Origin of the sequence: Cupriavidus sp. UGS-1, from assembly GCF_021213615.1 — a bacterium.
Lineage (GTDB): Bacteria > Pseudomonadota > Gammaproteobacteria > Burkholderiales > Burkholderiaceae > Cupriavidus.
In genome coordinates this window covers 112,757-170,008 of the sequence record NZ_JAJQJF010000008.1, presented here as the reverse complement: position 1 = coordinate 170,008, position 57,252 = coordinate 112,757, and the positions used below count along the sequence as shown (strand labels likewise).

General features: G+C 68.7%; 51 protein-coding genes (2 of these 51 only partly in view). 40 read left to right on the top strand and 11 right to left on the bottom strand.

Annotated elements, in window-relative coordinates; genetic code table 11:
- Both LRR16_RS13015 and LRR16_RS13010 read left to right on the top strand, forming a co-directional pair.
- A protein-coding gene (locus tag LRR16_RS13015) for an SDR family oxidoreductase (RefSeq protein WP_232206188.1) crosses the window boundary here: on the top strand, positions 1-418 show its 3' end. It extends 422 nt beyond the left edge of the window; only the last 418 of its 840 coding nucleotides appear in the window; its start codon lies off the left edge, out of view; it ends in the stop codon at positions 416-418.
- Entirely contained in the window at positions 418-1,254 is an 837-nt protein-coding gene (locus LRR16_RS13010; protein WP_232206187.1) for a helical backbone metal receptor, read from the top strand. The genes LRR16_RS13015 and LRR16_RS13010 overlap by 1 nt, the downstream gene beginning before the upstream one ends.
- A 28-nt stretch (positions 1,255-1,282) precedes the next feature.
- On the opposite strand, the gene LRR16_RS13005 is transcribed toward LRR16_RS13010, so the two are convergent.
- The gene (locus LRR16_RS13005) at positions 1,283-1,666 is read right to left on the bottom strand and encodes an antibiotic biosynthesis monooxygenase (RefSeq protein ID WP_232206186.1); all 384 of its coding nucleotides are present in this window, start codon (positions 1,664-1,666) and stop codon (positions 1,283-1,285) included.
- Between the two features lie 11 nt (positions 1,667-1,677).
- The gene (locus tag LRR16_RS13000; protein WP_232206185.1) at positions 1,678-2,757 is read right to left on the bottom strand and encodes an MBL fold metallo-hydrolase; all 1,080 of its coding nucleotides are present in this window, start codon (positions 2,755-2,757) and stop codon (positions 1,678-1,680) included.
- Positions 2,758-2,988: 231 nt separating this feature from the next.
- Here LRR16_RS13000 and LRR16_RS12995 point away from each other — a divergent pair, with 231 nt between their 5' ends.
- The 29 genes from LRR16_RS12995 to LRR16_RS12855 all read left to right on the top strand — a co-directional run bounded on the left by LRR16_RS12995 (position 2,989) and on the right by LRR16_RS12855 (position 37,085).
- A complete protein-coding gene (locus LRR16_RS12995) occupies positions 2,989-3,459 on the top strand; it encodes a MerR family DNA-binding transcriptional regulator (protein ID WP_064574903.1) in 471 nt (156 codons plus the stop codon).
- Positions 3,460-3,743: 284 nt separating this feature from the next.
- Positions 3,744-4,121: a PaaI family thioesterase gene (locus tag LRR16_RS12990; protein ID WP_231906353.1), complete on the top strand. Its 378-nt coding sequence runs from the start codon at positions 3,744-3,746 to the stop codon at positions 4,119-4,121.
- Positions 4,122-4,193: 72 nt separating this feature from the next.
- Complete coding sequence (locus tag LRR16_RS12985; RefSeq protein WP_064574905.1) at positions 4,194-5,378, top strand: isovaleryl-CoA dehydrogenase; 1,185 nt, start codon at positions 4,194-4,196, stop codon at positions 5,376-5,378.
- A gap of 211 nt (positions 5,379-5,589) precedes the next feature.
- Entirely contained in the window at positions 5,590-7,407 is a 1,818-nt protein-coding gene (aceK, locus tag LRR16_RS12980; protein WP_006578378.1) for a bifunctional isocitrate dehydrogenase kinase/phosphatase, read from the top strand.
- A complete protein-coding gene (gene can, locus LRR16_RS12975; RefSeq protein ID WP_006578377.1) occupies positions 7,404-8,075 on the top strand; it encodes a carbonate dehydratase in 672 nt (223 codons plus the stop codon). The genes aceK and can overlap by 4 nt, the downstream gene beginning before the upstream one ends.
- Positions 8,076-8,281: 206 nt before the next feature.
- Positions 8,282-9,463, top strand: coding sequence for an acetyl-CoA C-acetyltransferase (locus LRR16_RS12970; RefSeq protein WP_023265040.1), 1,182 nt, complete (start codon positions 8,282-8,284; stop codon positions 9,461-9,463).
- A gap of 45 nt (positions 9,464-9,508) precedes the next feature.
- Positions 9,509-10,189, top strand: a complete 681-nt coding sequence (locus LRR16_RS12965) for an SDR family oxidoreductase (protein WP_232206184.1) — start codon at positions 9,509-9,511, stop codon at positions 10,187-10,189.
- Between the two features lie 7 nt (positions 10,190-10,196).
- The gene (locus tag LRR16_RS12960) at positions 10,197-11,327 is read left to right on the top strand and encodes an acyl-CoA dehydrogenase family protein (protein ID WP_149317294.1); all 1,131 of its coding nucleotides are present in this window, start codon (positions 10,197-10,199) and stop codon (positions 11,325-11,327) included.
- Positions 11,328-11,405: 78 nt separating this feature from the next.
- Positions 11,406-12,065, top strand: a complete 660-nt coding sequence (locus tag LRR16_RS12955; protein WP_006578172.1) for a 2-hydroxychromene-2-carboxylate isomerase — start codon at positions 11,406-11,408, stop codon at positions 12,063-12,065.
- Positions 12,062-12,757, top strand: a complete 696-nt coding sequence (locus tag LRR16_RS12950; protein ID WP_232206183.1) for an HAD family phosphatase — start codon at positions 12,062-12,064, stop codon at positions 12,755-12,757. Before LRR16_RS12955 ends, LRR16_RS12950 begins: the two co-directional genes overlap by 4 nt.
- Entirely contained in the window at positions 12,754-13,212 is a 459-nt protein-coding gene (locus LRR16_RS12945) for a YchJ family metal-binding protein (protein ID WP_232206182.1), read from the top strand. Before LRR16_RS12950 ends, LRR16_RS12945 begins: the two co-directional genes overlap by 4 nt.
- 129 nt (positions 13,213-13,341) lie before the next feature.
- Complete coding sequence (locus tag LRR16_RS12940) at positions 13,342-14,949, top strand: carboxyl transferase domain-containing protein (RefSeq protein WP_006578169.1); 1,608 nt, start codon at positions 13,342-13,344, stop codon at positions 14,947-14,949.
- 3 nt (positions 14,950-14,952) lie between these two features.
- Positions 14,953-15,915, top strand: a complete 963-nt coding sequence (locus tag LRR16_RS12935) for an alpha/beta hydrolase (protein ID WP_232206181.1) — start codon at positions 14,953-14,955, stop codon at positions 15,913-15,915.
- 41 nt (positions 15,916-15,956) lie between these two features.
- On the top strand, positions 15,957-16,745 hold the full coding sequence (locus LRR16_RS12930) for an enoyl-CoA hydratase/isomerase family protein (RefSeq protein ID WP_064574922.1): 789 nt from the start codon (positions 15,957-15,959) through the stop codon (positions 16,743-16,745).
- A gap of 276 nt (positions 16,746-17,021) precedes the next feature.
- Positions 17,022-18,446 carry an adenosylmethionine--8-amino-7-oxononanoate transaminase gene (gene bioA / locus LRR16_RS12925; protein WP_370646803.1) on the top strand — a complete coding sequence of 475 codons (1,425 nt, stop codon included), beginning with the start codon at positions 17,022-17,024 and terminating at the stop codon, positions 18,444-18,446.
- Positions 18,436-19,680: an 8-amino-7-oxononanoate synthase gene (bioF, locus tag LRR16_RS12920; protein WP_232206179.1), complete on the top strand. Its 1,245-nt coding sequence runs from the start codon at positions 18,436-18,438 to the stop codon at positions 19,678-19,680. Before bioA ends, bioF begins: the two co-directional genes overlap by 11 nt.
- The gene (gene bioD / locus LRR16_RS12915; RefSeq protein ID WP_232206178.1) at positions 19,677-20,423 is read left to right on the top strand and encodes a dethiobiotin synthase; all 747 of its coding nucleotides are present in this window, start codon (positions 19,677-19,679) and stop codon (positions 20,421-20,423) included. Before bioF ends, bioD begins: the two co-directional genes overlap by 4 nt.
- A 19-nt stretch (positions 20,424-20,442) precedes the next feature.
- Positions 20,443-21,474, top strand: a complete 1,032-nt coding sequence (gene bioB, locus LRR16_RS12910; protein WP_232206177.1) for a biotin synthase BioB — start codon at positions 20,443-20,445, stop codon at positions 21,472-21,474.
- A gap of 166 nt (positions 21,475-21,640) precedes the next feature.
- Entirely contained in the window at positions 21,641-23,671 is a 2,031-nt protein-coding gene (locus LRR16_RS12905) for an acetyl/propionyl/methylcrotonyl-CoA carboxylase subunit alpha (protein WP_232206176.1), read from the top strand.
- Between the two features lie 40 nt (positions 23,672-23,711).
- Entirely contained in the window at positions 23,712-26,519 is a 2,808-nt protein-coding gene (locus LRR16_RS12900) for a hypothetical protein (RefSeq protein WP_232206175.1), read from the top strand.
- 111 nt (positions 26,520-26,630) lie between these two features.
- Complete coding sequence (locus tag LRR16_RS12895) at positions 26,631-27,572, top strand: glyoxylate/hydroxypyruvate reductase A (protein WP_006577546.1); 942 nt, start codon at positions 26,631-26,633, stop codon at positions 27,570-27,572.
- A 65-nt stretch (positions 27,573-27,637) separates the two neighbouring features.
- The gene (locus LRR16_RS12890) at positions 27,638-28,579 is read left to right on the top strand and encodes a hydroxymethylglutaryl-CoA lyase (protein WP_006577545.1); all 942 of its coding nucleotides are present in this window, start codon (positions 27,638-27,640) and stop codon (positions 28,577-28,579) included.
- Positions 28,580-28,649: 70 nt separating this feature from the next.
- Positions 28,650-29,186, top strand: coding sequence for a YbaK/EbsC family protein (locus tag LRR16_RS12885; protein ID WP_006577544.1), 537 nt, complete (start codon positions 28,650-28,652; stop codon positions 29,184-29,186).
- Positions 29,183-29,620 (top strand): thioesterase family protein, encoded by a 438-nt coding sequence (locus tag LRR16_RS12880; RefSeq protein ID WP_023264838.1) that lies wholly within the window; start codon positions 29,183-29,185, stop codon positions 29,618-29,620. Before LRR16_RS12885 ends, LRR16_RS12880 begins: the two co-directional genes overlap by 4 nt.
- A gap of 151 nt (positions 29,621-29,771) precedes the next feature.
- The gene (locus tag LRR16_RS12875; RefSeq protein WP_232206174.1) at positions 29,772-32,486 is read left to right on the top strand and encodes a hypothetical protein; all 2,715 of its coding nucleotides are present in this window, start codon (positions 29,772-29,774) and stop codon (positions 32,484-32,486) included.
- Between the two features lie 32 nt (positions 32,487-32,518).
- Entirely contained in the window at positions 32,519-35,173 is a 2,655-nt protein-coding gene (locus tag LRR16_RS12870) for a hypothetical protein (RefSeq protein ID WP_232206173.1), read from the top strand.
- A gap of 87 nt (positions 35,174-35,260) precedes the next feature.
- The gene (locus LRR16_RS12865) at positions 35,261-35,548 is read left to right on the top strand and encodes a DUF1289 domain-containing protein (protein ID WP_232206172.1); all 288 of its coding nucleotides are present in this window, start codon (positions 35,261-35,263) and stop codon (positions 35,546-35,548) included.
- Positions 35,545-36,495, top strand: coding sequence for an MBL fold metallo-hydrolase (locus tag LRR16_RS12860; protein ID WP_232206171.1), 951 nt, complete (start codon positions 35,545-35,547; stop codon positions 36,493-36,495). The genes LRR16_RS12865 and LRR16_RS12860 overlap by 4 nt, the downstream gene beginning before the upstream one ends.
- A gap of 5 nt (positions 36,496-36,500) precedes the next feature.
- Positions 36,501-37,085, top strand: a complete 585-nt coding sequence (locus LRR16_RS12855) for a GNAT family N-acetyltransferase (protein WP_006577539.1) — start codon at positions 36,501-36,503, stop codon at positions 37,083-37,085.
- A gap of 4 nt (positions 37,086-37,089) precedes the next feature.
- Here LRR16_RS12855 and LRR16_RS12850 read toward each other — a convergent pair whose 3' ends face one another.
- Complete coding sequence (locus LRR16_RS12850) at positions 37,090-38,670, bottom strand: ABC transporter substrate-binding protein (protein ID WP_232206170.1); 1,581 nt, start codon at positions 38,668-38,670, stop codon at positions 37,090-37,092.
- 156 nt (positions 38,671-38,826) lie between these two features.
- Between LRR16_RS12850 and LRR16_RS12845 the strand changes: the two genes are divergently transcribed.
- Positions 38,827-39,945 carry a hypothetical protein gene (locus LRR16_RS12845; protein WP_232206169.1) on the top strand — a complete coding sequence of 373 codons (1,119 nt, stop codon included), beginning with the start codon at positions 38,827-38,829 and terminating at the stop codon, positions 39,943-39,945.
- Positions 39,946-40,027: 82 nt separating this feature from the next.
- On the opposite strand, the gene LRR16_RS12840 is transcribed toward LRR16_RS12845, so the two are convergent.
- From LRR16_RS12840 to LRR16_RS12815, 6 genes are all read right to left on the bottom strand, one after another.
- On the bottom strand, positions 40,028-42,214 hold the full coding sequence (locus LRR16_RS12840; protein WP_232206168.1) for a TonB-dependent receptor: 2,187 nt from the start codon (positions 42,212-42,214) through the stop codon (positions 40,028-40,030).
- A 197-nt stretch (positions 42,215-42,411) separates the two neighbouring features.
- Positions 42,412-42,855, bottom strand: a complete 444-nt coding sequence (locus tag LRR16_RS12835; protein ID WP_232206167.1) for a hypothetical protein — start codon at positions 42,853-42,855, stop codon at positions 42,412-42,414.
- On the bottom strand, positions 42,845-44,164 hold the full coding sequence (gene zigA / locus LRR16_RS12830; protein ID WP_232206166.1) for a zinc metallochaperone GTPase ZigA: 1,320 nt from the start codon (positions 44,162-44,164) through the stop codon (positions 42,845-42,847). Before zigA ends, LRR16_RS12835 begins: the two co-directional genes overlap by 11 nt.
- Before the next feature lie 212 nt (positions 44,165-44,376).
- The gene (gene dksA / locus LRR16_RS12825) at positions 44,377-45,063 is read right to left on the bottom strand and encodes an RNA polymerase-binding protein DksA (RefSeq protein ID WP_023264981.1); all 687 of its coding nucleotides are present in this window, start codon (positions 45,061-45,063) and stop codon (positions 44,377-44,379) included.
- Positions 45,064-45,476: 413 nt separating this feature from the next.
- Positions 45,477-46,556: a GTP-binding protein gene (locus tag LRR16_RS12820; RefSeq protein ID WP_232206165.1), complete on the bottom strand. Its 1,080-nt coding sequence runs from the start codon at positions 46,554-46,556 to the stop codon at positions 45,477-45,479.
- Positions 46,544-47,101 carry a Fur family transcriptional regulator gene (locus LRR16_RS12815; protein WP_006576305.1) on the bottom strand — a complete coding sequence of 186 codons (558 nt, stop codon included), beginning with the start codon at positions 47,099-47,101 and terminating at the stop codon, positions 46,544-46,546. Before LRR16_RS12815 ends, LRR16_RS12820 begins: the two co-directional genes overlap by 13 nt.
- A gap of 197 nt (positions 47,102-47,298) precedes the next feature.
- On the opposite strand from LRR16_RS12815, the gene glgX reads away from it, so the two are divergent.
- The 7 genes from glgX to LRR16_RS12780 all read left to right on the top strand — a co-directional run bounded on the left by glgX (position 47,299) and on the right by LRR16_RS12780 (position 54,607).
- Positions 47,299-49,488 (top strand): glycogen debranching protein GlgX, encoded by a 2,190-nt coding sequence (gene glgX, locus LRR16_RS12810; protein ID WP_232206164.1) that lies wholly within the window; start codon positions 47,299-47,301, stop codon positions 49,486-49,488.
- Positions 49,489-49,683: 195 nt separating this feature from the next.
- Positions 49,684-50,670 carry a tripartite tricarboxylate transporter substrate-binding protein gene (locus LRR16_RS12805; protein WP_064574951.1) on the top strand — a complete coding sequence of 329 codons (987 nt, stop codon included), beginning with the start codon at positions 49,684-49,686 and terminating at the stop codon, positions 50,668-50,670.
- 327 nt (positions 50,671-50,997) lie between these two features.
- Positions 50,998-51,534, top strand: coding sequence for an ATP-dependent protease subunit HslV (gene hslV, locus LRR16_RS12800; RefSeq protein ID WP_023264983.1), 537 nt, complete (start codon positions 50,998-51,000; stop codon positions 51,532-51,534).
- A 117-nt stretch (positions 51,535-51,651) separates the two neighbouring features.
- On the top strand, positions 51,652-52,983 hold the full coding sequence (gene hslU, locus LRR16_RS12795; protein WP_232206163.1) for an ATP-dependent protease ATPase subunit HslU: 1,332 nt from the start codon (positions 51,652-51,654) through the stop codon (positions 52,981-52,983).
- A gap of 255 nt (positions 52,984-53,238) precedes the next feature.
- Positions 53,239-53,823 carry a hypothetical protein gene (locus tag LRR16_RS12790; RefSeq protein WP_006576302.1) on the top strand — a complete coding sequence of 195 codons (585 nt, stop codon included), beginning with the start codon at positions 53,239-53,241 and terminating at the stop codon, positions 53,821-53,823.
- Positions 53,824-53,953: 130 nt separating this feature from the next.
- Positions 53,954-54,157, top strand: coding sequence for a CsbD family protein (locus LRR16_RS12785; RefSeq protein ID WP_023264984.1), 204 nt, complete (start codon positions 53,954-53,956; stop codon positions 54,155-54,157).
- Positions 54,158-54,289: 132 nt separating this feature from the next.
- Complete coding sequence (locus LRR16_RS12780) at positions 54,290-54,607, top strand: hypothetical protein (protein ID WP_232206162.1); 318 nt, start codon at positions 54,290-54,292, stop codon at positions 54,605-54,607.
- 81 nt (positions 54,608-54,688) lie between these two features.
- Here the strand turns inward: LRR16_RS12780 and LRR16_RS12775 are convergent, their stop codons facing one another.
- Positions 54,689-55,315 carry a response regulator transcription factor gene (locus tag LRR16_RS12775; protein WP_231906337.1) on the bottom strand — a complete coding sequence of 209 codons (627 nt, stop codon included), beginning with the start codon at positions 55,313-55,315 and terminating at the stop codon, positions 54,689-54,691.
- Positions 55,312-56,667 (bottom strand): ATP-binding protein, encoded by a 1,356-nt coding sequence (locus LRR16_RS12770; protein WP_232206161.1) that lies wholly within the window; start codon positions 56,665-56,667, stop codon positions 55,312-55,314. Before LRR16_RS12770 ends, LRR16_RS12775 begins: the two co-directional genes overlap by 4 nt.
- A gap of 303 nt (positions 56,668-56,970) precedes the next feature.
- Here LRR16_RS12770 and LRR16_RS12765 point away from each other — a divergent pair, with 303 nt between their 5' ends.
- Positions 56,971-57,252 carry the 5' portion of a copper chaperone PCu(A)C gene (locus tag LRR16_RS12765; protein ID WP_006576297.1) on the top strand. It continues 192 nt past the right edge of the window, so 282 of the gene's 474 nt are visible here — the first part of the coding sequence; the start codon lies at positions 56,971-56,973; its stop codon lies off the right edge, out of view.

The window sequence follows — 57,252 nt, the reverse complement described above, 5'->3', positions numbered from 1 at the left end:
CGGCATCGCCAGCGTGGCCGGCGTGCGCGGACTCCCGGGCGCGGGCGCGTACAGTGCCTCGAAGTCGGCGGTGATCAAGCTGCTCGAGAGCCTGCGGCTGGAGCAGCGGCCGCACCGGATCCGCGTGGTCACCATCGCGCCGGGCTATATCCGCACGCCGATGACCGCGCGCAATCCGTATCCGATGCCGTTCCTGATGGACGCCGACGCGTTCGCGCGCAAGGCGGTGCGGGCGATCGCCGCGGGCCGGCGCTTTGCCGTGGTGCCGTGGCAGATGGGCGTGGTCGCCTCAGTGCTGCACGTGCTGCCGCGCTGGCTCTACGACGCGCTGTTCACGCGCGCGCCACGCAAGCCCCGCCAGCCGGAACGGCCGGACGCTCCCGCAGACCCCGCCGCCGACGGCAACGGGAGCCCGTGATGTGGCGCGACGCGCTGGGCCAGCCGCACCCGCGCGCCGCTGCGGAGGCGCGGATCGCCTCGCTGGTGCCGTCGGTCACCGAACTGCTGTTTGCGCTGGGACTCGGCGATCGGCTGGTGGCGCGGACCGGCTTCTGCATCCATCCCGAACCGCAGGTGCGCGCGGTCGCCAAGGTCGGCGGCACCAAGGACGTGCAGCTGGACAAGCTGCGCGCGCTGGCGCCGACCCATGTGGTCGTCAATATCGACGAGAACCGGCGCGAGACCGTGGACGAGATCCGCGGCTTCGTGCCGAACGTGATCGTGACCCATCCGTGCGCGCCGCGCGACAACCTCGAGCTGTACCGGCTGCTGGGCGGCATCTTCGATCGCGAGGCGCAGGCGCAGGCGCTATGCGCGCGGCTGGAGCAGGGGCTGGCGCGGCTCGAGGCGCGCACCTGGCCGACTCGCAGCGTGCTGTACGCGATCTGGCAGCACCCATGGATGACGGTGTCGCGCGACACCTATATCAGCCGCATGCTGGCGCTGATCGGCTGGCAGACCTGGCCCGGCGATGCCGGCCAGGCGCTGCAGGCCTGCATCGGCGGCGATTGCGCGCGGCCCAATGCGCCGGGCCAGCGCTATCCGACCTTCCGCTGGAGCGAGGCGCTGGTGCGCGAGCTCGACCTGGTGCTGCTGTCGAGCGAGCCCTATCGCTTCACCGAGGACCACGCCGATGCGCTGGAGCGCCAGCTCGGCCTGCCGGTGCTGCTGGTCGATGGGGAGATGGTGTCGTGGTACGGCAGCCGCGCGATCGATGGGCTGGCGTACCTGGAGACGCTGGCGCGCCAGGCTTGAGGCCGCCGTCGCGATGGCGACGTCGAGATCAGCGCTCGAACCCGTAGGCCCGTTCGACCTTGCTGACGCGCAGCTGGAAGCCCTGATACCAGCGCTCGCGTCCCAGCCGCTGCGCGACCCGGTGTTCGGCATGCGCCTGCCAGGCGGCGATGTCCTCGAGCGATCGCCAGTACGACACCGTGATGCCGGGCGCGCCGGGCGTGCTGCCGTCGCGCACCGACTCGACACCGAGAAAGCCCGGCATGGTCGCGGCCAGCTCCACCATCCGCTGCGCCATCGCGCCGTAGTCGGCTTCGTGGTTGTCCCCACCCGCCTCGGCGCCGGTGCGCGTGGACGTGAAGATCACCGCGTAATAGGGCGGCGGCGGGGTCTGGGCAAACGGGCTGTCTGGTGCGTGATCGGCGGCGGACATGGTGCAGTGCTTCAGGCGTGGGCTCGGAACCGGATGATGCCATCGTCGTCGATGGCGCGCTGCAGCTCGCCGGCATGCCACAGCACGTGCAGGTGGGCCAATGCCTCGCCCATCGCGAAGGTCATCTGGTGGATGTCGAACTGGCGGCGGAAGATCACGTTGACGATATCGCGCGCGCTGCAAGGCTTTTCCGCGCAGGCCGCGCGGGTCTCGGCCAGGCGCTCGACATGGTGCTCGCGCAGCTGCCCGATGCGCGTCTGCAGGTTGCGGAACGGCCGGCCGTGCGAGGGCAGCACCAGCGTGTCCTCGGGCAGGTCCTGGTAGCGGTCGAGCGAGCGCAGATAGAGCGCCAGCGGGTTGGCCTCGGGCTCCATGTCGAACACGCTGACGTTGGTCGAGATCCGCGGCAGCACCATGTCGCCGGAGATCAGTACCTTGAGCTCGGCGTTGTACAGCGCGACGTGTTCGGGCGCGTGGCCGTAGCCGGTGATCACGCGCCAGCTCGCGGCCGCCGGATCGGTGCCCATCGTCACCGTGTCGCCTTCCATCAGCCGGCGGTACTGCGTCGGCAGGTCGGGCACCAGCGTCGCGTAGTAGCTCTTGCGGGCGCGCAGCTTTTCCAGGCTGTCGGGATCGGCCAGGCCGTGCCGCGCGAAGTGGCTGGCGGCGAAGTCGCCGCCGGCGTTCGAGCCGACGCCATTGCCGCCGCTCATCACGCGCGCGCTCATATAGTCGCCCAGGCTCATCCACAGCCGCGCGTCCCAGCGCTGGCACAGCCAGTGCGCCAGGCCCACGTGGTCGGGATGGCAATGCGTAACCAGCGCGCGCAGTACCGGCAGGCCTTCGAGCTCGTTGGCGAACACCGTCTCCCAGTGCGCCTTGATGGTGTCGTTGGTGATGCCGCAATCGATCACGGTCCAGCCGTCGCGCCCGTCCACGCGATCGCGCACCAGCCACAGATTGATATGGTCCAGCGCGAACGGCAGCGGCATGCGCAACCAGTAGACGCCGGGGGCCACCTGCTGGCGCGCGCCGGGCTCGGGCATGGTCTCGCCGAACGGGTATTGGAGTTGGTGTTCGAGTGCGTTCATCGGGGAGTCTCTCGGTTGCGAAGCCCTGCGGTGGGCTTTCTCGTCGTGGATCCGGATGCCGGACGCCGGGGGCATGCAATGCGCCGGCACGGCGGCGTGGCCGGGACGGCGCCGGGCGGTTGCCAGGCGCGCTGCTTGACGCTAACGTAAACGTCAATTCGGACGGCCTGTTGCCATCTTAAGCGAAAACGCCCACGCGTATCGAACGTTCGTTCTCTTTTACAGGCGCCCATGCCCAGCTCCGCCACCCAGCCTCCCACGCCGATCGGCCAGCCCGCCAACGCTACCGCCGGCACCACGTACACCATCACCGAACTGGCGCGCGAGTTCGACATCACGCCGCGCGCCATCCGCTTCTACGAGGACCAAGGCCTGCTGTCGCCCGATCGCGTCGGCGCCGGGGGCAGGCAGCGGCTCTACAGCGGCCGCGAGCGCACCCGGCTGAAGCTGACGCTGCGCGGCAAGCGGCTCGGCCTGACGCTGAACGAGATCCGCGAGATCCTGGACCTGTACGAGTCGCCGCGCGATACGGTGCCCCAGCTCGAGCGCTTCCTGGCCTCGCTGGCGCAGCACCGCCAGGCGCTGGAGCGGCAGATGGAGGACCTGCAGGCGCAGTTGGCCGAGATCGACCAGCACGAGCGCCAATGCCGCGCGTTGCTGGCGGCGGCCGCACCCGAGCACGAGGGCGCAGCCGGCGCCTGAATGTGGCCGATGCCACCTTCGTCATCCTGCTTTCCGACAAATTTGATTGACGTTTACGTAAACGTAAATAAAATAAGCCGACAGCCCACCGCAGCGCGCGGTGCGGGCGCCGACAGGAAGCTGCCATGCCGAATTCCGCCACGGATCTTGCTACAGATGCCGCTGCCGACGTTGCTGCCGGCGTTGCCCCAGACCTCGCCGCGGACGTTTCCGCACGCGCCGCCGCCGACTTGCCGCCGGGCCGCGCCGAGGCGATCGCCGCCAGTTTCGCCCGCCAGGGCCTGATGGCGACGTTCGGCGCCGAGCTGGTCCGCGTCGAGCGCGGCGAGGTCGAACTGGCGATGCCGTGGTCCGAAGGCGTGACGCAGCAGCACGGCTTTTTCCACGGCGGCGTGGTCGGCGCGCTGGCCGACAGCGCCTGCGGCTATGCCGCGCTGTCGATGGTCGGCGAAGGCGAGGCGGGACTGACCGCCGAGTACAAGATTAATCTGCTGTCGCCCGCCAAAGGCGAGCGGCTGATCGCCGTGGGACGGGTGCTGAAGCCCGGCCGCACGCTGATCGTCGCCCAGGGCGACGTATTTACCGAGACCGGCGGCACCCGCAAGGCGGTGGCGACGATGCTGATGACGCTGTGTGTGGTGCGCACGCTCGATCACGTCTGAATTCCCGCGTCCGCCCAGCATCGACCCATTCCGTATCGAATCCGGATTCCACGAGGAAATAGGAGACAAACCATGACCGCGACCCTGCCAGGCCTGAAGTTCGACCTGGGTGAAGACATCGAGATGCTGCGCGAGTCCGTGCAGTCCTGGGCCCAGGCCGAGCTGGCACCGCGCGCGGCCGAGATCGACCGCACCGACCAGTTTCCGATGGACTGCTGGAAGAAGATGGGCGATCTCGGCGTGCTGGGCATCACCGTCGCCGAGGAGTACGGCGGCGCCGACATGGGCTATCTGGCCCACATGATCGCGATGGAGGAGATCAGCCGCGCCTCCGCCTCGGTCGGCCTGTCTTACGGCGCGCACTCGAACCTGTGCGTCAACCAGATCCATCGCAACGGCACGCCGGCGCAGAAGGCGAAATACCTGCCCAAGCTGGTGTCCGGCGACTGGATCGGGGCGCTGGCGATGAGCGAACCCAATGCCGGCTCGGACGTGGTCAGCATGAAGCTGCGCGCCGACCGCAAAGGCGATCGCTATGTGCTGAACGGCACCAAGATGTGGATCACCAACGGTCCGGACTGCGACGTGCTGGTGGTCTACGCCAAGACCGAACCGGAGCTCGGCGCGCGCGGCATGACGGCCTTCATCGTCGAGAAGGGCATGAAGGGCTTCTCGGTGGCGCAGAAGCTGGACAAGCTCGGCATGCGCGGCTCGCATACCGGCGAGCTGGTGTTCCAGGACGTCGAGGTGCCGGCCGAGAACATCCTTGGCGCCGAGAACGGCGGCGCCCGGGTGCTGATGAGCGGCCTGGACTACGAACGCGCGGTGCTGTCCGGCGGCCCGGTCGGCATCATGCAGGCGTGCATGGACGTGGTGACGCCGTACATCCACGACCGCAAGCAGTTCGGCCAGAGCATCGGCGAATTCCAGCTGATCCAGGGCAAGGTCGCCGACATGTACACCACGCTGCAGGCCGCGCGCAGCTATCTGTATACCGTCGGCAAGAACCTGGACGCGCTAGGCAGCGAGCACGTGCGCCAGGTGCGCAAGGACTGCGCCGCGGTGATCCTCTATACGGCCGAGAAGGCCACGTGGATGGCCGGCGAATCGGTGCAAATCCTGGGCGGCAACGGCTATATCAACGAATATCCGGTTGGCCGCCTGTGGCGCGACGCCAAGCTGTACGAGATCGGCGCCGGCACCTCGGAGATCCGCCGCATGCTGATCGGCCGGGAGCTGTTCGCGGAAACGATGTAATGACGAGGCGATGACGAGGTAAAGAGAAGGAAACCGGGGTGTACGGTGCGCCGCTCCACGGTGGGCGGCGCCACCGATGCCACGCGCGAAGCGCTTACAATCACCCCTGATATCCGGTTTCGCCCGCGGCGAGCGCCGCATGCAGGTTTCCCGCCGATGTCCCGCCGGATCCGCGTCCCGATTCTGACCCGCCCAGGTAGTCCGCCCAGCCATGTCCCACTTCCCGAAACTGCTGTCGTCGCAGATCGCCTACGATGTGGCGCGCACCATGCTGGACGGGTTCGACAAGCACTACCGGCTGTTTCGCGAGGTCAGCATCGAGGCCAAGGTCCGGTTCGAGGCCGGCGACTGGGCGGGGCTGCAGCAGCTGCAGCGCGACCGCATCGCGTTCTACAACGAACGCGTGCGCGAGACCACGGTGATCCTCGAGGACGAGTACGACGCCGAGCGGATCGAGGACGAGATCTGGCAGCAGATCAAGCTGCATTACATCGGGCTGCTGACCAACCACCATCAGCCGGAGCTCGCCGAGACCTTCTTCAATTCGGTCTTCACCCGCATCCTGCACCGCTCGTACTTCAACAACGATTTCATCTTCGTGCGTCCGGCGATCTCGACCGAATACATCGAGAACGAGGAGTCGCCGACCAGGCCGACCTTCCGCGCCTACTATCCGGGCAGCCGCGAGGGCATGGCCGACTGCTTCGAACGGATCGTGCACAACTTCCAGCTCGAGCGGCCGTACGAGGACCTGAAGCGCGATATCGGCTATGTGGTGCGCGCGGTCACCGAGCACCTGGGCGACTTCCGCATCGCGCCGAATTTCCAGATCCACGTACTGTCGTCGCTGTTCTTCCGCAACAAGTCGGCCTTCATCATCGGCCGCCTGCTGAACGGCGACCGTACCTACCCGCTGGCGATTCCGATCGTGCACGGGCCGTCGGGCAAGCTCGCGCTGGACACGGTGCTGCTGCGCAAGGAACAGCTGCTTATCCTGTTCTCGTTCACGCATTCGTATTTCATGGTCGACATGGAAATCCCGTCGGCCTACGTGACCTTCCTGCGCGACATCATGCCGCGCAAGCCGCGCGCGGAAATCTATACGTCGCTGGGTTTGCAGAAGCAGGGCAAGAACCTGTTCTACCGCGACTTCCTGCACCACCTGCAGCATTCGTCGGACAAGTTCATCATCGCCCCCGGCATCCGCGGGCTGGTGATGCTGGTGTTCACGCTGCCGTCCTATCCCTATGTGTTCAAGGTGATCAAGGACTTCTATCCGGCGCCGAAGGAAACCACGCGCGAGCTGATCAAGTCGAAGTACCAGCTGGTCAAGCAGCACGACCGCGTCGGCCGCATGGCGGACACGCTGGAATATTCGGACGTCGCCTTTCCGCTGTCGCGCTTCGACGATGCGCTGGTGCGCGAGCTGCACGAGCATGCGCCATCGATGATCGAATACCAGCGCGCCAAGGACGGCACCGAGGAAATCGTGGTGCGCCATCTCTATATCGAGCGCCGCATGACGCCGCTGAACATCTACCTGCAGGAAGGCACCGACGAGCAGGTCGAGCACGGCATCATCGAGTACGGCAATGCGATCAAGGAGCTGATGGCGGCCAATATCTTCCCGGGCGACATGCTGTACAAGAATTTCGGCGTCACGCGCCATGGGCGCGTGGTGTTCTACGACTACGACGAGATCGAATACCTGACCGACTGCAATATCCGCCACGTACCGGCCCCGCGCAACGAGGAAGAGGAGATGTCGGGCGAGGTCTGGTACAGCGTCGGCCGCCACGACATCTTTCCCGAAACCTTCCGCACCTTCCTGCTGGGAGACCCGCGCGTGCGCGCGGCCTTCCTGCGGCACCATGCGGACTTTTTCGAACCTGCCCTGTGGCAGGGACACAAGGACCGGCTGCTGGCCGGACACGTTCATGACTTTTACGCCTACCATGCATCGGAACGCTTCATCCATCGATATGGCCCAACCGAAACCGGCGACGAGCCGGCAAGGAGGGCAGCATGACTGACGCCATCGCCCAGCTGTTTCGCAACAACCGCGAATGGGTCGACCGCGTCAACGCGGAAGATCCAAACTTCTTCACCAGCCTGGCCAACCAGCAGGCGCCCGAATACCTGTGGATCGGCTGCTCGGACTCGCGCGTGCCGGCCAACCAGATCCTGGGCCTGGCCCCCGGCGAGGTGTTCGTCCATCGCAATATCGCCAACGTCATTGCGCACAGCGACCTGAACGCGCTGTCGGTGATCCAGTTCGCGGTCGAGGTGCTGAAGGTGCGCCATATCACCGTGGTCGGCCACTACGGCTGCGGCGGCGTCAAGGTCGCGCTCAAGCGCGAGCGCGTGGGCCTGGTCGACAACTGGCTGCGCCATGTGCGGGACGTGGCGGACAAGCACGACGCCTACCTCGGCACCATCGTGCGCGAGGACGACGCCCACAGCCGCCTGTGCGAGCTCAATGTGATCGAGCAGGTCAACAACGTCTGCCAGACCACGGTGATCCAGGACGCCTGGGCGCGCGGCCAGCAGGTCACGGTGCACGGCTGGATCTACGGAGTGTCCGACGGCCTGCTGCGCGATCTCGGCATGGCGGCCAGCAGCAACGAGGAACTGCGCACGCAACTGCAGGCGGCCTACCGGCAGTACGGGGACCCGCCGCATATTCCGGTGCGGTGAGGAAGGATTGAGTGGCGAGGCGTCAAGCGCGCCGATGACACGCTCCCCTCCCCCGCTTGCGGGGGAGGGGCTGGGGGAGAGGGAGGGGCGCTGGCAAGCGCTGAAGGCGTCGGCAGAACGACCGCTTTCCCTCTCCCCCGACCCCTCTCCCGCAAGCGGGAGAGGGGAGTAACCAAAACCGCAGGACAGCAAGCAAGGAGACCACCATGCAAGACCCGATCGTCATCGTATCCGCGGCCCGCACCCCGATGGCCGCATTCCAGGGTGAGTTCGCCAGCGTCACGGCGCCGCAGCTTGGCGCCGTCGCGATCCGCGCGGCGATCGAGCGCGCCGGCATCCAGCCGGAGCAGGTCCAGGAGGTGGTGTTCGGCTGCGTGCTGCCGGCCGGCCAGGGCCAGGCGCCGGCGCGCCAGGCCGCGCTGGGCGCGGGACTGCCGCTGTCGGTCGCCTGTACCACCGTCAACAAGATGTGCGGCTCCGGCATGCGCGCCGCGATGACGGTCTACGACAGCCTGGTGGCGGGCTCGTACGAGATCGCGGTGGCCGGCGGCATGGAGAGCATGACCAATGCCCCGTACCTGATTCCGAAGGGCCGCGGCGGCTACCGGATCGGTCACGGCATGATCTATGACCACATGATGCTCGACGGTCTGGAGGATGCCTACGAGAAGGGCCGCGCGATGGGCACTTTCGGCGAGGATTGCGCGGCCAAGTACGGCTTCACGCGCGAGGCGCAGGACGCGTTCGCGATGGAGAGCGTGCGGCGCGCGCAGCAGGCCACCGAACGCGGCGATTTCCGCTGGGAGATCGCGCCGGTCACGGTGGCGGCCAAGGGCGGCGACGTGGTGATCGACACCGACGAAGGTCCGCGCCGCATCAAGGTCGACAAGATCCCGTCGCTCAAGCCCGCGTTCGCCAAGGACGGCACCATCACCGCCGCCTCGTCGTCGTCGATCAACGACGGCGCCGCCGCGCTGGTGATGATGCGCGAGTCGACCGCCAAGGCGCTGGGCCTGCAGCCGCTGGCGCGCATGCTCGGCCATAGCAGCCATGCGCAGGCGCCGGGCTGGTTCACCACCGCGCCGGTCGAGGCGATCGCCAAGCTGTATCGCAAGCTCGACTGGAACAGCGACAGCGTCGACCTGTTCGAGATCAACGAGGCCTTCGCCGTGGTGCCGATGGCGGCGATGCACGAACTGAAGATTCCGCGCGACAAGGTCAATATCCACGGCGGCGCCTGTGCGCTGGGCCATCCGATCGGCGCCTCCGGCGCGCGCATCATGACCACGCTGATCGGCGCGCTGCGCAAGACCGGCGGCAAGCGCGGCGTGGCCAGCCTGTGCATCGGCGGCGGCGAGGCCACGGCGGTCGGCATCGAGCTGGTCTGAGCCGCCTTCAACGCCGATCCCTGAACAACCCGACAGGAGGCTAGCTTGCCAACCGCACTGATACTGGGCGCCTCGCGCGGCATCGGCCTGGAGTTCGTCCGCCAGTACCGCGCCGACGGCTGGCGCGTGATCGCCACCGCCCGCAGCGACGACGGGCTGGCCGCACTGAAATCGCTGGGCGCGGAGGCGCACCGCGTCGACCTGGCCGAGGCCGATCAGGTCGCGGGCCTGGGCTGGACGCTCGACGGCGAATCGCTCGACGTGGCGGTCTACAACGCCGGCGTGATCGGCCCGCGCACCGAGGGCGCGCAGCCGGTCTCGGCCGAGGAGTTCGACGACGTGATGCATGCCAATGTGCTGGGGCCGATGATGGCGCTGCCGCTGGTGCTGCCCTTCGTCGAGACCGGCCGCGGCGGCAAGGGCGGCGTGCTGGCGGTGCTGTCCTCGCGCATGGGCAGCATCGGCGCGATGGAGAGCAACCGCAGCTGGCTGTATCGCGTCAGCAAGGCGGGGGTCAACGCGGCGCTCAAGTCGGTGTCGCTCGACGCGCGCCATGCGGTCTGCCTGGCGCTGCATCCGGGCTGGGTCCGTACCGACATGGGCGGCGCGGGCGCCGACCTGACGCCGCAGCAGAGCGTGTCCGGCCTGCGCCGCGTGCTGGCCGGCGCCACCGCGCAGGACAACGGCGGTTTTCGCAACTACGACGGCAGCGTGCTGCCCTGGTGAGGTCCCGATGCTGCTCAGTCCCGAACAGGAAATGATCCGCGACGCGGTGCGGCAGTTTGCGCAGGAGGTCATCGCGCCGCAGGCCGCCGCGTGGGATCGCGACAAGACGTTCCCGAAGGAAGTCCACCGCGAACTCGCGGCGATGGGCACCTATGGCGTCGCCGTGCCCGAGGCCTACGGCGGCGCGGGCCTCGACTACCTGTCGCTGGCGCTGATCCTCGAAGAGATCGCCGCCGGCGACGGCGGCACCTCGACGGTGATCAGCGTCAACAACTGCCCGGTCTGCAGCATGCTGATGGCGTTCGCCGACGAGGCGCAGAAGCAGCGGTGGCTGGTGCCGCTGGCACGGGGCGAGATGCTCGGCGCGTTCTGCCTGACCGAGCCCCATGTCGGCTCGGACGCCGCGGCGCTGCGCACCACCGCGACGCGCGACGGCGATCATTACGTGCTCAACGGCGTCAAGCAGTTCATCACCAGCGGCAAGCACGCCGACGTGGCGATCGTGATGGCGGTCACCGACAAGGCCGCCGGCAAGCGCGGCATCAGCGCCTTCCTGGTGCCGACCGATACGCCGGGCTATGTCGTCGCGCGGCTGGAAGACAAGCTCGGCCAGCATTCGTCGGACACCGCGCAGATCGTGTTCGAGGATTGCCGCGTGCCGGCCGCCAATCTGCTGGGCGAGGAGGGCGCGGGCTACAGGATGGCGCTGTCCGGCCTCGAGGGCGGGCGCATCGGCATCGCCGCGCAGAGCGTCGGCATGGCGCGCGCGGCGTTCGAGGCGGCGCTGGCCTATTCAAAGGAACGTGAGAGCTTCGGCCAGCCGCTGTTCGCGCATCAGGCGGTGCAGTTCCGCCTGGCCGAGATGGCCACGCGCATCGAGGTCGCGCGCCAGATGATCTGGCATGCCGCCTCTCTGAAGGACGCCGGCCGGCCCTGCCTGAAGGAGGCCGCGATGGCCAAGCTCAATGCCAGCGAGATGGCCGAGGCGGTCTGCTCGGATGCGATCCAGGTGTTTGGCGGCTATGGCTATGTCAGCGACTTCCCGGTCGAGCGGATCTACCGCGATGTGCGGGTCTGCCAGATCTACGAGGGCACCAGCGACATCCAGAAGATGCTGATCGCGCGGGCGCTGGCGTGAGCCGCGCCCACGCGAGGCATTTGCCGCCCTTGCCGTTCCTGCCGTTCCGTTCGCCGTTTCCCTTGCCGAGGACCTGACATGACCGCTGCCCCGATCGACTTCTATTTCGATTTCTCGTCGCCCTACGGCTACTTCGCCAGCACGCGCATCGACGACCTCGCGCGCCAGTACGGCCGCAGCGTGGCGTGGCATCCGATCCTGCTCGGCGTGGTGTTCAAGACCACCGGCATGGCGCCGCTGCCGCAGATTCCGCTCAAGGGCGACTACAGTTGGCGCGATTTCGAACGCACCGCGCGCCACCACGGCATTGCCTACCGCCGGCCGTCGAACTTTCCGCTGCCGACCACGCAGGCCGCGCGCGCGATGCTGTGGCTGCAGAACCATCATGCCGCCGACGTGGCGGTGCGCTTCGCCAAGGCGGTGTACCACGCCTACTTCGTCGACGACATCAACATCGCCGAGCCGGCCGAACTGGTGAAGATCGCCGCGGCGCTGGAGATCGACGCCACCGCGATGGACGCCGGCGCCAGCAGCCAGCCGATCAAGGACCAGCTGAAGGCCGAGATGGAGGTGGCGATGGCCAAGGGCGTGTTCGGCTCGCCCTTCGTCATCGTCGATGGCGAACCCTATTGGGGCTTCGACCGCTTCGACCAGATCGAGGCCCTGCTCAAGAGCGGCACGCCCACCGAGTTGCGGGCCGTGCCGTCCCCCGATTTCAAGGAAAAGAAACCCGCATGACCCTCAGTGCTTCCCCCTCCCGCCGCTTCGACTGCGTGATCTTCGATTGCGACGGCGTGCTGGTCGACAGCGAACCGATCGTCAACCGCGTGCTGAACCAGATGCTGAACGAACTGGGCATCGCGATCTCGCTGGAGGACTCGACCGCGCTGTTCCTCGGCCGCGCCGTGCGCGAGGAGCTCGACACCATCGAGCGGATGCGCGGCGCGCTGCTGCCGGAGAACTGGCTGTCGCACTGGCTGGCCCGGCGCAACGAAGTGCTGGAGGCCGAGGTCGAGGCCGTGCCCCATGTGCGCGACGCGATCGCCGCGATCGCGGCGACCGGCATGCCGCTGTGCGTCGCCTCGGGCGCCGACCGCGTCAAGGTCAAGCTGCAACTGAAGCGCACCGGCCTGCTGGAGCTGTTCCAGCACGACGCCGACGGCCAGCCGCGCGAGCACGTGTTCTCCGCCACCGAGGTCGAGCGCAGCAAGCCCGCGCCCGACGTCTATCTGCTGGCGGCGCGCACGATGGGGGTGGAGCCGTCGCGCTGCGCGGTGGTCGAAGACAGTCCGGCCGGCATCACCGCCGGCGTGGCGGCCGGCATGACGGTGTTCGGCTATGCCGCGCGCAACGATGCCGCGATGCTGCGCGAGGCCGGCGCCCAGACCATCTTCACCGACATGCGGCAACTGCCGGAGCTGGTGGCATGAAGCGGGCGGCAGCGCCTTCGCGCGAAGGCGCCTGCCCGTGCGGCGGCGCCAGCTACGCCGGCTGCTGCGGGCGCTTCCATCGCGGCGAGGCGCTGCCCGAGACCGCCGAGCAGCTGATGCGCTCGCGCTACAGCGCCTACGTGCTGAATGACGCGCAGTGGCTGCGCCAGAGCTGGCATCCGTCGACCTGCCCGGCGACGCTGGAGCAGGACATGGCGCAGGAAGCGGCGCAGGACCAGCGCGGCCCGCGTACCCAGTGGCTGGGCCTGACCATCGTCGCGCACCAGCAGCAGGACGACACGCACGCCGAGGTCGAGTTCGTCGCCCGCTACAAGGTCGGCGGTCGCGCGTCGCGGCTGCATGAGCGCAGCCGCTTCGTGCGCGAGCCGCGCGCGAGCGGCGAAGCGCCGCGCTGGCTGTACCTCGATGGGGACATCCGCGGGGAAGCGCGATGAGCGCCGCGGCCGCCGCCGTGCGCTGAATTACCGCACCGCGTATCGCCATCCAAAGCGACCATCCAAAGCGACCATCCAACGCAACGCATCCAACGCAACGCATCACAAGATCAGGAAGAGACAGACCCGATGCCCACGCTCGAATCCAAACTCAATGCCCGTTCCGAGGCCTTCAAGGCCAATGCCGAGGCGATGCAGGCCCTGGTCGCCGACCTGAAGGCGAAGATTGCCCAGGTCGCGCAGGGCGGTGGCGAAGATGCGCGCAACAAGCATCTGTCGCGCGGCAAGATGCTGCCGCGCGAGCGCGTGCAGCAGCTGCTCGATCCGGGCACGCCGTTCCTGGAGCTGTCGCAGCTGGCGGCGTACGACATGTACGACAATGCCGCGCCCGGCGCCGGCATCATTACCGGCATCGGCCGCGTGGCCGGGCAGGAATGCGTGATCGTATGCAACGACGCCACGGTCAAGGGCGGCACCTACTACCCGATGACCGTCAAGAAGCATCTGCGCGCGCAGGAGATCGCCGAGCAGAACCATCTGCCGTGCATCTACCTGGTCGACTCGGGCGGCGCCAACCTGCCGAACCAGGACGACGTGTTCCCCGACCGCGATCACTTCGGCCGCATCTTCTACAACCAGGCCAATCTGTCGAAGATGGGCATTCCGCAGATCGCCGTGGTGATGGGCTCGTGCACCGCCGGCGGCGCCTATGTGCCGGCGATGAGCGACGAGTCCATCATCGTCCGCAACCAGGGCACGATCTTTCTGGGCGGCCCGCCGCTGGTCAAGGCGGCGACCGGCGAGGAAGTCAGCGCCGAGGACCTGGGCGGCGCCGACGTGCATACGCGGCTGTCTGGCGTGGCCGACTACTTCGCGCAGAACGACGCCCATGCGCTGGGGCTGGCGCGCAATATCGTGCAGCACCTGAACCGCCGCAAACCGGACCAGATCCGGCTGCACGCGCCGGTCGAGCCGCGCTACCCGGCCGAGGAGCTGTACGGCGTGATCCCGACCGATACGCGCAAGCCCTACGACGTGCGCGAGGTGATCGCCCGCATCGTCGACGATTCCGACTTCGACGAGTTCAAGGCGCGCTACGGCACCACGCTGGTGTGCGGCTTCGCGCGGATCTGGGGCTATCCGGTCGGCATCGTCGCCAACAACGGCATCCTGTTCTCGGAATCGGCGCTCAAGGGCGCGCACTTCATCGAGCTGTGCTGCCAGCGCAAGATCCCGCTGGTGTTCCTGCAGAACATCACCGGCTTCATGGTGGGCCGCAAGTACGAAAACGAGGGCATCGCGCGCAACGGCGCCAAGATGGTGACCGCGGTGGCGACCGCCCAGGTGCCGAAGTTCACCGTGATCATCGGCGGCTCGTTCGGCGCCGGCAACTACGGCATGTGCGGCCGCGCGTATTCGCCGCGCTTCCTGTGGATGTGGCCGAACGCGCGGATCTCGGTGATGGGCGGCGAGCAGGCCGCAAGCGTGCTGGCCACCGTGAGGCGCGACGGCATCGAGGGCCGCGGCGGCAGCTGGAGCGCCGACGAGGAGGAGGCCTTCAAGCGGCCGATCCGCGAACAGTACGAACACCAGGGCCATCCCTACTACGCCAGCGCGCGGCTGTGGGACGACGGCGTGATCGACCCCGCGCAGACCCGCACGGTGCTGGGCCTGGGCCTGTCGGCGAGCCTCAATGCCCCGATCGACGAGATGAAGTTCGGCGTGTTCCGGATGTAAGCGATGCTGGGTCGTTGCCGCGCGCGCGGTGCCCGTGATGTCGTGCAGTTCGTGCGGGTCGTGCCGATTGCCCGGCTGGCGCTGTGCCTGCTGGCCTGGACCGCGCTGCCTGCATTGCCGGCCGGCGCCGCGCCGCTCGAGGAGACCTGGTCGGTGCCGGTCACGGTGACCGATGCGCATGGCAGGCAGGTCGCGCAGCGTATCGTCGTCTCGGCGTTCCGCGAGCCGGGCCATCCGCGCTATCCGCTGCTGGTGCTCAACCATGGCCGCGCGCCCGATCCCTATGCGCGCGCCCGGCTCGGGCGCGTGCGGCTGGCCGAGCAGGCCGCGTATTTCGCCTCGCTCGGGTTCCAGGTGCTGGTGCCGACGCGGATCGGCTATGGCGCCAGCGGCGGCGACGACATCGAGAACACCGGCAGCTGCACGCGCAAGAACTATCGGCCGGGCTTCGAGGTGGCCGCGCAGCAGGTGCTGCAGGTCATCGAGATGGCACGCTCGCGCCCGGAGATCGACGTGTCGCGCGTCGTGCTGGTCGGCCAGTCGTTCGGCGGCGCGGCGGTGATCGCGCTGGCGGCGAAGAACCCGCCGGGCGTCCGGCTGGTGCTGAACTTCGCCGGCGGCGGCGGCGGCGATCCGCGGCTGCATCCGCGCGAGCCGTGTGCACCCGAGCAGCAGGCCGCGCTGTTCGCCGAGTATGGCCGCAGCGCGCGCGTGCCGACGCACTGGATCTACACGACCAACGACCGCTACATGGGACCGTATCCGGCGCAATGGTTCGAGGCCTTCCGCGGCGCCGGCGGCGTCGGCAAGTACCACGCGCTGCCGGCCTTCGGCCAGGACGGCCATCAGCTGTTCGCGCGGGGGCTGGCGCGCTGGAAGCCGCTGGCCGAGCAGGCGCTGCGCGAGGCGGGCTTCGAGCCGCGGCCGTTGAACCGGCCCGCCACACCGAAGGATGCGCGCCGATAGCCGAACACACCAATCCAAGCCAGAACTGCAAGGAGACCACGATGGAATTCACCACGCTGACCGTGACTGTCGAGCGCCATGTCGCTACGGTGACGCTGAACCGCCCCGATGTGCGCAACGCCTTCAACGAGACCGTGATCGCCGAGCTGAGCGGCGCCTTCCGCGCGCTGGGTGATACGCCGGAGGTCCGCGCGATCGTGCTGGCCGGGCAGGGGCCCGCGTTCTGCGCAGGCGCGGACCTGAACTGGATGAAGAAGATGGCCGGCTACTCGCACGACGAGAACCGCGCCGACGCGCTGCAGCTCGCGCAGATGCTCCATACGATCTGGGCCTGTCCGAAGCCGGTGATCGCGCGCATCCACGGCGACACCTATGCCGGCGGCGTCGGTCTGGTGGCCGCCTGCGATATCGCGATCGCGGCCGACCACGCGCACTTCTGCCTGTCGGAGGCGCGCCTGGGACTGCTGCCGGCGACGATCGGCCCGTACGTGATCCGCGCGATGGGCGAGCAGGCGGCGCGCCGCTACTTCATCACCGCCGAACGCTTCGATGCGGCCGAGGCGCTGCGGCTGGGCTTCGTGCATGCGGCGGTGCCGGCCGACGCGCTCGACGCCAAGGTGGCCGAGCTGACCGCCGCGCTGGTCGCCAACAGCCCGAACGCCGTGCGCGAAAGCAAGCGGCTGGTGCAGGACATCGCCGGCCGGGCCATTGACGACGACCTGCTGGCCGATACCGCCGAGCGCATCGCGGCGATCCGCGCCTCGGACGAGGGCCGCGAGGGCGTGCGCTCCTTCCTCGAGAAGCGCAGCCCGTCGTGGCGGCCGGCCTGATGTCGTCGCGGTCCGTCCTGTCCCCGATGCCGCCGGCGACGATGTGCGCAGATGCGCGCGCGCCGGTGCGCGATCGCGGTTTCATCGCCCAAATGCCACGAATCTGACGACAACACGCCCCTAACGCGCAAATTCACCACCGTTTGCCAAGCCCGCAAGGACCTTCCTACCATGCGTTCTCCCAATCCAGCCGCGTTCCTCGCACCGTCCGGGCCTACCCGGGCCGGCGCCCGCACGGCTGGCCAACCATGGAGGACTCCCTTGGATACCCAGTCCTTGCAACCTGCCCGTTCCGCTCCGCCCGCCGCGCCCGCGCGGCAGCACGGCGGCGGGCTCGCCGCGCGCAGCCAGCGCGCGGTATGGCATCCCTGCACGCGCCTGCGTCCCGGCGGCGATCGGCCGCCGCTGGCCGTGGTCCGTGGCGAAGGCCCGTGGCTCTACGATGACGAAGGCCGCCGCCTGTTCGACGCGACCAGCTCGTGGTGGGTCAATCTGTTCGGCCATGCGAACCCCGCGATCAACGCCGCGCTGAAGGACCAGCTCGACACGCTCGAACACGTGATGCTGGCCGGCTGCACGCACGCGCCGGCGGTCGAGCTCGCCGAACGGCTGTCGGCGCTGACCGGCGGCGCGCTCGGCCATGCGTTCTACGCGTCCGACGGCGCCTCGGCGGTCGAGATCGCGCTGAAGATGAGCTTTCACTTCTGGCGCAACGCCGGCCTGCCGGGCAAGCGCGAGTTCGTCTGCCTGCGGCACGGCTACCACGGCGAGACGGTCGGCGCGCTGGCGGTCACCGATGTCGCGGTGTTCCGCGATGCCTACGATCCGCTGCTGATGCGCGCCCATGTGGCGATGTCCCCGGATGCGCGCCAGGCCGGGCCCGGCGAATCGCCGCGCGAGGTCGCGCAGCGCGCGCTCGACGAGCTCGAGGCGCTGCTGCAGCAGCGCGCCGCCAGCATCGCCGCGCTGATCGTCGAGCCGCTGGTGCAATGCGCGGCCGGCATGGCGATGCACGATCCGGCCTATCTGGACGGCGTGCGCGCGCTGTGCGACCGCTACCGCGTCCACCTGATCGCCGACGAGATCGCGGTCGGCTGCGGGCGCACCGGCACCTTCTTCGCGTGGGAGCAGTCGCGCGGCGGGGCCGCGCTCGGCGCGCAGCAGTGGCCCGATTTCCTGTGCCTGTCCAAGGGCATCAGCGGCGGCTATCTGCCGCTGTCGCTGGTGCTGACGCGCGACGCGATCCAGCAGGCCTTCGTCGCCGACGAGCTGTCGCGCAGCTTCCTGCATTCGCACTCGTACACCGGCAATCCGCTCGCCTGCCGCGCCGCGGTAGCGACGCTGGACCTGTTCGCGCAGCACGACGTGCTGGCGATGAACCGGCAGCGCGCGCAGTGGCTGGCCGACGGGCTGGCCGGCCTGGCCGCCGATGCGCGGCTGCGCCACGTGCGCCAGCGCGGCCTGATCTGGGCCGCCGATCTGCGCGAGCCCTTTGCCTCCGAGACCTTCGCCGCCGACTTCCATCGCGCCGCGCTGGAGCACGGCGTGCTGGTCCGGCCGATCGGCAACACGCTGTACGTGATGCCGCCCTACGTCTTCGACGCGCCGCTGGCGAACTGGCTCGGCGAGCGTCTGCTGGCCGCGCTAGACGAGGTGATCAAGCCGGCCGGGCCTGGCAGGGAGGCGCGCGATGCTGCTTGAGCGACTGACACAAGCCGCCGCCGAACGCGAACGCCAGGCGCTGACGCGGACTCGCCGGATCGCGCATACGCCGTGCGCGCCCCGGCAGACCATCGGCGCCCTGCTGCCGGACGGCAGCGAGGCCGACCCGCGCTCGCTGCTCGGCTTCAGCAGCAACGACTATCTGGGCCTGGCCAACCATCCGGCCATCGTCGAGGCCTTTGCCGACGGCGCGCGGCGCTGGGGCGCCGGCAGCGGCGCCTCGCATCTGGTCACGGGCCACGGCCTCGCGCATCACCGGCTCGAGACCGAACTGGCGCGCTGGTACGCCGAATCGATTCCGGACGCGGCCGCGCTGACCTTCTGCACCGGCTACATGGCCAATCTGGCGGTGCTGACCGCGCTCGGCGGCGCCGATGCCACGCTGTTCTGCGAGGCGCTGAACCATGCGTCGCTGATCGACGGCGCGCGGCTGGCGCGTGCCAACGTGCAACGCTATCCGCATGGCGATGCCGCCGCGCTCGATGCGCTGCTGGCCGCCAGCACGTCGCCGCTGAAGCTGATCGTCACCGACGGCGTCTTCAGCATGGATGGCGACGTCGCGCCGCTGGCCGAACTGCTGGCGCTGGCCGAGCGGCACGACGCCTGGCTGGTCGTCGACGATGCCCACGGCTTCGGCGTGCTGGGCGAGCGCGGCCACGGCGTGCTCGAGCAACTCGGCCTGGCATCGGAGCGGCTGATCTATATCGGCACGCTGGGCAAGGCGGCCGGAGTGGCCGGGGCCTTTGTCGCCGCGCATCGGCTGATCGTCGAGCATCTGGTCAATACCGCGCGAACGTATATCTTCACCACGGCGGCGCCGCCGGCGGCCGCCCATGCGCTGCTGACCAGCCTCGCGCTGATCGAGGGCGACGAGGGCGCGCAGCGGCGCGCCGCGCTGCGGCAGCGCATCGCCGAGCTGCGCCGCGGTCTGGCGCCGATCGCCGCGCCGGCGGGCTGGCAACTGGCCGACAGCGCGACCGCGATCCAGCCGCTGATCGTTGGCGACAACGCCGCGGCGCTGTCGCTGTCGGCGGGACTCGAGCACGCAGGCATCCGCGTCGGCGCGATCCGTCCGCCGACTGTGCCCGCGGGCACCGCGCGGCTGCGCATCACGTTGTCGGCGGCGCATCGGCAAGAGGATGTCGCGGCGTTGCTGTCGGCGCTGGGTGCATTGGCGGCGCAGACCGATTCTTCTTGCAGGGAGGCAGCATGAACCCGCTCCCCGCATTCGCCTGCTTCGTCACCGGCACCGATACCGAGGTCGGCAAGACCCACGCCAGCGCGGCGTTGCTGCACGCGCTGGCCGCGCAGGGCCGCACGACGGTCGGCATGAAGCCCGTCGCGAGCGGCTGCGAGCTGCGCGACGGCCAGTGGCATAACGACGATGTCGCTCAATTGCGCGCGGCCAGCAGCGTCGACGTGCCGCTGGCGCAGACCTGCCCGTGGCTGCTGCGCACGCCATGTTCGCCGCATCTGGCCGCGCAGGCCGATGGCGTCCGCATCGATGCCGAGCCGATCCTGTCGGCGTTTGCCGCGCTGCGCGCGCAGGCCGACGCGGTGGTGGTCGAAGGCGTCGGCGGCTTCCGCGTGCCGCTGGCTACCGGCCCCGACGGCTGGGACACCGCCGACCTCGCGATCCGGCTCGGCCTGCCGGTGATCCTGGTGGTCGGCATCCGGCTGGGCTGCCTGAGCCATGCGCTGCTGACCGCCGAGGCGGTACGCGCGCGCGGGCTGCGCCTGGCCGGCTGGATCGGCAACCGCATTGATCCGGACATGCTGCTCGCCGACGACAACATCGCCACGCTGCGCGACGCGTTCGACGCGATCGGCACGCCGTGGCTGGGCACGCTGCCCTGGCAACTGCCTGCCGAGCAAGCCGCGCGCTGCCTCGATCTGGCTCCGCTGCTCGACCCCCACCGACATCCCGGCGATGCGCCCATCGAGCGCGCCGCCTGACAACAGAATTCGACCCGACATGACTACCATCGCCACCATTTCCGCCGATTCGCTGCGCCAGAGCGCGCGCCAGCAAGCGGCGCAGACCAATGCCAAGGACAACGCCGACGCCGCCTGGACCGTCGACGCCGTCGCCGCGCTGTTCGCGCTGCCGTTCAACGACCTGTTGTTCCGGGCGCAGCAGGTCCACCGCGAGCATTTCGACGCCAATACCGTGCAGCTGTCGACGCTGCTGTCGATCAAGACCGGCGGCTGCGAGGAGGATTGCGGCTATTGCCCGCAGAGCGCGCACCACGATGCCGGCGTCAAGGCCGGCAAGCTGATGGCGCTCGACGAGGTGCTCGACGCCGCGCGCACGGCGAAGGCCAACGGCGCCACGCGCTTCTGCATGGGCGCCGCCTGGCGCAGCCCGAAGGACCGCCATCTCGAACCGGTGATCGACATGGTCCGCGAGGTCAAGGCCATGGGCCTGGAGACCTGCGTCACGCTCGGCATGCTGCGCGCCGAGCAGGCGCAGCGGCTCAAGGACGCGGGCCTCGACTACTACAACCACAATCTGGATACCTCGCCGGAGTTCTACGGCGAGATCATCAGCACGCGTACCTATCAGGATCGCCTGGACACCATCGGCCATGTGCGCGACGCCGGCATCAATGTCTGCTGCGGCGGCATCGTGGGCATGGGCGAGACGCGCGAGGCGCGGGCCGGGTTGATCGCGCAGCTGGCCAACATGGACCCGTATCCGGAGTCGGTGCCCATCAACAATCTGGTCCAGGTCGAGGGCACGCCGCTGGCGGGCACCGCGCCGCTGGACCCGTTCGAGTTCGTCCGCACGATCGCGGTCGCGCGCATCACGATGCCGCGCGCGATGGTGCGCCTGTCCGCCGGCCGCGAGGCCATGGACGAAGCGTTGCAGGCGCTGTGCTTCCTGGCCGGCGCCAATTCGATTTTCTACGGCGACAAGCTGCTGACCACCGGCAACCCGCAGGCGGAGCGCGATCGGGCGCTGCTGGGCCGGCTCGGCATCCGCGCGGAAGGACACGCGGAATGACGAGGGTGTCCGTGCCTGCCGTTCTCCCGTCGCCCCCGCAAAAGCGGGGGCCCGGCGACTTGCGTAAGCCGCTGGGTCCCCGCCTCCGCGGGGACGACGGGGGGCCGCGCCCGGCGCGGACACCGACAGCCAGCCGGTCGCCGTTCCCCATCAACAAGGAGGAGCCATGTTCACCAAGATCCTGATCGCCAACCGCGGCGAAATCGCATGCCGTGTCGCCGCCACCTGCCGGCGCCTGGGCATCCGCACCGTCGCGGTCTATTCCGACGCGGACGCGCAGGCGCGCCATGTCGCCTATTGCGACGAGGCCGTGCATATCGGCGGGGCCGCGGCGCGCGACAGCTATCTGCGCGGCGACCACATCATCGAGATGGCGCGCGCGACCGGCGCGCAGGCGATCCACCCGGGCTACGGCTTCCTGTCGGAGAACGAGGGCTTTGCCGAGGCGTGCGCCGCGGCCGGGCTGGTCTTCATCGGGCCGCCGGCATCGGCGATCCGCGCGATGGGCAGCAAGAGCGCGGCCAAGCAATTGATGGAACGCGCCGCGGTGCCGCTGGTGCCGGGCTATCACGGCGAGGACCAGGATCCGGCGCTGCTGCGCCGCGAGGCGGACCGCATCGGCTATCCGGTGCTGCTCAAGGCCAGCGCGGGCGGCGGCGGCAAGGGCATGCGCGTGGTCGAGGACGCCGCCGGCTTCGAGGCGGCGCTCGCCTCGGTCAAGCGCGAGGCCAGCGCCAGCTTCGGCGACGACAAGGTGCTGGTCGAGAAGTACCTGACGCGGCCGCGCCATATCGAGATCCAGGTGTTCGCCGACACGCAGGGCAACTGCGTCTACCTGTTCGAGCGCGACTGCTCGGTGCAGCGGCGCCATCAGAAGGTGCTGGAGGAAGCGCCGGCGCCCGGCATGACCGAGGAGCGCCGCCGCGCGATGGGCGAGGCGGCGGTCGCCGCGGCCAAGGCGGTCGGCTATGTCGGCGCCGGCACGGTGGAGTTCATCGCAAACCAGGATGGCTCGTTCTACTTCATGGAGATGAACACGCGGCTGCAGGTCGAACACCCGGTGACCGAGATGATCACGGGCCAGGACCTGGTCGAATGGCAATTGCGCGTGGCCGCCGGCGAGCCGCTGCCGCTGTCGCAGGACCAGCTGCGCATCGACGGCCATGCGCTCGAGGCGCGGGTCTACGCCGAGAATCCCGACAAGCAGTTCCTGCCCTCGACCGGCACGCTGCGCTATCTGCGCACGCCGCCCGCGGTGCAGTTCATGCGGGGCGAAGACGTGCATGGCCCCGCCGGCGTGCGCATCGATTCGGGCGTACGCGAGGGCGATGCGATCAGCCCGTATTACGACCCGATGATCGCCAAGCTGATCGTCTGGGGCAAGGACCGCGACGAGGCGCTGGCGCGCATGCGGCAGGCGCTGGCCGCGTATCACGTGGTCGGGCTGTCGACCAATATCGCGTTCCTGCAGCGGCTGGTGGCCTCCGAGCCGTTTGCCAAGGCCGACCTCGATACCGGCCTGATCGCGCGCCACGAAGCCACGCTGTTCGCGCCGCCGGCGCCCGTCGGCATGGAACTGATCGCGCTCGCCGTGGCCGCGCTGCTCGATGCCGAGGCGCGCGAGCGCCGCATCGATGCGGCGGACCCGCATTCGCCGTGGACCCATGCCGGGCCGTGGCGGCTGAACGCGGGCGCCCAGCGGGTGCTGCGCTTCACGCATGGCGCAGACACGCTGGCGCTGGAAGTCACGCTGCAGGCCGACGCGCAGGGCAGCACGCTGTTCTATGCCGACCAGGCGGCACCGTTCCGCACGCATTGCGTGGCCGACGATGTGCAGGTCGACCTCGGCACGCGCCGCGCGCATGGGCAGGTGCATCGCGATGGCGACGTCTTCCATGTGTTCGCCGGCGGGCGGCATGTGTCGCTGGAATGGCAGGATCCGCTGGCGCATGCCGGCGATGCCGAAGGCGAGGGCGGCAAGCTGACCGCACCGATGCCGGGCAAGGTGATTGCCGTGATGGTCGAAGCGGGCGCCACCGTCACGCGTGGGACGCCGCTGCTGGTGATGGAGGCGATGAAGATGGAGCACACCATCAGCGCGCCGGCCGATGGCGTCGTCGGCGAAGTGCTGTATGGGGTCGGCGACCAGGTCGGCGAGGGCGAGCAATTGCTCGGTTTCGAAGCGAAAGCGGGCTGAACCTTCGGGGGAAGGTGGCATGCGGCACTCGCGTTGCGAAATGCAAGAACCGCATGCCTTCCCGAAAGCCGGGCTCCGACCTCGCGTTGACAATTCCGCGATGCCTTGTCTCCGCGAGGCCGGTTCCCGGGGGCCCCGCCTGGCATCGAACCAACGGCATTGGCGCCGGCCCGAATCCCTCGGGCAGACGCCATCGGCCCGTCGGCACCGCACCGCATCGCTTCGCGGCACGAGGAAGTTCTCAATCGCACGTCTTGAGTTTCCCATGCCCCGATACACGCTCGACCCCTGCGCGCCGCCGCCATCCAACGTGGCCGCCGCCAGCGCGGCCAACGCCACGGCTGCACCATCCCCTCGACACGATTTCGGCGTGTTCCGCTTCGACGGCTATGCCGTGTCCATCAGCATGGACCACCACGGCATGCGAGCCGAGCGGCTGGTCAAGACCACGTCGTCCAGCCCGCTGCATGCGCTGCTGTACTGGTTGAGGACGCTGTTCAAGGCGGAGGGCGGCGCGGCGTGGTATCTGAGCGAGCGCGACGGCAACGAGGTGATCGGGCAGCGCTGGGCCGACGACCGGCAACGGCATCTGCGATCGTTCACGACGCCTGCGCCGCCTCCGCCGCGACCGCCGGCCCTCGAGCTGCCGGCGATTGCCTGGGCCGAGGCGGCCTGGACAGTCGTGCTGGGCTGCCTGCCCAGCCGCGATCGAGCCGCGCTCGGACTGGCCTCGTGGGGGATGCAGCAGGCGATGCAGGGGGAGCTCGCGCTGCATGCGGCACTGGCCCGCACGCGTGGCGTGCGCACGCTGGCGGGCCTGCAGAAGGTCGCGGCGGACTACGGCCTCGACACCGGCCAGCAGGCCGGCCAGCAGGCGGCCCCCGCGCGACCGGACCGGCTGGCGCCAAGACAAAAGGAGGCGCTCGTTGTGGCGCTTGCCGAGCGCATCCCGATGCTGGAAGGCGCTCAGCGCGCCGCCGCACTGGACTGTCTGTGCCGACAGGCCGCGGGCCTGGAGGGCCGCAACGGGATGCGGGTACGCGCCGCGCTGCTGATGTCGCTGCCCAAGGCGCAGCGGGAACAGGCGGCCGCCGTGCTGATGCCGGACAAGGCGGCTTACGCGGCGCTGATCCGGTCGCAGACGCCGCAGGAACAAAAAGAGCGGCTTGTCGGCATCACAGAGGCCTTTCTGCACCAGCCCGGCACGGCCGAAGAGGCGGTCAGCCGCTGGGACCAATTGCTTGCCGATGCCGCGGGCGATCTGCTTGCCCGGCCGGCCCTGGCGCAGCGGCAACTGTCCGCGCTGGCCGCATGCCTGAAGAAGATCGGCAGGCCCGGCGGGAGCGGCGATCGCGAGCTGCCCGCGGTCGCGCTCGATCGCTGGCACGCGCTGCGTCAGCAGTTGCCGGCCTTGCCCGCCACGGAAGCCGTCGAGCTCGCGTACGCGCTGTCCAGGAGCCTCGTTCGTCTCGACGTCGACGGTATCGATCGCGCAAAGGCGGTGGCGTCGGTCGATGCCTGGCAGGCCGGCGTGAAGCTGACCTGCGAACAGCAGGTCAGGCTTCTCGCGCGGCTGGCGCACCTCGAACCGACCGATGGGCCGGCCGAACGCTGGTCGGCGGTGTGGGACCGTATCGAATCCGAGCAGCTTGGCCACCTGGGCCCCCAGGCGGCGCGCGAGCTGGCATGGGTGCCGGCGCAACAGGGCTGGCAACGCGTGGTGGACTTCTGCATGGACCGCCGCAACGCATCGGCGGATCAGCGTGCCGAGATGCTGCTCGCGCTGGTCCAGCTCGTCGATATGCGGCGGTTCTTCTACCGCCAGCTCGACGTCAAGGCATTGAAGCCGAAGCTTCACGAGGCCGCGCTGGATCTGATGAAAAGCGGTGGGCCCGTTTTCCCGCTGCTGCGATGCCAGTGGCGGCCGAAGGCCGAAATCGCCGCGGCCATCCGGCAGCATCTTGACTGGCCCCGCCATTGCCAGGCGCTGGTGCAATGGCTCGAGTACCGCGGCAACCAGGACGCGTCGCCGCATTGGAGCCTGCCCGACCTGCTCGCGCTGCAACCGGACCTGGCCTGGCTTGCCCGGCACATCGGCCAGGATGGCGACGGCGCGGCGCGCGAGGCCGGCCAGCGCGTGGCGATGGCGGTGGCCTCATGGGCCGATACGCAGCTCGCCAGCGACGGCAGTCAGCTGGAGCCGGGACTGGCGCTGGCCGAAGCGTTGCTGCCACTGGTACAGGCCACGCACTGCGATGACCCCGGCGGCGGCGCGCTGGCGCGGTTGGTGCAGCTGGTCAACACCATCATGCTGGCGGCGAACGAGCAGCCCGGCATCGCGCGCGCCGCTCGCATCGACGCCCTGTTCGACGCGACGTGGGCACGCGTGGATGCGCTCGCGCCGGCCGACCGCCGCGCCACGCTGCAAGCGCTGATCACGCTGAAGGAGCCGCTGCCGCCGAACGAGATACGCCGCACGCCGCAATTCTGGGCTGGCACGACGCTGCTTCGCGCCGCGCAGGCCATATCGGACGACATGCCGGGCAGGGGCGTCCTGCTGGTGGGGCTGGCGAAGGCCGAATACATGCTCGATGGCAAGAACAACCTGGGCGCTCACTTCGGCGGTGCGCGGATGCAGATCCACGCCAGGACCGTCGCGTTGCCGGACAGGGATTTTGCGGTGGCCGCGGAACGCCTCGCGCTATGGTTCTCCAGCCGGCCAGCCGACCGTGCCGAGGCGCACGCCTGGGGAAAGGCGAAGTCCGCCTTCGTCGCCCGCGTGCAAGGCCTGCCAGCCGAACACGTGGCGGCGCGCCAGCGTATCGATTACTGGATGCAACCGGACTGACAGGCGGATCCGGCGATTCGGCCCTGCCCGGCCCGGCTCTGCCGGCGCCGGTTCCGGAATGACGGAGTCTGAGACAATACGCCGGGACAAGACCAAAGACGTGGAGAAGCAATGAAGCTGCAGTTGTACGTGCCCGACGGCCGCTATGCGCCGTGGATCGAGGGGTTTGCGCAGGCCCTGCCCGAGGCGCAGTGCGTCACCTGGGAAGAGAGCCAGGGACAGCCGGTCGACTATGCGGTGGTCTGGCGCCCGCCCCTCGAGATGCTGAAGGGACGCCAGGACCTGAAGGCCGTGTTCAATCTGGGCGCCGGCGTCGACGGCATCCTGCGGCTGCGCGACACCGATCCCGAAGCGCTGCCGGCCGGCGTGCCGATCGTGCGGCTCGACGACGCCGGCATGGGCGCGCAGATGGCCGAGTACGTGACCCACGCGGTGCTGCGCTATTTCCGCCGGCTCGACGACTACGCGGCGCAGCAGCAGGCGGGCACCTGGAAATTCCTCAAGCCGAATCGGCGCGCCGATTTCACCATCGGCGTGATGGGCGTCGGCACGCTGGGCGCGCATATCGCCCGCACGCTGGCGTCGTTCGGCTTCCCGGTGCGTGGCTGGAGCCGCTCGCCGAAGATGGTCGACGGCGTGCAGTGCCATGCCGGCGAGGCCGGGCAGACCACCTTCCTCGACGGGCTGCGCGTGCTGGTCAACGTGCTGCCGCTGACGCCCGAAACCGAGAACATCATCGACGCGGCGCTGCTGAACCGGCTGGCCAAGGGCGCCTATCTGATCAACGTCGCGCGCGGCCCGCACCTGGTCGAAGAGGACTTGCTGGCCGCGGTGCAGCAGGGCCAGATCGCCGGCGCGACCCTCGACGTGTTCCGCACCGAGCCGCTGCCGCCCGAACATCCGTTCTGGCGCGAGCCGCGCATCACCATCACGCCGCATATCTCGGCGCTGACGCTGCGCGAGGACAGCATCGCGCAGATCGCCGACAAGATCCGCGCGCTGCGGGCCGGCCAGCCGATCGCCGGCGTGGTCGACCTGCAGCGCGGCTACTGAGCGGCGCGCCACATAAAACCGGACCGCCGCCGCGAGCGGCGGCCACCACCAGACGAGGAGCAGCGATGAACCAACCCAACTACGTGAAGATCGTCGAGGTCGGGCCGCGCGATGGCCTGCAGAACGAGAAGGCGATGGTGCCGGCCGACATCAAGGTCGCGCTGATCGACCGCCTGACCGAGGCCGGCTTCGTCAATATCGAGGCGGCTTCGTTCGTGTCGCCCAAATGGGTGCCGCAAATGGCCGATGGCGCCGAGGTGATGGCGCGCATCCAGCGCCGGCCCGGCACACTGTATTCGGTGCTGACGCCGAACATGAAAGGGTTCGAGGGCGCGGTCGCCGCGGGCGCCGACGAAGTGGTGATCTTCGGCGCCGCCAGCGAGGCCTTCTCGCAGAAGAACATCAATTGCTCGATCGCGGAATCGATCGCACGCTTCGAGCCGGTGGCGGCCGCGGCCAGGGAAAAGGGCATCCGCCTGCGCGGCAGCATCTCCTGCTCGCTGGGCTGCCCGTACCAGGGCGAGGTGCCGGTGGCGGCGGTGGTCGACGTGGTCCGTCGCATGCGGGACCTCGGCTGCGACGAGATCGACATTGCCGACACCATCGGCGTCGGCACGCCGGCCCGCGTGCAGCAAGTGATGCGCGCCGCCGCCGCCGAGTTTGCGCTGGACCGCCTGTCCGGCCATTTCCACGACACCTATGGCCAGGCGCTGTCGAACATCCTCGCCAGCCTCGACGTCGGCATCCAGATCTTCCACGCCTCGGTAGCGGGCCTCGGCGGTTGCCCCTATGCGAAGGGCGCGACCGGCAATGTCGCGACCGAGGACGTGCTCTACATGCTGCATGGCATGGGCGTGCGCACCGGCATCGACCTGGAGCAGGTGGTGCGCGCCGGCGATTTCATCTCGCAGGCGATCGGCCGCGCCAACAACTCGCGGGTCGGCCGCGCACTGCTGACCAAGTGGGCGGCCGACAAGGCCGAAGGCAATGCCGCGGCCTGCGTCTGAAGGCGTCTGAAGGCATCTGAAGCCAGTCCGATCCAGACAAGAAACCACAACGCGCGGAGACCGAAGCCCGATGCAGAACCTCGCCCGACCCTTGTCGTTGTCCGAAGGCACCGCCGCCGAGGCGGCCTTGCCCGAATCCGCCCAGCGCGTGGCGCGCCTGCTCGCCGAGCTGGGCCATGACAAGCCGATCGTGATGCTGCCGTCGACCGGCAAGACCTCGGCCGAGGCCGCTGCCGGGCTGGGGTGCTCCGTTGCCGAGATCGCCAAGTCGATTGTCTTTCGGCGGCTGGACGACGACGCGCCGGTGGTGGTGATCGCCAGCGGCAGCAATCGTGTCGACGAGGCCAAGGTCGCCGCGCGCGTCGGCGCGCTAGGCAAGGCCGATGCCCGCTTCGTTCGCGAGAAGACCGGCTATGCGATCGGCGGCGTCTGCCCGATCGGCCATGCGGTCGCGCCGGTGATGCTGCTCGATCGCGACCTGTTCCGCCATGACAGCCTGTGGGCCGCCGCCGGCCATCCGCACGCGGTGTTCAACCTGACCCCGCAGCAACTGCAGGCCATCACCGGCGCGGAAGTGGCCGACGTGGCGCAGGAGGGTTCGGCATGAGCCCCGATCTGAAACCCGGCCTGGCGTTCACCTGGCGCTATACGGTGCCGCCCAAGGCCACGGTGCCAAATCTCTACGACGACGTCCCCGGCTGTCCCGAGATGCCCGACGTGCTGGCGACCGGCTATATGGTCGGCATCATGGAGTGCGCGTGCCTGCAGATGCTGCGTGAATACCTGGACTGGCCACGCGAGCAATCGCTCGGCACGCTGGTCAGCTTCACGCATCTGGCGCCGACGCCGGCCGGCATGACAGTCACGGTCAAGGGCGTGTTGACGGCGATCGAGGGGCGCAAGCTGCGTTTCGAGCTGTCCGCCTGGGATGGCGAGGACAAGATTTCCGAAGGGGTGCATGAGCGCCATCTGATCGACGCGGCGCGCTTCAACGACAAGGTCGCCGCCAAGCGCGAACGGGCGGCCGCCGCGCCCAGGTAGATCGGTCGCCCCAAACGCTTGGGTTTGCCGCCGTTTTGGCAAGCAGCCATGTTCGGCATGGGAACAATACCGTGCAGGTCCGCAGGGTGCGCCTTCGCCCTGCGGGCACCCCGATACGGGGCGGTCTTGATTCACTCCATGTCCGAACGCCATGCCCGACTCGTACAAGTACGTCTACCACGGCTTGCCGCCGCGACAATTCGAAGACATCGAACACCTGCGCCCCGTCTTCGAGCACGCCTACAGCGTCAGGATCGTATGGCTGCACGACCAGCCCGTGCGCGCCGAACGCGATCCGCCGGCCCGGTTCGGTTCGCCATGGTCGAGACTGATCTACTGGCTGCGCAGCCTGCTGCGTCTGGAAGGCGGCCGCAGTTGGGCCATTGGCCGGCGCGACGCCCGTACCATCATCGAGCAACGAAGCGGGATCGAGCAGGCGTGGTGGTCGGCCCAAGGGGGCAACAACAATAACAAGGCCGGCACGCCGACGCGCCACATCGCTGCAACACCGGCACCCGCACCGGAACCTGCGCCTGCACCCGCCTGCATCCATCCGCTCTTCTGGCGCCAGGTCTGCCGATTCCTCGAGCCGGACCAGGTACTGGCCGTGGCGGCGGTCAGCAAGGACGCAAGGCGTTCCACCGCCAGCCAGGCGCTGGTCGCGCGCGCCATGCGCGGCGCGGCGGAAGCCACGACGTTGTCGGCGATGCTGGCCGTGCTCGACGACATGGCCGGCTGGCAGCGGCGCCAGGATCCCGAGTGGCCCGTGCCGATGGCCAGCCATGGCAGTCTGGTGTCGGCGCTCGCGGCACGCGTCCATGTTCTGCTGCCCGCGCAGCGGCAGCCGGCATGCGAGGTACTGCTCGACACCGCCGAGCGCCTTCATGTGGCCGGCCTGCGCGCCCGTGCGCTCGCCGCGATCGCCCGCTCCCTCGATTCGGTACGCGACTCCGACCGCGACGCGACCGAAAGCCGCCTCGGCCGGTTGATCGACGCACTGCCGGCCGAACATCGATATCCGGCGTTGGCCGCCGTGCTGGCGAGCCACCGCACGCGGGAAGCGCGGCGGGCGTTCACCGCGCTGGGTTGCACCGCCGAGAACTGGTTCGCCGTCGTCGGCCGGCTTCCGGCATCCGAATGGGCCCGGGCGACATGGATCGTCTGCGAGGCGCTGCTGCAGGGGTTTCCCGACCAGTGGTCCGCGCAGCCGCCGCGGGCCGAGGCGTGGGACGCGATGCTCGGCGCCATCGACAGGACCGGCACGGCCAGCAACGAGCCGGATCGCGATCGGCGCAAGGCATTCGCCCTGGAGGCCATGTGCAAGACCTGGATCGTCGGCGGCAATCCCGAGGAGGACGAGGCGCGGTGGCGAGCATTGTTCGAACGGACGAGCGCGCTGCCGCCCGCGCTGATCGCGCCGCCGATGCGTCGGCTGCGCGCCCGTCTGAGCGATCTGCCCGATGCCGCCGGCCGGGCGTGTGCGTCGGCATTTCGCGGCTGGCTGCAAACGGCCGCGCTGCCGGCCGCGCAGCGGATCGAACTCGGTGCGCCACTGATCTCCTGTCTGCCCGAAGAGGAGCGAGGCGCCTACTGGGAGGCAAGGTGGGCCGACTGGTGCAGCGGTGTCGACGACGATGATGCGCGGCGCATCGGCCTGGCACGCGGATTGATCGGCATGCTTTGGAGCGTGCCGTCGCTGGCGAACTGGCCGGCTCCGCTCGGCGGGCACGGCGGTAGCGCGCAGCTGGCGCCTCGGTTGCACGCCAGGCTGCTGTCGATGTTGCCGGCGGAGGCCATGCGCGATGCGCCCGGCAGCATGGCGCAGGTGCTGGCCGATTCAATGCGTCTGGCGCAGCAGTACGACAGCCCCTTTGCCGCCTTGTGGTGGTACGCGGCAGGTGCGTTGTCGCAAGCGCAGCAGCGCAGCGTGGAATCGATCCTGCAACGCATGGACCCGGTCAGCCGGTTCGGTCTGCTGTACGAATTGCTGCAGGACGCGCGCCGCCCGCCTGGCGCGGCGACGCTGGCGATGGACTGGCTGCGGCAGCCGACGGCGGGCATCGAGGAAGGCCCGGTGCGGATCCGGATCGCCTCGCTGCTGGCCAGGCTGTGCGAAGAGGAGACGCGCGCGGGTCTCGCGTTGTCCACGGTGCTGGACCGCATCGAGACGCTGGCCGGCGAGCTCGAAGCGAGTCCGCCGGTACAGGCCCAACTCCAGTTCGCCACCGACATGGTGATGCTTGGCAACACCGCCGCCATGGCGGCGAGCCTGCGCCAGCCACCGCCGCGCGAGGTTGTCGAGGCGATCATGCTGCTGGATCGGATCTGGCGCTGGGTCGCACGCGCGCCAGCGTCGATGCGGGCGGAAGTCGTCCAGGCACTGTTGCTGCGCAATCCGGGTGCGGGACGCAATACCGAGAACGCGAACGTCTACCACTACCTGTCCAGGCCCAGCCTGCACCATGTGCTCGAATTGGTCAGAAGCAGCGTGTCGAGCGTGCCGGCCGGGCGCCGTGGCGACATTCTGCTTGCGCTCGCGGTGGCGCGTATCGACAGCGCCAGAGCGGCTGGTTTCGGCGCCATGCACCTCGCCATGTGGGACCTGCTGCGCGATGCGATGCCCGACCGGAACCGGCTTCCCATCCTGTTCGCGGTCGGACGCTGGCTGATCGATTCGCCGATGGACGATGTCATGCGTTTGCGCTGGCGACACTGCATGGTCGAATACGCGGCGCTGTGCGACGGCCTGGCCGAAGTCGACCGCAACTGCGTCCTTCCATGGCGGCTTGCCGTGCAACAGGCGCTGTCGTTCGCGGTCGCCGCGCCCGGTCGGGCGCCGATCCATGGACTCGCGGCGAACGCGTGAGCCTGCCGCGCCCTGAAGACGGACGACGGACCATGCCTGATTCTCCGAAGTACCTCTACGATCCGACCCACGCCGACAGCATTGCCGCGCTGTCCCGTCTCGGACGGGCGCCATCGAGCGGCGCGCAAACCATCGGCGTGTTCCGCTTCCGCGGCGGCGAGCCGGTCCGGATCGCGCGTCTGGACGACAACACCTGGATGGCGACCCGCCTCGATGCGGCGGGCCGGCCGCGCCGCCTGCTCGACCGGCTGCTCGAGCTCGTGCGGTCGCTGTTCCGGCTGGAAGGCGGGCGGCGATGGAAGCTGACCGGGCGCGACCGCCGCGAGATGGAATCCTGGATGTTCGCGATGTCCGCGCGCGCGCTGCAACAGCAGATGCGATGCCAGCGCGAGCAGGCCGCGGTGCGCGATCGGCGCGACGCCAGCACGCTGTCCCGGTTGGAAGCGTTGCCGCTGCCGTTGCTGCACGCGATCGGCGTGAGGCTCAGTCTGCAGGACTGCCATGCGTTGCGGCAGGTCTGCTCCCGGTTCGCCAAGCCGACGGCGCACTGCGTGCCCTTGCTGCAGGCGGCCTTGTGGACCACGCTGCCGGGGCTGCGCCGCGCGCTCGCGCATATGCTGCCGCAAACGGAGAGACGGCCGTTCGCCGTCGAGCCGGACCGGCCGACGCGCGCAAAGGCATTGCAGGTGGCGGCCGACCGCGTTTCGGAGCTGCCCGCCAGCCAGCGCTGCGCGGGCCTGCGCAGTGTGCTCGAAGCGATCCAGCTGGCGTTTCCCGACGGCGACGGCGCCGCGGTACCGCTGCGCGTGCTCGCCACCGAGCTGGCGCGGCAGCCATGTCTTGCCGTGGAAGAGAGCCGCCAGGTCCAGCGTCTCGCGGTCGATCTTTGCCGCGCGCTCGAGCGCCTGCCACTGGCCGAACGGATCGGCGCGGCATTGGCGCTGCACAGGAACCCGACGCTGTCGATCACCGACCGCGTACGCGCGCTGCTGGTGCCGGAGTCCTGCTGGCTGCTGGCCGTGCGCGTGGTTCCAGCGGTGCAGCGGCGCCGCGTCGTCGACGATCTTGCCAGCCTTGTTGCCGAGCCTTCCCGTTTGCCGCCGTCGAAGGCCGTGCCGTTGGCCCTGCAGGCGCTGGAGCTGGCCGAACTCGATCCGGGCGCCAGCGCGCAGGCGCTCGCGGCACTGTTCCGGATCTCGGCGCCGGCCGTGCTGGTGCAAGACGCTCCGCCCGATCCGCGCGGTGGCGACGCGGCGTTCCGTGCCGGGATGGCGGTATGGGAGCGCCTGTTGGCAACGGCGTCCGCATGGCCGACGCAGGCAGCTGTCATTCTGATGAAGGCGCTGTTGCAGGCGCTGGCCGCGCTGTCGGACCAGCGCGTCAAGAACACGGCCCGCCTCGCCGCAGGCAGATGGCTGCAGAATGCCGGCGAGCTGCCGGCCAACGATCGCCATATGATCGAGGCGCTGCTGTTCGCGCTATTGGCCGAACCCGCCCGTCTCGCTGCCTGGAACGCGATGTGGGACGCCTTGCCGCCGCCGACGTCGCAGCACGACGACGCCGCCGAGGCGGACATCCGGCAGATCGCGCGATGCCTGACCTACCTCGCCGATGCCACGCAATGGGAATCGATGCTGCTGCCGCGGCTGACGCCGTTGCCGCCGCAGCAGCAGGCGGCATTGCTGTCAAACCTGCCGGCCTTCCTGTACAGGGGCCCGCATACGATGGAACTGTTCGAGCGGGTGTTGAACCTGGCGGTCCATCATCGACTGCTGAAACCGCTGACGCTCTGGTATCGCGCGCGCACGCTGGCGGACTACGGCCAATACGGCGATGCGCTGGACAGCGCGCTGGTCTGCCTGCCGACGGCCCAGCAGGCCCAGTGGATCGTGGCGCTTTCGCGCAATCGGGTGGTGCCCCAACTATGGATCGATGTGGGACTGGCCGCGATGGAGCCGCCGTTGCCCAATGCGGCGCTGCAGGCCTCGCTGATCGGTGCAGTGGCGGTGCAGTGCCACGGCTGCGGCATCGCGCTCGACGCCGGCTGGCAAGCGCGGCTCGTCCGGCTGACCGAAGCCCTGGTGCAGCTGGAGGGCACGGCCGCGCGCCTGGATACCGCGGCGCTCTCGGCGCTGATCGGCATTGGGGATGTCATGCTGCAGCTGCACGACGGCGCGGCGAGGTCGGCCAGGCGGGCCTGGGCCGAGGACGCGATCCCGGCCTTCGTCGACGCGGTATGGAGATGGGTCCGCGCTTTGCCGTTTGACAGCATGCTCGGCATGCTGGCCGCCCTGTGCGCGGTGCGCGCGCCCTTCGCTCCGTCGTACGAGCGGCACTTTCATCTGGCCACGGTTGGCCATGCGTTACGCTTGCTGCCTGCGTTGTCAGCCGGGCAACGGGGTGACTTGCTGCCGCTGCTGGTCGACATGGAATCCGGGCCCAAGGGCGCGAGGCCGATCGATTGGCGCGGTTTCGACCGCTGCCGCCAGACGCTGTGGCAGGCCATCGTGGAGCTGCCGGCCCGGGAGCGGGCACGCGCCCGCCTGCTCGACAAGGTGTCGTACTGGTTTGCCCGTGCCCCGGCGGACGCGGCCAGTCGCCAGGCGTGGCGCGACGCCCGCCGCGAGTACCTCGCCATGGTCGATGGCGTGCGGTCCGACCATCGTCCGGTACTGGCCTGGCGCTGAAGGTGGCGGCAGCCCTCGACCCCCCGGGCTGTGCCGTCCGCTCAATGGCGCTACACTGCGTCGATCAGCCTCCGGCCCTTCGTCCCCATGCCAGCCGACGCCAAATTGATCGCCGATCTGCGCCGCCGTGCGCTTTCCGCCCAGTATGCGAGGCCGGTCGCCTCGCCTTGCCGGGATGTCTGCCGCATGGGCCAGCACGGCTACTGCGAAGGGTGCTTCCGCACCATCGACGAGATTGCCGGCTGGGCCAATCGCAGCGACGAAGACAAGCGCGCGATCTGGCAGACGCTGCCGCAACGCGCCGCCATGGCGGACACCGCCGCTACCACCGATACCTCCAATACCGGCGACACGGTGCAGTCGGGGCGCCCATGAGCGAATCCACAGCAAACCAGCCGGACGCATTCGTCGACCGGTTGCCCGCCGGCATCCGCGTGTTCGAACGCGGCTGGCTGTCGGCCAACAACGTGCTGCTGATCGACGGCGACGATACCGTGCTGGTCGATACCGGCTATGTCAGCCATGCACAGCAGACCGTCGCGCTGGTCGAGGCCGCGCTGGAAGGCAAGCCGTTGAAGCGCCTGATCAATACCCATCTGCATTCCGACCACTGCGGCGGCAATGCGCTGCTGCAGCGGCGCTGGCAACCTCGCACTTGGATTCCCGCGGCCGAGGCCCGCGCGGTGGCGCAATGGGACGTCGATGCGCTGAGCTATCGCGCCACCGGCCAGCAGTGCGATCGCTTCGCCTTCGACGCGCTGCTCGAGGACGGCCAATCGATGCGGATGGGAGGCCTGGACTGGCAGGTCATCGCCGCACCCGGGCACGACCCGCACGCGGTGATGCTGTTCGCGCCGGCGGAACGCATGCTGATCTCCGGCGATGCGCTGTGGCAGCACGGCTTCGGCGTGATCTTTCCCGAGCTCGACGGCGACAGCGGCTTCGCCGAGCAGGACGCGGTGCTGCGGCGGATCGCCGAGCTGGACGTCCGGCTGGTGATTCCCGGCCATGGCAGCCCGTTTACCGATGTCGGCGCGGCGCTGGAGCGCGCTCGTGGCCGGCTCGACTATCTGCGCGCCGATCCGCGCCGCAACGCCGCGCACGCGCTGAAGGTGCTGGTCAAGTTCAAGCTGCTGGAGCAGCGCCAGATGACGCGCGACGCGCTGCTGCGGTGGATGGCGCAGGCACCGCTGCTCGAGCGCGTGCGGCGGCGCTATCTGGACGGTGCGCCGTTGCCCGACGTGCTCGAGCAGGTGCTGGCCGGCCTGGTCAAGGCGGGTGCGGCCACCGTCGACGGCGAGTTGATCCGCAATTCGGATTGAGCGCGATGAGCACGGTGCCGATCCTGCGGGGCGACGGGTTCTCGCTGCGTCCGTTTCGACAGGCCGACGCGGAGCAGTTCGCCGCCGCGGTGCAGGAGTCGATGGCGAGCCTCGCGCCGTGGATGCCATGGGCCCATCTGCGCTACAGCGTGCGCGACGCGCAGCTGTGGATCGATACCTGCGCGGAGAATCTTGCGGCCGGGCTGTCGTACGACATCGGCGTCTACTCGCAGGACGGCCGCGTGCTGTGCGGCGGCGTCGCGCTGAACCAGATCTCGACCGAGAACCGCATCGCCAACCTGGGCTACTGGATCCGCAAGAGCCGGCAGGGCGAGGGGCTTGCCACCCGCGCCGCCTGGATGATGGCCTGCTTCGGCTTTCACCGGCTGCATCTGACCCGCATCGAGATCGTCGCCGCCGAGCAGAATCTGGCGAGCCGCCGCGTTGCCGAGAAGACCGGCGCGCTGCTCGAATGCATCGCGCGCAACCGGCTGGTGCTGCACGGCGTGCCGTGCCGCGCGGCGATCTACTCGCTGGTGCCGGAGTCGGTGATGCCGACTGTCCCTGCGCCTCCGGCCCCACCGCAATGAGGGATCAGCGCGTGATGCTGAACGCGTAGGTGCGTTCGTCCTGGCGCGGAATCACGGTCAGGCCCTTCTTCGCCGCCCACACATTGATCTGGTAGTACAGCGGGATCACGCCGTAGTCCTTGATGCCGATCTCGGTGGCCTCCTGCAGCAGCTTCTCGCGCGCGCGGTCGTCGATCGTCGTCAGCGCGGCGCTGAGCTTGGCGTCCAGCGCCGGGTTGCTGTAGCGCCCGCGGTTCGAGGCGCCCCAGCCCTTGCCGGGGTCGTAGGTCGCCAGCAGCGACTTCAGCGACGAGCCTGCCTCGCCGGTGTCGGCGCCCCAGCCCGCCAGCATGAACGAGAAGTCGAGCTTGTTGGCGCGCGTGAAGAAGCTCGCCGACGGCATCGCCTCGACGCGCGTCTGGATGCCGATGCGCGTCAGCATCGACGCGATCGCCTGCGCGACCTGTTCGTCGTTGACATAGCGGTTGTTCGGCGTATGCAGCGTCAGCTGGAAGCCGTCCGGATAGCCGGCCTCGGCGAGCAGGCGTTTGGCCGCTGCCGCATCGGCCGTATCGGGCTTCAGGCCCGGCACGTGGCCGAACAGCGAGCTGTTGACCAGCTGGCCGGTCGGCTCGGCCGCGCCTTCCATCACGCGGTCGACGATCGCCTGGCGCGAGATCGCCTTCGAGATCGCCTGGCGCACGCGCGCGTCTTTCAGCGGATTGCGGGGCAGCGGCTTGCCTGCCTTGTCGGCGACGAAGGGCGAGACCTCGCGGTCGCTGTCCATATGCAGGTACATCATGCGGAAGGTCGGCACCTTGAATACCGACACGCCGGGATCGGACGACAGCTTGCGGATGTCCGAGGTCGGCACGTTCTCGATCACCTGCACGTCGCCGGCCAGCAGCGCCGCCACGCGCGGCGCATCGTTGGTCAGGATGCGCAGCGACACCGTGTCCCATTGCGGCTTGTTGCCCCAATAGGCGTCGTTGCGGGTCAGCTCGACGCGGTCGCCCTTGCGGAAGCTGACGAACTTGTACGGCCCGGTGCCGACCATCGCCTTGCCGCTGTTGAAGTCGTCGCTCGAGGCATTTTCGGCGACCTTCTTCGACACCATGTAGATCGTCGACAGATCGTTCGGCACCAGCGGGTAGGGACCGTTGGTGGTGATGCGCACGGTCAGCTTGTCGACCGCCACCACGTCCTTGAAGCCCTTGGTGTAGATCGTGTACGGCGACGGGCTGTTCTTGACGTTGGCCGGCCGTGCCAGCGAGAACACGACGTCCTGCGCGGTGAATTCGCTGCCGTCGTGGAACTTGACGCCCGGCCGCAGCTTGACCTCCCAGGTGGTCTCGTCGACCGCGCGCCAGCTTTGCGCCAGCGCCGGCTTGAAGCGCATCTTCTCGTCCTTGGCGATCAGCGTTTCGAACATGTGCTCGGCGACGTTCGCGTTGGGCGTGACGTTGTGATAGTGCGGATCGAGCGAGGTGATATCGCCGGACAGGCCGATGGTCAGGCCGGCCGCGTGTGCGGGCAGGGCGGCGGCGCCGAGGGCCAGGCTTGTGGCCAGCACCGCGGCGCGCAAGGTACGACGAACGAATGGCATCGGGCACTCCCGTCGGTTGTGGTGTGGCGCATTGTCGGGACCGCGCTCTTGCAGTGTCAAGACGGACAGACCCGCGGCACGGCATTGCACCGGCGGCAGGCAGGCCGGGGCGCCGTTAGCCCGCTGGCGCCCCGCAGGGGTGCCTGCTGCACCGCGATGAAACGTCGCGCCGGTAGTCGACAGACCGAGGCGATCGGGCAGTGGGAAGCACTGTGCGACGAGCTGATGGAGCGGTGCGCCACCGAAGGCACAACGCGTTCCCGACGTGACTGGCTGAATCGATTGTTCGACACCGCGCCGCCGGGCGCGCGTTCGATGCCACGGCAACGGGCATTCACGGACACGCAGCGGAAAACATCGGATGCCGCGGCGCCGCTGGAGCGTGCGGCATCGCTCGCACAACGGCTCGAGGCGGCTCCGGGCGAGCCGCCCCCCACCGAGATGCAAAGCTTCCTGGACGCCTTGATGGCGGCCATGCCATTGGCCGACGATGGCCGCGCGGTGCTCGCGCAGGCGATGCAGCGGCTATGCGACACGTCCGAGCCGTTTTCCGCGAAGATGGTCGCGCTCGCCGCCGATTTGCCGTCCTGGAGCGGCGAGATGGAAATGGCCGCGCAACCGGCACTGGCGTTGGAGTTTGCGCGTCTTGCCATCGTGGTGCAGTGGCAGTCGGAACAAGGCCGCGATCACATCCACAGTGCCGACGCGATGGTTCTGCGCAACTTCGTCGATGTCCTGACCCGGTCGGTCAGGCGTTTGCCGATCGAGGTTCGGCAGACGGTGCTGCTCGACCTCGGGCAAGGGCCGACCGAGCAGTACGAGGGCCTGTCCAGTATCAACGCGAGTACCGATTGGATCCTGTCCGTCGCGGCGTCCTTGCCGCCGGCGTTTCGCGTCGACGTGCTGCGCCAGTGGGCCGAGGCCGATACGCGGCGCAACGCTGTGGCCACGATGTGGCACCAAGCGAGCGGCGGCGAATATGGCTGGGCGCCCAGGCGCGCGGTATGGCGCGCCATCATGCAGATCCCGCCCGAGTATCAGGTGTCGCTGCTGTGCGCGACCACGGACTGGTTCCACAGCGTCGTCTCTTCGACGCCGAGCGCGGCGTCACGGAAGGACGACGATTTCGTGGCAGCCGGCGCGCGATGGCTGGAAGCGCTGCAGCGTTTGCCGCCCGACGATCGTCTCGAGCCGCAATCCCTCGTGATGCCGCAGGTGGCAGTGATGATGGAGGATGCGGTAGCGAGGCTGATCTGCAGGTTCGACCGCGCATGAAGCACGGCGCCGGAACAGGGGCCGACGCCATGCAGCCGGGACGGCCGGCGGCGCATCCTTCGCGCCGCTGGCCAGCGCTGCGCTAGAACGTCGTGCGCAGGCCCACGCGCACGCTGCGGCCGGCCATCGGCGCGATGTCGCGCAGGATCGAGGTGGAATTGCGCGCCTCCTCGTTGGTCAGGTTGTCGCCGCGCAGGTAGAGCAGGGTTTGCGTGCGCCCGCTCTTGATCTTGTAGGTCAGCGCGACGCCCAGCATCGTGTAGGCGTCGGTCGGCGTGTCGTTGACGGGCACCCGGGTCTGCTTCGCGGCCCAGGTCAGGTCCAGGCGCGCGCCGAAGGGGCCCGCGCCGTAGACGAGCGCGCCACCAAGACGCAGTGGCGCCAGCCGCGGCAGCGGCTCGCCGGTCTCGCGGTTCTCGCCGCGCACGTAGTCCGCCCGCGCCTCGAAGTCCAGCGTATCGCTGCCGGTCAGCAGCTTGCGGGCCAGCCGGGTCTTGCCCTCGGCCTCGAAGCCGTACAGCGTCGCCGGAATGCCGAGATAGCGCAGTTCGGGCAGGGCGTCCGCGCTGCCGGGGGCCACCAGCTCGCCTTCCTCGTTGCGCGCGTTGCCGGTCGCGGACAGCGCCAGATAGTTCGAGAAGCGGCTGTAGAAGCCGGACACGCCGGCGCTGTGATCGCCCTGCTTGAAGCGCAGGCCCAGATCGACCGAAGTTGCGCGTTCCTTGTTGGCGTTCGGATCGCCCTGCTCCCAGGCACCGGTGGCAACGTGCGGGCCGTTGGCGTACAGCTCGTAGAACGTCGGCGCGCGCTCGGTGTAGGCGACGTTGGAGGTCAGCGACCAGGCCGGACTCAGCTTGTAAAGCAGGCCGGCCGAGGCGCTGCCCGCGTTGAAGCTGCGTTTTGCATCGGCAAAGCGTTCGTTGCCGCCGGCGGTGGCCTTGATGCTGGTATGGTCGATGCGCCCGCCCAGGTTCAGCTTCAGGTTGCCGGCCGAATCCAGCGGCATTTCCTCGAACACGAACAGCGCGGCGTTGTCGGTATCGCTGCTGGGCACGAAGGCCTCCTCGCCCAGCGCGGAGAAGCGGGTCGCGCCGAACTGCGCGCCGATCACGCCGCGCATGCGGCCGATATTGCCGTGCTGCGCCTCGATGCGGGCGTCCCAACCCTTGTTCTTGAACACCGTGCCGGTTTCGCCGCCTTCGATTTCCTTGTGCTCGTAGTCGGTATAGCCGAACTTGCCCTTGACCGATTCGAACCAGCCGCCGGTGGTCCCCGACAGGTTGCGCGCTTCGCCTTCCAGCGCGAAGCGGTCCTGCTTCATGTTCAGCCGCACCTCGTCTTCGGCGGGCGTGCCGTAGTCGTTGCGATAGGCGCTGTAGCTGGCGCCGACGAAGCCGTCGGCCCAGGTGTAGGAGCCGCCCAGCGCGCCGCCGTGCTGCTCGGCGTTGGTGTTGGGCAGGCGGTTGCGGACCTCGCTCTCGCCTTCCTCCAGCGGCTGGCTGTTGCGCAACCGCTCGCTGCGGGCGTAGCCGGGGATGCGCAGGTCGCTGGTCTTGCGGGCGAATGCGTCGGCATGGATGGCGAACTTGCCGTTGCCGGCCTCAATCAGGCCGCTGGCGTTGCGGGCCGCGTCGCCGTCGATCGTCGCGCTCAGGTCGGTGGCGCCGGTCACGCCTTCGATCGGCGCCTTGGGAATGCGGTTGTCGATCACGTTGACCACGCCGCCGATCGCGTTGCCGCCATACATCAGCGCCGCGGGGCCGCGCACGACCTCGATGCGCTCGGCCACCAGCGGGTCGAGCGGCACCGCGTGGTCGTAGGACAGCGTGGCGGCATCGATGCTGCTGCCGCCGTTCTGCAGCACCTTGATGCGGTCGCCATCGAGCCCGCGAATCACCGGCCGGCTCGAGTTCGGCCCGAAGTAGGTCGAGGACACGCCGGGCAGGCTGTTCAGCGTTTCGCCGAGCGTGCTGTTCTGGCGCACGGCCAGGTTGTCGCCCTGCAGCGTGGAGACGGCGGGCACCAGCGAGTTCAGGTCGCTGCCGAGCGGATTGGCGGTGACCACGACTTCGCCGAGGGTGGGGGCGGCGGCCGGGGCGGCCGCGATGGCCTGGCCCCAGGCGGCCGGCGCGGCGAGGCACAGCGCGACGGCGGCCAGCGGAGTCAGGCGGGCGCCGGGCCGAAGCGATCGTTGTGTCAGGTGTTGTGCCGGGCTGGCCGAAGCGTCGGCGGAGCGGCGTGCGGTGGTGCGTTGCAGGGTCGGATTCATGGCTCGCGATGCGAAGAACATCGTGGCGATCGGTCGCGCTCGGTGACTCGCTGCGGATTGGTGCGGCAAGGCGCGGCAAGGCAAGGCCCGCGGCGATGGCGTGGCAGTGCCGGGCCGTCGCAGGGGGAATGCCGGTCAGCGTGGTCGAACGTCGGGATCGCCGGGTCGTCAACAAGCGGCCGCAAGAGCGGCCGCGCTCAGGCGAAGGCGAGCGAAGAAGGTGGGGCGCGCGTCAGGAAGCTGCGCTGCGGCGGCAGGTGGGGCCAGCGCCAGGTGATGCCGGGCGGCACCAGCGGCTTGCCATGCGACAGCAGCGGTATCGGCGGCGTACCGCAGGCACCGAGCGCCTGCGTGGCGGCGTCGAACAGCACGCACGAATGGATCGGCGCGCGCGCGCTGTCCGGTGCATGGCTGTCGATACGGGTATCGCTACCGGCGGAGGCGAGCGAAGTGCCGACCAGGTTCGGCGTAGCCGGATTGGCAGACATTGGCACGGCCGGCGAGCCGCCGTGCTGGATGCGGTGAACCAGGCCGGCGTGCTGCGCCAGCAGCAGGCACAGCACCAGCCACGCTGCCCACAGCGCGCCGCTCAGGCGATCCGTGCCCCGGCGCCGCAGCGCGCGCAGCAACTCAGTGCGCATGTCCGCCATGGTGCCCGCAGTCGCACGGGGCCCCGTCGTGATCGTGATGATCGTGATCGTGGTCGCGATGGTCGTGGTCGCCCTCGTTGTCGAAGGCGTCTTCCCAACTGGGGAATGGATCGTCGTAGGCAATCCAGGCCTCGGGACCGGCGGCCATCTCGGCGTCGCTCAGCAGGCAGGCGTCGAGCGCCGCCTCCAGCGCGGCGCGGTCCATGTTCTGCCCGATCAGCACCAGCTCCTGGCGCCGGTCGCCGAACGGCGCCGGCGCACCGTCGACCTGCGAGTCGGCGCGGATCGCGGCCAGCGTCTCGCCGTCCTGCGGCCAGTCGGCCGGATCGATCGACGCCCACCAGGCACCGGCACCGCCGTGGCGGCACACGCCGCCGGCCTGGCTCCAGCTGCCGGCCACGTCCATGCGGCTGGCCAGCCAGAAGAAGCCCTTGGAGCGCAGCACCTTGCCGTGCTCGCGCAGCCATTCGGTGTGGATCAGGTCGGCGAAGCGGCGCGGATGGAACGGGCGCCGACGCCGGTAAACGAAGCTGCCGATGCCGTAGGCGTCGCTCTCCGGCACATGCTCGCCGCGCAGCTCGGCCTGCCAGCCCGGCGCGGCCGCGGCCGCCTCGAAGTCGAAGCGCCCGGTGTCGAGCACCTTGTCGAGCGGCACCTGGCCGAAGCGCGCGGGCACGATCTCGGCGCGCGGGTTCAGCGCGTGCAGCAGCGCCATCAGCCGTTCGCGTTCGGCGTCGTCGACCAGATCGATCTTGTTCAGCACGATCACGTCGCAGAACTCGACCTGTTCGATCAGCAGATCGACCACGGTGCGGTCGTCCTCGTCGTCGCGCGCCTGGCCGCGGTTGCGCAGATAGTCGGCCTCGTCGAAGTCCTGCGTGAAATGCGCGGCGTCGACCACGGTGACGATGGTGTCGAGCCGGGCCAGGCTGTCCAGCGCGCGGCCGTGTTCGTCTTCGAACGTGAATGTTTCGGCGATGGGCAGCGGTTCTGCCACGCCGGTCGATTCGACCAGCAGATAGTCGAAGCGCCCCTCGCGTGCCAGCGCGGCGATCTCGACCAGCAGGTCCTCGCGCAGCGTGCAGCAGATGCAGCCGTTGGACAGCTCGACCAGCCGCTCGCCGGCCTGCGCCAGCACGCCTTCGCCGACCAGGCGCGCATCGATGTTGACGTCGGCCAGGTCGTTGACGATGACCGCCACGCGCTTGCCTTCGCGGTTGGCCAGCACGTGCTGCAGCAGCGTGGTCTTGCCGGCGCCGAGGAAGCCGGCCAATACGGTGACGGGAAGACGGTCGGCCATGGCGATCTGGAGGATGGAGGGCGAGGGCCGCGCCGCGGTGCGCAGCGCGAAATGCCCAGCTTATTGCAACAAGGTTGCGACTGTAGCAGAAATGCGCGGTCGCGGCACCCTTGCTGTAGCCGCGCGGCGACGCCGTCGTGGTGCGCCGCATAAAAAAGCAAAACGGCCCGGAGTTCCGGGCCGTTGGCAGTGCGGATGAAGGCGCGCAGCCCTCAATCGCCGAACAGTTTCTGACGCAGTTCGCGGCGTTGCTGGGCTTCCAGCGACAGCGTCGCGGTCGGGCGGGCCAGCAGACGCGGCACGCCGATCGGCTCGCCGGTTTCCTCGCACCAGCCGTAGTCGCCGGACTCGATGCGGGCCAGCGACTGTTCGACCTTCTTCAGCAGCTTGCGCTCGCGGTCGCGCGTGCGCAGCTCCAGGGCATGTTCTTCTTCGATCGTGGCGCGGTCCGCCGGATCCGGCACGATGACCGTTTCGCGCAGATGCTCGGTGGTCTGGTCGGCGTTCTTCAGGATTTCGTCGCGCAGCTGTTCAAGGCGGTTCTTGAAAAAGGCCAGTTGGGCCTCGTTCATGTAGTCCTTGTCGTCCATCTTCAGGATTTCAGCTTCAGTCAGAAGTTTATTGCTGCTCATGGTTGCTGCTGATTCTCTTGTTGATGCGACCGGCGGCGTCGTGTTCCGCGCGGATGCAGTGTCGGTCCGCTTGCGCGGTTCGACCGTTTCACTCTGGCTGGCTGCAGTCTTGCTGCTTCGCGTGCCTCCCTTTGCCGCTCCGGTACCGGCCGGCGCCGAGCCGTTCCGGGGGGTAGGCGCAGCTTGCTGTCCCTGCGCCTTTGTCGTAGCGGCCGCAGCACCAGCGGTCTTGCTGCGGCTTTCTTTGGTTTTTGCTGCGGCTACCATGGGATCCCTTTCTCGGCGTCGGTCGACATCGGTCGGCGTCGTTGCCCCAGCGGCAACGCCCTGAAACGTTGCGGCCCGAGATCCCGCGCGTTCGACGGCCATCGCACGAGCACAGCGGCCGCACCGCAGGACGGCCGTCTGATGCTGACGACAACCGCCGCCCTGCATACGACGCGGGCGGCGGCGACATCGCGCTGCCCGCATCACATCCGGCTTATTGTACTTGAACAAATTACCAGGAGATACGGTGGAAAACCGGACCGGATATTCGGTGTTTCACCGAGCGGCGCGTGCCGCGTATATCCGTGCGCAGCGCCCGTGTTTCACCCGTACGGGGGCCGCATCGCGGCAAGCAGGGCGCTGGCGGCGCTGGCAACCGAGGCGAGCGGCCGGCCTCGGCCACCCGGCCATCGTCAGGCGAGGCAGTTGGCCAGGCCTTTGAGGATCGCGTCCTTCGGCAGGTCGACGCCGATGAACACCATTTTGGTGCCTGGGGTTTCGTCTTCCCATTTGCCGCCGATGTCGCTGCCCATCAGCTGGTGCACGCCCTGGAACACCACCTTGCGGTCGACGCCTTCCATATAGAGCACGCCCTTGTAGCGCAGCAGCTTCTCGCCGTAGACGGTCAGGATCCCCGACAGGAATTCCTCGAGCTTGCCGTAGTGGAACGGCTTGTCGCTGCGAAAGACAAACGAGCCGATGCGGTCGGTGTGGTGATGGTGGTGATGATGGTTGTGGCCGTGACCGTGGTGGTGTTCGTGGTCATGGTCATGGCCGCAGTCGGCGCCGCAGTGCTCGCCATGCTCGTGGTCATGGTCGTGATCGTGCTCTTCCGCGCGCAGGAAGTCGGGGTCGATCTCCAGCTTGGCGTTCAGGTTGAAGCCGCGCAGGTCGAAGATCGAGTCGATCGGCGCCTCGCCGAAATGCGCGGTGCCGATCGGCGCGCGCGGATTCATCTGCAGCACGCGATGGCGCAGGTCGGCCAGCTCGTCGGCCGATACCAGGTCGGCCTTGGTGATGAAGATCGCATCGGCGAAGCCGACCTGGCGCTGCGCCTCCTCCTGCTTGTCCAGCTGCTGGTTGCCGTGCTTGGCGTCGACCAGCGTGACCACGGCGTCGAGCAGATAGCGCGAGGCGATCTCGTCGTCCATGAAAAAGGTCTGCGCCACCGGGCCGGGGTTGGCCACGCCGGTGGTCTCGATGACGACCCGTTCGAAATCGATCTCGCCGGCGTCGCGGCGGCCGATCAGGTCCGACAGCGCCTGCACCAGGTCGCCGCGGATCGTGCAGCAGATGCAGCCGTTGCTCATCTGCACGATCTGTTCGCGGCCGTCCTGCACCAGGATCTCGTTGTCGATGTTCTCCTCGCCGAACTCGTTTTCGATCACGGCGATCTTCATGCCATGCTGTTCGTTGAGGATGCGCTTGAGCAGCGTGGTTTTGCCGCTGCCGAGGAAGCCCGTCAGGATCGTGACCGGGATCAGTTTGGACATGTTGGTTCTCCGGGATTGGGGGAAGCGTCAACGGCACCTTCAGTGGCACCCGCGGCCGGCGCGTCGGCCACGGTGCGCGCGCCACATTCGGCGCAGATGCCGTTGACGGTCAATTCGACGTGTTCGACCGCGAAGCCGCTCGGCACACGCGGCGCGGCCTGCCGCGGCGGCGCGCTGTCGGCCTCGAGGCAGAAGGTGCGGTCGCACCGGCTGCAATGGAAATGGCTGTGCCGCCGATGGACTTCCGCGCGCGCCGCCTCGTGCTCGATCAGGCTGAAGCGGAACACGCGGTCGTTGCCGGCGCGCTTTTGCGCCAGCCCCTGCTCGACCAGCCAGTCGAGCACCCGATAGACGGTGACGCGGTCGATCGCCTCGGCGCCGCCCGGAAGACGGTCGATCACGGCCTGGTGGGTCAGCGGGATGTCGCTGCCGATCAGGCACGCCAGGATGCAGACGCGCGGTTGCGTGACGCGCGCACCCAGCGCCCGGAGGCGCTCCTGTGCCGCATCGACGGCGGCCGGCAGGCTGGGAGTGGGCGAAGACATGGGGGCGATTTAACCATAGTGCCCCCGGAGATGCAATTCAGTTGCGAGAACGGGCGATCGGCGGCCCCTGTAGTTTTGACAACGCTGCCGGAGATCCGCCGGCAAATATGGGAAGCGCCGGCCTGCGCGCCATGGCCGGCGCCCGGGCATGCGCCGTGCTCCGCACCATCCGTTTCCACACGGGAGTGCCGCGCGCCATGTCCAACTACACCATCAGCGAAGGCTTGCCGTTTCCCCTGGGCGCCACCTGGGACGGCGACGGCGTCAACTTCGCGCTGTTCAGCGCCCATGCCACCAAGGTCGAGCTGTGCCTGTTCGACCAGAACGGCGAACGAGAGGTCGAGCGCATCGCGCTGCCCGAGTACACCGACGAGGTCTGGCACGTCCGCGTGCAGGGGCTGGCACCGGGCGCCGTCTATGGCTACCGCGTGCACGGGCCCTATGACCCTGCCAACGGCCATCGTTTCAATCCCAACAAGCTGCTGCTCGACCCCTATGCCAAGGCCTATGTCGGCGAACTGCGCTGGGACCCCGCGGTGTTCGGCTATCGGATGGGCGAGGACGACCTGAGCTTCAGCGACAGCGACAGCGCGCCGTTCATGCCGAAATGCCAGGTCGTGGACCAGGCCTTCACCTGGGAGCACCCGCTGAGCGTGCGCGTGCCGTGGGAGCGGACGATCTTCTACGAGACTCATGTGCGCGGCTATACCAAACGCCATCCGGCGGTACCGGAGGCGATGCGCGGCACCTTCGAGGGGCTGGGACAGCGCGTGGTGATCGACCATATCAAGGCGCTGGGCGTGACCTCGGTCGAGCTGCTGCCGATCCACGTCTTCCTGAACGACAGCCATCTGCTGGACAAGGGGCTGACCAACTACTGGGGCTACAACACGATCGGCTTCTTCGCGCCGGATCCGCGCTTCTTCGCGCGCGGGCCGGGCGCGGTGGCGGAACTGAAGCAGATGATCGACCGCTTTCACGAGGCCGGGCTCGAGATCATTCTCGACGTGGTCTACAACCACACCGCCGAGGGCAGCGAGCTGGGCGCGACGCTGTCGTTCCGCGGCATCGACAACCTGTCCTACTACCGGCTGATGCCGGACGAGAAGCGCTATTACATCAACGACACCGGCACCGGCAACACGCTGAACCTGTCGCATCCGCGTGTGCTGCAGATGGTGATGGACAGCCTGCGCTACTGGGTTACCGAGATGCAGGTCGACGGTTTCCGTTTCGACCTGGCCACGATCCTCGGGCGCGAGCCCGGCGGCTTCGACTATGGCAGCGGCTTCCTGAAGGCCTGCCGGCAGGATCCGATCCTGTCCAGCGTCAAGCTGATCGCCGAGCCGTGGGATTGCGGCCCGGGCGGCTATCAGGTCGGCGGCTTCCCCGCCGGATGGGCCGAGTGGAACGACAAGTTCCGCGACACGGTGCGCGACTTCTGGCGCGGCGAGGAGGGCGTCGCGCCGGAACTGGCGGCGCGCGTCACCGCTTCCGGCGACAAGTTCAACCACAGCGGGCGCCGGCCTTGGGCCAGCGTCAACTTCATCACCGCGCACGATGGCTTCACGCTGCACGATCTGGTCTCGTACAACGACAAGCACAACGATGCCAACGGCGAGGACAACAACGACGGCACCAGCGACAACCGCTCGTGGAACTGCGGCGCGGAAGGGCCGACCGATGACCCCGACATCGTCGAGCTGCGCGAGCGCCAGAAGCGCAATCTGCTTGCCACGCTGCTGTTCTCGCAGGGCACGCCGATGATGGTGGCCGGCGACGAGTTCGGCCGCACCCAGCAGGGCAACAACAACGCCTACTGCCAGGACAACGAGATCAGCTGGGTCAACTGGGAGATCGATGAGCGCGGCCGCGCGTTGATCGACTTCGTGCGCAAGCTGACGACGTTGCGGCGCGCGCTGCCGGTGCTGCGGCGGGGGCGTTTCCTGACCGGCGAGGTCGACGAGGAACTGGGCGTGGCCGACGTCAAGTGGATCAGCGCTGCCGGCGACGAGCTGACGCCGGAACACTGGGACGACGCCTCCATGCGCTGCTTCGGCCTGGTCATCGACGGCCGCGCGCGCGCCACCGGCATCCGCCGTCTGGCTTCGGACGCGACGCTGCTGCTGGTGTTCAACGCCTATCACGACGTGGTCGAGTTCACGTTGCCGCAGATTCCCGGCAGCGACCAGTGGACCTGCCTGATCGACACCAACATGCCGGTGCGCGAGGAACTGCCGGAGTTCTCGTCCGGCGACGTCTACCAGGTCACCGGCCGCTCGGTGCTGCTGTTCGCGCTCGAGGCGCGCGGCTCGACGCGGCGCGTGTTCGAACGGCTGGAGGGCGTGCTGACGGAGGAGGCCGAACCAGGTCCCGACCGCCAATGACATCGAGCGGGGGCCGCATTGGCGAGTGACGTGCGGCCCGCTTCTGCCCGGGTATTTCCTGATATTTCAGGCAAGTCGCCGTTGATAGCATGGCGGCTCCAAGCCGCGACCTCCGGTGAGGCGGCCCACGCCGCCACGGTGGCCGGGCGGCATGGCAGTCTGCACGACGGGAAGTCGGGGAAATCAGGAGAAATAATGAAACACGTTGCAAAAACCGTGGCCGCCGCCCTCGCGGCCGCCGCACTGGCTCTGCCTGGCGTGGTACAGGCGCAGGACTATCCGGGCAGCCGGCCGGTCTCGGCCGTGGTGCCGTTCGCCGCAGGCGGTCCGACCGACAAGGTGGCGCGCGAGCTGGCGCAGGTCATGTCCAAGCATCTGGGCGCGACCATCGTGATCGAGAACCTCGGCGGCGCCGGCGGCACGATCGGCGCGAAGAAGGTGGCCCAGTCGAAGAACGACGGCCACACCGTGCTGATCCACCATATCGGCATGTCGACCGCCCCGGCGCTGTACCGCAACCTCGGCTTCGATCCGCTGAAGGATTTCGAGTACATCGGCGAAATCGCCGACGTGCCGATGGTGCTGGTTGGCAACAAGAACCTGCCGCCGAACACGCTGAAGGACCTGCTGCCGTACATCAAGGCCAACGCCAGCAAGCTGTCGCTCGCCAACGCCGGCATCGGTTCGGCCTCGCACCTGTGCGGCCTGCTGTTCCAGAGCGCGATCCAGACCGAGCTGACCACGGTCCCGTACAAGGGCACCGCGCCGGCGCTGACCGATATCCTGGGCGGCCAGGTCAACCTGATGTGCGACCAGACCACCAATATCGCCGGCCAGCTGAAGGCCAATGCGCTCAAGCCCTATGCCGCGATGCAGCCGCGCCGCGTCGAGGCGTTCAAGGACATCCCGACCGCGGCCGAGCAGGGCCTGTCGAACATCGAGGTCAAGATCTGGCACGCGATGTACGCACCGAAGGGCACGCCGCAGCCGGTGATCGAGAAGCTGTCGGCGGCGCTGCAGAAGTCGGTGACCGACCCGGGCTTCCGCGCCAAGATGGCCGAGCTGGGCGCCGAAGCGGTGCCGGCCCAGCGCGCCACGCCGGATTCGCTGAAGACCTTCCTCGGCAACGAAATCAACAAGTGGACCCCGGTGATTCGCAAGGCCGGCGTCTATGCCGACTGAGTCGATGCGACACTGACCGACTGACCGACTGACCCACTGGCCGCTTCGCCGCCGCTGCTTCCGGCGCGGCGCAGCGGACCGGAGCGGTACCCGAGGCCACGCGTAGACGCGTGGCCTTTTTGTTTTTGCATGGTGGAAAGCGGACTTCGGCGGCGCAATGACTGGAGCAGGGGCCGGTGCGGCCGTCCAGCCCGTCTATATTGGGAGACGCGGGCGGCGCGAGGGCGAATATGGGGCGAACAAGCCGCGTCGGCGGTGGCTGCGCCCGCTCTTGAATTCCGTCAGGCCGTCGCCAAGTAGCTGCCTGAACCCAACTCAGAAGCCACCATGGAACAGTATCACGGCACTACCATCGTCAGCGTCCGGCGCGGCAACCAGGTTGCCCTGGGCGGTGACGGCCAGGTCACTCTCGGCAATATCGTGATGAAGGGCACCGCGCGCAAGGTGCGCCGCATCTACAACGGCAAGGTCCTGGTGGGCTTCGCCGGCAGCACCGCCGATGCGTTTTCGCTGCTGGACCGCTTCGAGGCCAAGCTGGAGAAGTACCAGGGCAACCTGACGCGCGCCGCGGTCGATCTGGCCAAGGACTGGCGTTCCGACCGCGCGCTGCGCCGGCTCGAGGCGATGCTGATCACGGCCGACCGCGACACTACGCTGGTGATCACCGGCAACGGCGACGTGCTCGATCCCGAAGGCGGCATCGCGGCAATCGGCTCGGGCGGCGCCTATGCGCAGTCGGCCGCCAAGGCGCTGATGGAGAACACCGAGCTGTCGCCCCGGGACGTGGTCGAAAAATCGCTGGGCATCGCCGGCGAACTGTGCATCTACACCAATACCAATTTCGTTATCGAGACGCTCGAGTGAGCGTCCGCCTCACGCTTTCCCGCACGTGACGCCCGCCGGGCGCACCACCGCGCCGCAGGGCGCCGTGGCGGCGCCCTGACCGGCCCTCATTGAACGGATACCCGGATACCGAGACCCATGTCCCACACCATGACTCCGTCGGAAATCGTTTCCGAACTCGACAAGCACATCATTGGCCAGAACAAGGCCAAGAAGGCCGTCGCGGTGGCACTGCGCAACCGCTGGCGTCGCCAGCAGGTGGCCGACCCGCTGCGCCAGGAAATTACGCCGAAGAACATCCTGATGATCGGCCCGACCGGCGTCGGCAAGACCGAGATCGCGCGCCGCCTGGCCAAGCTGGCCGATGCGCCCTTCATCAAGATCGAGGCCACCAAGTTCACCGAGGTCGGCTATGTCGGCCGCGACGTCGACACCATCGTGCGCGACCTGGTCGAAATGGCGATCAAGCAGACGCGCGAATCCGAGATGAAGAAGGTGCGCACCAAGGCCGAGGATGCCGCCGAGGACCGCCTGCTCGACGTGCTGCTGCCGCCGCCGCGCGACATCGGCTTCGCCCAGCCCGAGGAAAAGGATTCCAACACGCGCCAGGTCTTCCGCAAGAAGCTTCGGGAGGGACAGCTCGACGACAAGGAGGTCGAGCTCGAACTGGCGGCCGCGGTGCCGAGCCTGGACATCATGGGCCCGCCGGGCATGGAAGACATGACCGAGCAGCTGCGCAGCATGTTCGCCGGTCTCGGCCAGGGCAAGAAGCTGCGCCGCAAGATGAAGGTCAAGGAAGCGTTCAAGCAGCTGATCGACGAGGAAGCGGCCAAGCTCGTCAATGACGACGACCTGAAGCAGAAGGCGCTGGCCAATGTCGAGCAGAACGGCATCGTGTTCCTCGACGAGATCGACAAGATCGCCAGCCGCAGCGAACTGGGCGGCGGCGAGGTATCGCGCCAGGGCGTGCAGCGCGACCTGCTGCCGCTGGTCGAGGGCACCACGGTCAGCACCAAGTACGGCATGGTGCGGACCGACCATATCCTGTTCATCGCGTCCGGCGCGTTCCACCTGTCCAAGCCGAGCGACCTGATCCCCGAACTGCAGGGCCGCTTTCCGATCCGCGTCGAGCTCGAATCGCTGTCGGTGGCCGACTTCGAGGCGATCCTGACGCAGACCGACGCCAGCCTGACCAAGCAGTACCAGGCGCTGCTGGCCACCGAGCAGGTCGAGCTGGTGTTCGCGCCGGACGGCATCCGCCGCTTGGCCGAGATCGCCCACTCGGTCAACGAGAAGGTCGAGAACATCGGCGCGCGCCGGCTGTACACGGTGATGGAGCGCCTGCTCGAGGACCTGTCGTTCCACGCCACTCGTTCGAGCGGCGAGACCGTGACGATCGACGCCGCCTATGTCGACGAACGGCTCGGCGATCTGTCGGCCAACGAGGACCTGTCGCGCTACGTGCTGTAAGCCGCAGCGATTGTCCCGGCGCCTGTGTCCGAAGTGCGCCTTCCCAGCGATGGGAAGGCGCATTTTTTTTGGTCCCCGAGACACCCGCCAGTGAAGTGTGGTTCTCATGTGGGAATCGTCTTACTCCCCTTTCGGAAGCCCCCGTCTGCTTGCAAAAGCGCACCGCACATAACCTTCATATACGACGAGACAGCAAGGCGGACGCCAACGTCGCCCTTGCAAACTCGAACCGTTCGACAACGACAGGAGCGCGACATGATGAAGAAATGGCTGTCTGCTGCAGTGTGTTCGATGATGGTTGCCGCACCGGCCGGCTTTGCGCTGGCGCAGAGCGCGCCGTCCGGCGCCCGTGCCGACTATGACGCCGCCGTCTCGCGGGCCGACGCCGACTACAAGAACGCCAAGACCCGTTGTGACGCCATGAAGGACAACGCCGAAGACGTCTGCGAGGCCGAGGCCAAGCGCGATCGCGACGTGGCCAAGGCCGAGGCCGAAGCGCGCCGCGATGGCACCGAAGCGGCCCGCGCCAAGGTCCTGAAGGTCAAGGCCGACCGCGAGTACGAAGTCGCGAAGGAACGCTGCGACGACAAGAAGGGCAACGACAAGGACGTTTGCGTGAAGGAAGCCAAGACCGCGCATGAGAAGGCGCTGGGCGAGGCCAAGACGACCCGCGCGGCTGCCGGCGGCGGTACGCGCACCGATGTGGCCGAGGCGCGCCGCGAGGCTCGCAAGGACACCAGCGACGCGGCCTACAAGGCGGACAAGGAGAAGTGCGACGCGATGTCGGGCGACGCCAAGGACCGCTGCGAAGCCGACGTCAAGGCCAAGTACAACCGCTGATCCATCAGCAATCCATCAGCAAGCGATCAGCAAGCATCAGCAATGGGCCGGCCGCGGCTGACGCGGCCGGTTCCGTCCCGACGCGGCAAGCAAAGTCGCCAACGCATCAATCGACATTGAGGAGCGGATCATGAACTGGGACCAGATCGAAGGGAAGTGGGAGCAGGCCAAGGGCAAGGTCAAGGAGAAGTGGGGCCAGCTTACCGATGACGATCTCACGCAGATCAACGGCAAGCGCGATCAGCTGGCCGGCAAGATCCAGGAGCGCTATGGCTACACCAAGGAGCGCGCCGAGGAGGAAATGCGCGAGTGGGAGCGCGACACGCGCTGGTGACATCGGCCCGTGACATCCGTTGACGGCCGGTAAGCCAGGTAAGCGTTGGTAAGCACGCTGGCACGGCCGCCGCGACGATGAGAAGCTTGCGCCTCGTTGGGCTGCAGTATGGCCGTAAGCAGGAGGTCCAAAATGAAGCATATCGGTTTGATGTCGGCAGGCGTGTTGGCGGGGCTGGCCGGGGCCACGGCGTTCCTGTGCGCCGTGCCGGATAGCAGCGAAGCCACGCGCATCGATGCCGCGGCGGGCGACGGCAGGGTCAAGGTCTCGCATGCCTTGTTTGTCAGCGAGTCCGCCGAGTACGGCGCACGCTCGAACCGGCATGCGTTCGATGCATTGCGGGTGGGTACCGGAGGCATGACCGGCGCGACCGGCACGACGGACATGGCCGATCGTGCAGCCCACGGCGGCGACGACCTCGGCTGGGACTACGTGCAACTGCGGCTGTGAAGCGGCGCGCGGTGATGGCCGTGATGCGATACATCAAGGAGGGCCTGCGAATGCAGGCCCTTTTTACGTTTGCTCGGCGCGCTAGCGCGACACCGGCCGCTTGGCGAGCTTGCGCTGCAGCGTGCGCCGATGCATGTTCAGCGCCCGCGCTGTTGCCGAGATGTTGCCGCCGTGTTCGGCCAGCACGCGCTGGATATGCTCCCACTCCAGCCGCGGCACCGACAGCGGCAGCGGATCCTCGAGCGCGGCCTCGGCAACCACTTCCGAGATGCCGGATTTCAGCGCGGCGAGGATCGAATCGACATTGGCCGGCTTGGCCAGATATTCGTCGGCGCCCTGTTTGACCGCCGCCACGGCGGTGGCGATGCTGGCGTAGCCGGTCAGCACCAGGATGCGCGCGCGCGGCAGCATCGCCCGCAGTGGCGCCACCAGCTGCAGCCCGGAGTCGGCGGGCGCGGTTACGCCGGCCGCGGGGCCGGCGGCCAGATGCAGGTCCAGCGTGACATAGCGGAACGCGGTCTTCTCGGCGAGCGCCAGCGCCTGGTGGCGGTTGTGCGCGATCTCGACCGCAAAGCCCCGCCGCGACAGCGCGCGTGCGAGCGTGTCCGAGAACACCGGATCGTCATCGATCACCAGGAAGGGTGCGCCGGCGTCGCCGTTGCCCGCGGCAGCGGCAGAGGAAAGGGAAGCGGTCGACGTCAAGTTCATGCCGCGTGCTCCAATGAGTCGCTGATCGCCGGCAGCCGCAGCTCGGCCACGGTGCCGCCTTCGGGACGGTCCTGCCACAGCAGCCGCCCACCCATCTGGCGCGCCACGCTCTGCGCCAGATAGGCGCCGATGCCCTGGCCGCCGTGCGTGCTCGCCACCGGCGCTTCGCCCAGCCGCGCGCGCAGCGCCGCCGGCATGCCGGTGCCATCGTCGATCACGCGCAGCACCAGTTCGCTCGGTCCGCTCCGACGATCGAGCGCGATCGACAACCGCAGCGGCAAGTCGCCGCGTCCGGCGGCCTGCTGGCTGCGGGCCGCGTTGTCGAGCAGGATCGTCAGCATCTGTCCGGTTCGCGCCGGCTCGACCGGCACGTCGGTGGCATCCGGCGCGATCGTGGTGTCGACCCGCGCCTGCGGATGGCGCAATTGCCAGCCGTCGGCGAAGGCGGGCAGCCAATGTCCGACCGGCTGCAGCGCGCTGGCGCGGTTCGCCTCGCGCAATCGCGCCAGGATGCCGCGGCATAGCCCCAACTGCTGCTCGACGGTATCCAGGTCCGGCAGGTAGTCGCGTATCGCGGTACCGCCGCGGGCCGCGTCCGCCGCGTCGGCGCGCAGCTCGCCAGCGATCACGGCGAGCGTCGACAGCGGCGTGCCGATCTCGTGGGCGACCGTCGCCGCCTGCGCGTTCAGCGACTCGACCCGCGCCTCGCGCAGCAGCCGTTCGCGCGCATCGGCCAGTTGCGCCTCGCGTTCGCGCAGCACGCCCGACAGCCGCGCGACGAACAGCGCGATCATCACGGCGCTGGCCACGAAGTTCAGCCACATGCCGACCAGGTGGTAGACCACCGCGTTGTCGGGGTTGTGCAGGTGCAAGGGCACGTATTCGAACAGCATCAGCGAATAGCAGGCCAGCGCGTACAGCGCCAGCGCGACCACCTGGCGCCACGGTACGATGGCCGCCGCCAGCGCCAGTCCCGGCAGATAGAACGAGACGAAGGGATTGGTGGCGCCGCCGGTGAAGAACAGGATCGCCGACAGCGCGGTCAGGTCGACCAGCAGCTGTCCCATCAGCTCGGCATCGCCCGGCACCGAGCCGGCGCGCGCATGCTGGCGCAGCCGCCAGGCGGTCAGCAGATTGAACAGCGCCTGCAGCACGAAGATCGTCAGCAGCGGGCGATAGGGCAGTTGCAGCGCGGCCAGCGTCTCGGCCCAGACCAGCAGCAGCCCCTGTCCGCCGAGGATGGCCCAGCGCAGCCAGTACACGCGGCGCAGGCTCAGCAGGCTGTCTGCGCCGAAGCCTTGCGCGCGGAGGGATTCGCCTGCGGGTGGGGCGGCGTGGGCGGTCATCGTCATGCCGCGAGTGTAGCAATGGCGCCGCCACCGGCCGGCTCGTGCGACACCATGCCGCATTGGTCACGCGGCGGGGCGCTGCCAGACTGGCGGATTGCATCGCGTGGGTCTCCATGGCCTGTTCGTGCCCGCCCTGACCCCGCCGCGGTTCATGGTCTAATCGCGCTGTTACGGGGCCATTTACCCGACCATCTACCCGACCATTTACACGACCGGTCACACGACTGTTTGCACGACCATTCACGCGGACTTCCCGCCTCCGCCAAACCGCCTCGATTGAACGAATTGCACCGAGAAAGGATAGAGATGCAAGCCAAGCTGTTCGCCGCCGCCGCTGCATGCTGCGCGCTGTTTTCCACCGCTGCCTCCGCGCAGATCGACATCCGCAACGCATGGGCGCGCGGCACCGTGCCGGCGCAGACCGCCACCGGCGTCTTCATGACGCTGCACGCCCACCAGAACGCGCGCCTGGTCGGCGTCTCGACGCCGGCGGCCGCGACCGCCGAGGTGCACGAGATGAAGATGGAAGGCAACGTGATGCGGATGCGCGCGCTGGACGCGCTGCCGTTGCCGAAGATGGAAGACGTC

Coding starts and splice junctions, on each gene's coding strand:
- LRR16_RS13010 (WP_232206187.1), top strand. CDS start 418: ATGTGGCGCGACGCGCTGGGCCAGCCGCACCCGCGCGCCGCTGCGGAG.
- LRR16_RS13005 (WP_232206186.1), bottom strand. CDS start 1,666: ATGTCCGCCGCCGATCACGCACCAGACAGCCCGTTTGCCCAGACCCCG.
- LRR16_RS13000 (WP_232206185.1), bottom strand. CDS start 2,757: ATGAACGCACTCGAACACCAACTCCAATACCCGTTCGGCGAGACCATG.
- LRR16_RS12995 (WP_064574903.1), top strand. CDS start 2,989: ATGCCCAGCTCCGCCACCCAGCCTCCCACGCCGATCGGCCAGCCCGCC.
- LRR16_RS12990 (WP_231906353.1), top strand. CDS start 3,744: ATGGCGACGTTCGGCGCCGAGCTGGTCCGCGTCGAGCGCGGCGAGGTC.
- LRR16_RS12985 (WP_064574905.1), top strand. CDS start 4,194: ATGACCGCGACCCTGCCAGGCCTGAAGTTCGACCTGGGTGAAGACATC.
- aceK (WP_006578378.1), top strand. CDS start 5,590: ATGTCCCACTTCCCGAAACTGCTGTCGTCGCAGATCGCCTACGATGTG.
- can (WP_006578377.1), top strand. CDS start 7,404: ATGACTGACGCCATCGCCCAGCTGTTTCGCAACAACCGCGAATGGGTC.
- LRR16_RS12970 (WP_023265040.1), top strand. CDS start 8,282: ATGCAAGACCCGATCGTCATCGTATCCGCGGCCCGCACCCCGATGGCC.
- LRR16_RS12960 (WP_149317294.1), top strand. CDS start 10,197: ATGCTGCTCAGTCCCGAACAGGAAATGATCCGCGACGCGGTGCGGCAG.
- LRR16_RS12955 (WP_006578172.1), top strand. CDS start 11,406: ATGACCGCTGCCCCGATCGACTTCTATTTCGATTTCTCGTCGCCCTAC.
- LRR16_RS12950 (WP_232206183.1), top strand. CDS start 12,062: ATGACCCTCAGTGCTTCCCCCTCCCGCCGCTTCGACTGCGTGATCTTC.
- LRR16_RS12945 (WP_232206182.1), top strand. CDS start 12,754: ATGAAGCGGGCGGCAGCGCCTTCGCGCGAAGGCGCCTGCCCGTGCGGC.
- LRR16_RS12940 (WP_006578169.1), top strand. CDS start 13,342: ATGCCCACGCTCGAATCCAAACTCAATGCCCGTTCCGAGGCCTTCAAG.
- LRR16_RS12935 (WP_232206181.1), top strand. CDS start 14,953: ATGCTGGGTCGTTGCCGCGCGCGCGGTGCCCGTGATGTCGTGCAGTTC.
- LRR16_RS12930 (WP_064574922.1), top strand. CDS start 15,957: ATGGAATTCACCACGCTGACCGTGACTGTCGAGCGCCATGTCGCTACG.
- bioF (WP_232206179.1), top strand. CDS start 18,436: ATGCTGCTTGAGCGACTGACACAAGCCGCCGCCGAACGCGAACGCCAG.
- bioD (WP_232206178.1), top strand. CDS start 19,677: ATGAACCCGCTCCCCGCATTCGCCTGCTTCGTCACCGGCACCGATACC.
- bioB (WP_232206177.1), top strand. CDS start 20,443: ATGACTACCATCGCCACCATTTCCGCCGATTCGCTGCGCCAGAGCGCG.
- LRR16_RS12905 (WP_232206176.1), top strand. CDS start 21,641: ATGTTCACCAAGATCCTGATCGCCAACCGCGGCGAAATCGCATGCCGT.
- LRR16_RS12900 (WP_232206175.1), top strand. CDS start 23,712: ATGCAAGAACCGCATGCCTTCCCGAAAGCCGGGCTCCGACCTCGCGTT.
- LRR16_RS12895 (WP_006577546.1), top strand. CDS start 26,631: ATGAAGCTGCAGTTGTACGTGCCCGACGGCCGCTATGCGCCGTGGATC.
- LRR16_RS12890 (WP_006577545.1), top strand. CDS start 27,638: ATGAACCAACCCAACTACGTGAAGATCGTCGAGGTCGGGCCGCGCGAT.
- LRR16_RS12885 (WP_006577544.1), top strand. CDS start 28,650: ATGCAGAACCTCGCCCGACCCTTGTCGTTGTCCGAAGGCACCGCCGCC.
- LRR16_RS12880 (WP_023264838.1), top strand. CDS start 29,183: ATGAGCCCCGATCTGAAACCCGGCCTGGCGTTCACCTGGCGCTATACG.
- LRR16_RS12875 (WP_232206174.1), top strand. CDS start 29,772: ATGCCCGACTCGTACAAGTACGTCTACCACGGCTTGCCGCCGCGACAA.
- LRR16_RS12870 (WP_232206173.1), top strand. CDS start 32,519: ATGCCTGATTCTCCGAAGTACCTCTACGATCCGACCCACGCCGACAGC.
- LRR16_RS12865 (WP_232206172.1), top strand. CDS start 35,261: ATGCCAGCCGACGCCAAATTGATCGCCGATCTGCGCCGCCGTGCGCTT.
- LRR16_RS12860 (WP_232206171.1), top strand. CDS start 35,545: ATGAGCGAATCCACAGCAAACCAGCCGGACGCATTCGTCGACCGGTTG.
- LRR16_RS12855 (WP_006577539.1), top strand. CDS start 36,501: ATGAGCACGGTGCCGATCCTGCGGGGCGACGGGTTCTCGCTGCGTCCG.
- LRR16_RS12850 (WP_232206170.1), bottom strand. CDS start 38,670: ATGCCATTCGTTCGTCGTACCTTGCGCGCCGCGGTGCTGGCCACAAGC.
- LRR16_RS12845 (WP_232206169.1), top strand. CDS start 38,827: ATGAAACGTCGCGCCGGTAGTCGACAGACCGAGGCGATCGGGCAGTGG.
- LRR16_RS12840 (WP_232206168.1), bottom strand. CDS start 42,214: ATGAATCCGACCCTGCAACGCACCACCGCACGCCGCTCCGCCGACGCT.
- LRR16_RS12835 (WP_232206167.1), bottom strand. CDS start 42,855: ATGCGCACTGAGTTGCTGCGCGCGCTGCGGCGCCGGGGCACGGATCGC.
- zigA (WP_232206166.1), bottom strand. CDS start 44,164: ATGGCCGACCGTCTTCCCGTCACCGTATTGGCCGGCTTCCTCGGCGCC.
- dksA (WP_023264981.1), bottom strand. CDS start 45,063: ATGGTAGCCGCAGCAAAAACCAAAGAAAGCCGCAGCAAGACCGCTGGT.
- LRR16_RS12820 (WP_232206165.1), bottom strand. CDS start 46,556: ATGTCCAAACTGATCCCGGTCACGATCCTGACGGGCTTCCTCGGCAGC.
- LRR16_RS12815 (WP_006576305.1), bottom strand. CDS start 47,101: ATGTCTTCGCCCACTCCCAGCCTGCCGGCCGCCGTCGATGCGGCACAG.
- glgX (WP_232206164.1), top strand. CDS start 47,299: ATGTCCAACTACACCATCAGCGAAGGCTTGCCGTTTCCCCTGGGCGCC.
- LRR16_RS12805 (WP_064574951.1), top strand. CDS start 49,684: ATGAAACACGTTGCAAAAACCGTGGCCGCCGCCCTCGCGGCCGCCGCA.
- hslV (WP_023264983.1), top strand. CDS start 50,998: ATGGAACAGTATCACGGCACTACCATCGTCAGCGTCCGGCGCGGCAAC.
- hslU (WP_232206163.1), top strand. CDS start 51,652: ATGTCCCACACCATGACTCCGTCGGAAATCGTTTCCGAACTCGACAAG.
- LRR16_RS12790 (WP_006576302.1), top strand. CDS start 53,239: ATGATGAAGAAATGGCTGTCTGCTGCAGTGTGTTCGATGATGGTTGCC.
- LRR16_RS12785 (WP_023264984.1), top strand. CDS start 53,954: ATGAACTGGGACCAGATCGAAGGGAAGTGGGAGCAGGCCAAGGGCAAG.
- LRR16_RS12780 (WP_232206162.1), top strand. CDS start 54,290: ATGAAGCATATCGGTTTGATGTCGGCAGGCGTGTTGGCGGGGCTGGCC.
- LRR16_RS12775 (WP_231906337.1), bottom strand. CDS start 55,315: ATGAACTTGACGTCGACCGCTTCCCTTTCCTCTGCCGCTGCCGCGGGC.
- LRR16_RS12770 (WP_232206161.1), bottom strand. CDS start 56,667: ATGACGATGACCGCCCACGCCGCCCCACCCGCAGGCGAATCCCTCCGC.